We start from the raw sequence: 55,456 nt of genomic DNA on the forward strand, positions 1-55,456 counted from the left end.
GGCGAGAAGGTCACGGACTTCGCGGGCACCAGGGGCATCGAGGTCTTCTCCGACCGCGTGCAACCGCACTCGGCCGGTCTGCGCGAGCGGATGTGGTACGGCGGCGGCAGTCTGCGGTCGGCGAGGTGGGCGGGCGAGCACGGGCTGAACCTGCTGTGCAGCAACGTGGTCCAGGCCGAGGAGTCGGAGGACTTCGCCGAGATCCAGCTCTCGCACATCCGGACGTTCCGCGAGCACGGCGGCGGACGGGTCTCGCAGGGCCTCGTCGTGATCCCGACCGACTCCGCCACCCCTGAGCAGCGCGCGAAGTACCAGGACTACGTGGACCAGCGGACGGCCCGCACCGGCGCCCCGGTCGGGCCGCGCCGGTTCATGTTCGCCCGCGACCTCATCGGCACGTCCGCGGAGATCGCCGAGCAGCTGTACGCGCACCTCGCGTTCCGCGAGGTCGACGAGGTGGCGTTCGCGCTGCCGTTCAGCTTCGACCACCGGGACTACGTGCAGATCCTCACGGACATCGCCACCAAGCTGGGTCCGGAGCTGGGCTGGCAGCCCTAAAGCGCCCACCAGGTGTCCATGCGGGGCACAGCGGCCGTGTCGCCCCGCGCGACACGGCCCGCGTGGAACAGGAACCCCGCGATGCCCGCCGCGCCCTGCATCCAGCCGACACCGGGCGGCAGCAGCGGGTCGTCGTTCCTGTGCTCGACGAACCGCCAGCACACCCCGGATCCGTCCGGGATCGCGCGCTCGACGATCACGTCGGCGAGGTGCAGCGCGAAGTCCGTGTGCTCCCCGGAGTCGAGCAGCCGGTCGCCGACGCCCGCGGTGCCGCAGCACCGGCCGTCGTTGTCCCAGAAACCCGGATACCGCCGCTCGGGCAGGCCGGAGACCCGGATGCTGTGCAGGCACCGGCTGTGCCAGTCCGTCACCTTCGAACCCGCCACCTCGGACACCCCCGCGTGCCGCAGCGCCTGCCAGAGCAACGAGGTTCCGGTCGGCCCGTGGCACCAGCCGTAGCTGAACGGCTCCATGTCCTCCAGCAGCGGAATGCGGAGCGGTGCGCGGAAGCCGCCGTCGCTCTCGTCGGCGAGCGCCACGAGGTGCTCCGCGCCCCTGACACCGGCCTCGACGAGATCGGGACGGCCGAACTCCGCACCCGCGAGCACCAGCGCGGTCGCGATGCCGGAGAGTCCGTGCGAGAAGTTCGGCGTCTCCCGTTGCACGACGCACGAGCGCACCGGCACGGCACGCCAGTTGAGTCCCGTCGGCACCTCTTCGCGCTCGGCCAGCAGGATCTCGGCCGCCACGTCGGCCAGTTCCTCCGCTCCGGCTACACCGTGCCGCCGCGCCTGCACCGCGCCCAGCAGCACCCCCGCCGTGCCGGTCGTCAGGTCGTGGGAGCGGGCGCCCTCCAGGAACCGCGGTGGCCCGAAGTGGTCCAGCGGCCAGCCGTCCGGAGTGGACAGTTCGAGGAGCCTCGCGACGGCCGCGCCGGAGCCGGGGGCGTCGAGCAGCGTCAGCACGCCGATCGCGCTGACCAGGCCGCTGAAGAACGTGTAGTCGGTCGTGGTGCCGATGCCCGCACGCACCTGCTCGGCAACGGCCTGCGCCAGGCGTGCTTCCTCGGCCGTCCAGTCCCGGCACAGCCTGATCTCGGCCAGCACGTGCGCCAGGCCGCCGACGCCCGCGTACATGCCGTCGCGGTCCTCCTGGTCGAGCTCAGCGCCCGCTGACGGCGGAATCCACACCCCGTCGTCGTAACGCACCTGATCGAGCACCCACCGCCAGGCTGCCTCCGCGGTCCCCCAGTACGTGTCCATCCGGCGATCATTACATTGCCGGTGTGACGGTGGAGCGGATTCTGGCCGACGCAGACCTGACCGAGTTCACGGTCCGTCCGCTGGGCGGCGGCACGTACAACTCGGTGTACCGGGTGACGTCACCCGAAGGCGATTTCGTGCTCAAGGTGTCCCCCGCCGGTCGGCCAGGCCTCACCTACGAGCGCAACCTCATGCGCACCGAGGCGATGTTCTGCACCCTCGGCCACGCAGTAGCACCGGTGCCGGAAGTCGTGCACACCGACTTCTCGCGTTCGCGGGTCCCCGGCGACGCCCTGCTCACGACCTGCCTGCCGGGTGAGCCCCTGTTCGGACGGTCCGACGTCGACCGGCCGCTGATCCGCCGGCAACTCGGCACGGCGGTGGCGGCGTTGCACGAGATCACCGGGCCCGGTTTCGGCTATCCCCAGCTCGGCCTGCACTCGTCGTGGACCTCGGCGTTCTTCGCGATGGTCGACGCCGTGAAGGCCGACGCCGAGCGGTACGGCGTGACGCTGCCGGAGATTCCGCTGAACGCCTCGGTGTTCGACGAGGTCAAGCGGCCTGCGCTGGTGCACTTCGACCTCTGGGACGGCAACGTCCTGGCCGGCGGAGGCCTCACCGGGCTGGTCGACGGTGAGCGGGCGTTCTGGGGCGACCCCGTGGCCGAGTTCTCCTCGCTCGCGCTGTTCTCCTCGATCGAGCAGGACACGGACTTCCTGACGAGCTACGGCTTCGAGTTCACCGACTCGGCGCGCGTGCGGCTCGCCGCCTACCAGGCCTACCTGTACTCGATCATGCTGGTCGAACGGGTGCCGCGCGGCAGCACCGACCCCGAGATGGAGCGTCTGATCACCGACGCGCTCAAGGCCGCACTCGACGTTCTCGCCTGACCGCCGCGAGTGATCTGGAAAGCTGGACGTGTGCGCGTGGCATTGCTGGGTCCGACGACCGTCGAGACCGACGACGGCACACCGGTCGACATCGGTGGCGCCCGCGTCCGCATGCTCCTGGCCCGCCTCGCGCTCGACCCCGGCCGCCCGGTGCCGGCCAGCACGCTGATCGACGACCTGTGGGGCGCACAGCCGCCCGCGGACGCGTCGAACGCGCTGCAGTCGCTCGTGTCACGGCTGCGCAAGGTGTTCCCGGACGTGACGCTGGAGCCGGGCGGCTACCGGCTCGCGATCACGCCGGACGACGTCGACGTCCACCGGTTCGAGCGGCTCCGCGCCGCCGGGCGGTTCGACGAGGCGCTCGCGCTGTGGCGTGGCGAGGCGCTGGCCGACGTCCGGGAGGCGCCGTTCGCCGAGCCCGCGGCCGCCCGCCTGGACGAGGCGCGTCTCACCGCGGAGGAAGAGCGGTTCTCCACCGGTGAGCTCGACGTCGCCGCCCTGACCCTGATGCACGAGCGGCACCCGCTGCGCGAACGCGTCACCGGGCTGCTGATGCGGGCGTTGTGCGCGCAGGGCAGGCAGTCGGACGCGTTGCGCGTCTACGAGGACGTTCGCCGCAAGCTCGCCGACGAGCTGGGCGTCGACCCGTCCCGGGAGCTGCAGGAGATCCACCTCGCGGCGCTGCGCGGCGAGCTCACGCCGAGGACCGCGGTCGACCGGCTGCCCGTGCGGCTCACCAGCTTCGTGGGCCGTGACGAGGAACTGGTCCAGATCGCCGACCGGCTCGGGCAGGCCAGGCTCGTGACGCTGGTCGGGCCGGGCGGTGCGGGCAAGACCCGGCTGGCGACCGAGGTCGCGGTACGCCATCCGTTGCACGCCAAGGGCCGCGTGTGGTTCGCGGCGCTGGCCGGTGTCCGTGCGGCAGAGGACCTGGCCGGTGCGGTGCTCAGCGCGTTCGACCTGGCGTTCGGCGGGGACCCGTTGCGACGCAGGGCCGAGGGCATGAACCGGATCGCCGAGGTGCTGGGCGCGGGCGAGTCGTTGCTGGTGCTGGACAACTGCGAGCACCTCATCGCCGCCGCAGCCGAGTTCGCCGGCGATCTGCTGCGCCGGGTGCCGAACCTGCGCGTCATCGCGACCAGCCGCGAGCCGCTCGCGATCGACGGCGAGTCGCTGTGCCCAGTTGGGCCGCTCTCGGTGCCGGACGGGCAGGCGGACGTGTCGGGGTTCGGCTCGGTGCGGCTGTTCCTGGACAGGGCCAAGGCGGTGAAGCCCGGCTTCGCCCTGGACGAGTCCACTGTGGACGACGTGCGGCAGATCTGCCGCAGGCTCGACGGCATGCCGCTCGCGCTCGAACTGGCGGCCGCGCGGCTGCGGTCGATGACGGTCCGGCAGATCACCCAGCGCCTCGACGACAGGTTCCGGCTGCTCACCTCGGGCAGCCGCACGGCACTGCCCCGCCAGCGCACCTTGCGGGCCGTCGTCGAGTGGAGCTGGGACCTGCTGACGGAGGAGGAACGCGAGCTCGCGCGCCGGCTGTCCGTGTTCCCCGCGGGAGCCGACCTCGCCGCGATCGAGCAGGTGTGCCACCACGACGCGCTGTACGTGCTGACGTCCCTGGTCGAGAAGTCCATTGTGGACGTGGTGGAGACCGACGAGCCGCGGTACCGGATGCTCGAGACGATCCGGGTCTACGCGGCCGAGCAGCTCGAAGCGTCCGGCGAGAAGCACGAGGTGGTCGACCGGTTCCGGCGGTACTACCGGGACCTGACCGCGAGATGGGAACCGCTCACCCGCACGTCCCGCCAGCTCGAGGCGATCGCGATGTTCGAGGCGGAGCAGGACAACGTCGTGGCCGCGCTGCGGGGCGCGCTCGACGACCGCGATGTCGGGCTGGCCGCGGACCTGCTCGGCGGCGCCTTCTGGTACTGGCTCGTCAAGGGCGACAACGAACGTGCGGAGCTGTCGGTGCGCGAGGTGCTGGCCCTCGGCGACGACCTGCCGGCCGACCTCTCCGCCACGTTCCGCGCGATGCACCTCATCATGACCGCGATCCCCGGCACGCCGGAGACCGCGGAGGCCGCGGCCGTCATCGAGGAGTGCGTGCGCACCGGCGCCGCGCAGAAGCACCCCTCGCTGGCGATCGCACTGCCGATGCTGGCGTTCCTCAGCCACAACCCCGAGCTCGCACGCCGCGAAGTGGCACGGGCGGCGGCCAGCGAGGACGCGTGGGCACGAGCGGCAGCCGACTGGGCGTTGAGCTTCATCCTGGTCGACGAGGGCGATCTCGACGGCGCGGAAGTGGCGCGTGACCGGGCGTACGAGCAGTTCGTCGCCGTGGGCGACCGCTGGGGTTCGGCGATGACGCTCGGCATGAAGGCCGCGTTCGTCTCGCACACCGGCGACAACCAGGCGGCCATCGAGCTGTACGAGCGGGGTCTGGACGTGGCGCTGGAGCTGCGGTCGCAGGACGACGCGGTGCAGCAGCGGTGGCGGCTCGCGGTCGAGTACGCCAGGTCAGGCGATCACGAGTCGGCCGAGCGTGAGGTCGCCGCGGCGGAGGAGTACATCCGCGGCATCGGCAACGACCAGATGTCCGTCATCGTCAGCTACGCGAAGGCCGAGGTCAGACTGCGGGCGGGCCACGTGGCCGAGGCCCGTGAGCTCAGCGCCCGTTTCAAGGAGGCTGCCGAGAGCTCGACGGTGCTCGGATCGTTCGTCACGGAGTGGTCGGCGATCCTCGACGCGCGCATCGCGATCGCGGACGGCACCCCGGACGAGGCGGAGGCCTGCGTCGCGGCCGCGATCACCACGACGTCGGACCGCGGTGACATGCCGGACCTGGCAACGGTGGCCGAACTGCTCGCGCTCGTCCGGCACGCGCAGGGCCGCGACGACGCCGCGGCCCGGTCGCTCGCGCTCGCCCAGGTGATCCGCGGCCGACTCGACCTGGGCGATCCCGACGTGCGGCACCTCGTCGCCCTGATCGGCGAGCCCGAACGGCTCTCGATCACCAAAGCCGAGGCGCTGCAACGGATTCGTGCGGAAGCGGGCATCAGCACCTGATGCCCGCCCCGTGTCAGACCCTCCTGCGGTAGGCCAGCGTGGCCAGCGGGAAGAACACCGCCACCGCCGCGACCATCCAGATCAGCGACCCGGTGAGCGGCCCGGCGATCGCACCGCCGTTGAGCAGCCCGCGCAGCGCGTCCGCCATCAGCGTGACCGGGCTGATGTCCGCCCACGCCTTCAGCCAGCCCGGCATGGTGGACGTCCCGACGAACACGTTGCTGCCGAACGTCAACGGCATGATCAGCACGAACATCATGCCCTGCACCGCCTGCGGGGTCTTGAGCAGCATGCCCACGAACACCGACGCCCAGCAGAAGCACAACCCGAACGCGATCGTCAGCCCGACCGCGATCAGCAGTTCCGCCGGTCCGGTCTGCACCCGGAAGCCCATGACCGTGGCGACCACGAGCAGCACCAGGATGCACACCACGTACCGCACGATGTCCGCCAGCACCGCGCCGACCAGCGGCGCCGAACGCGCGATCGGCATCGACCGGAACCGGTCGAACACGCCCTTGGAGACGTCCGTGTTCAGCTGCACGCCCGCGGTCATGCTGGCCTGCAGGATGTTCATCACCATGATTCCCGGCACCAGCATCTGCAGGTACGCGTCGGTGTTCCCGGCGAGTGCGCCGCCGAAGAGGTAGGTGAACATCACCAGGAAGACGATCGGCGCGATCGTCACGTCCATGAGCTGCTCGGGGTTCTTGCGGATCTTCAGGATTCCGCGCCAGGCCAGCGAGAACCCGTGGCGCATGCCCCTGTCCAGCGCGATGGTGCTCATGCCGGGCTCCCTTCGGTCTGCTTGCCGGTCAGCGCCAGGAAGACCTCGTCGAGCGACGGCAGCCGCAGCGCCAGCTCGTCCGCGGTGATCCCGGCGTCGTCGAGCTTGCGGACCAGGGTGGACAGCAGCACCGGGTCGTTGACCGGCGCGGTCAGCAGTCCCGTGTCCTCGTCCCGCGCCGGCCGCACGCCCGTGAGGTCGCCGAGAATCCGTTGCACCGCATCGAGATCGCGCAACGACGTCGGCCGCACCTGCAGCGTCTGCCCGCCGACCCGCCGCTTCAGCTCGTCCGGCCGTCCCTCGGCCACCACCCGCCCGTGGTCGAACACCGTGATCGTGTCCGCGAGCTGGTCGGCCTCCTCCAGGTACTGCGTGGTGAGCAGCACCGTCACCCCGTTGGCGACGAGCTTGCGCACCACCGCCCACACCTCGTTGCGGGCGTGCGGGTCCAGCCCGGTGGTCGGCTCGTCCAGGTACAACACGGACGGGTTCCCGACCAGGCTCGCCGCGAGGTCGAGCCGGCGACGCATACCCCCGGAATACGTCTTCGCGGCCCGCCCCGCGGCGTCGGTCAGCTCGAACTGCTCCAGCAGCTCGGCCGCCCTGGCCCGCGCCCCCGCACGGGAGTGGTCGAGCAGCCGGGCCAGCAGCACGAGGTTCTCCGTGCCGGAGAGGTCCTCGTCCACCGACGCGTACTGCCCGGTCAGCCCGATCAACGACCGGACCGCCCGCGGGTTCTTCACCACGTCGTGTCCCCCGACCGTGGCGTGCCCCGCGTCGGGCCGCAACAACGTGGCCAGCACCCGCACCGCCGTGGTCTTGCCCGCGCCGTTCGGCCCGAGCACGCCCACGACCTTCCCCTCCGGCACCTCGAGGTCGACACCGTCCAGCGCTTTGGTGTCCCCGTAGTGCTTGACCAGGCCTTCTGCCCTGATCGCCAGCGACATCGTTCGTTCCTCCCTGTGTCGGGACGAACTGTGCGCCGGGCCGCTGACAGGACGCGCACAAGCCGCTGACAGCGCCTGACAGCGGCTGTCAGGCGCGGTCGTGCAGGGTGATCCGGTAGCCGTCGGGGTCGGCGAACGTGAACGTCCGGCCGAACGGGCCGTCGATCGGCGCGGAGACGATGGTGTGACCGTCGGCGGCGAGAGCGTCGTGGATGGCCTGGGCGTCGGTGGCGTGCAGCCAGATCGCGGCACCGACGCCGGGGTGGGCGGCGGAGGCGAGATCGGTGCCGGGAACGACCTCGCGGAGTGCGAACGCGATCGGCTTCGTCTCGAAGACCACGGCGTGCGGAGGTCCGGCCGGCGAGCGGACGAGGCCGAGGTACTGCTCGTAGAACGCCTGCGAGGCGTCCAGGTCGCGGGCCTGGAGCGAGAGGAAGTCGGGACCGGTGGCGGGCATGATGCTCCTCGTTGTCGTGTCAGCTTTCTGACACGGGCAACGCTATGTCAGAATACTGACATGAGTCAAGACGGCGTCGACCTGGACAAGTCGCTGGCCTACCTGCTGAAGGAGGCGTCGAGCGCGCTCCGCGCGGCGATGGAGGAGGTGCTGCGTCCACTCGGGATGAACGTGACGCACTACGCCTGCCTGGAGCTGCTGGCCCAACGGCCGGGCTTGTCGAACTCGGAGCTCGCACGGGGCGCGTTCGTCACCCGTCAGACGATGAACGTGCTGCTCCAGGCCCTGGAGCGAGAGGGCGACGTGACCAGGCCCGCCGAGGCGCCCGTCGGAAAAGTGCTGCCCACGCGCCTCACGCCTCGTGGCCGCCGCCGCCTGGAGAAGGCGAGCGCGGCGGTCCGGTCCGTCGAGGTCAGAATGCTCTCCGGCCTCACAGAGCCCGAGCAGGCAGCCGCTTTCCAGATCCTGCAGAGCATGATCCACTCACTGCGCGGCTAACACGATGAACGGCGCTTTTGTGCACCTGAGGTGGACAAAAGCGCCGTTCATCATGTGTTCAGGGCGGGGTGAGCCTCAGGCGAACGGCGACTTGTCGATGCCGCACGTCTTCTGGGTGGGCAGGACACCGGTGAAGAGGTACTCCCGCTTCACCTTCTCCGCGCACGCGCTGCGCACGTACATGGACGTGTGCCCGTAGCCCTCGACGGTCAGGAACCCGGTGCGCGCCATCTCCGCCGCACCGTCGCGAGCACCGTGCAGCGCGGTCGACGGGTCGAACCTGCTGTTGATGAACAGGATCGGCGCCGACGTCCAGCGGTTCCACGGCCCGGTGTAGCGGTCCGCGTCACGGCCCTGCCAGAACGCGCAGGCCATCATGTCGTACACCACGGGACGGCCCCAGTACGGCACGCGCTCGTCCTCGCTCTGGCCGAACCTGGTGTACGTGGCGGTGTCGCGCGGGAAGTCGCTGTCCGCGCACTGGATCGCGTTGTACGCCTCGAACCGGTTGGTGATGTAGTCCGCCGACGCCGTGCGCAGCGACGCCGGCGCCTCCCAGATGCCCTGCAGGATCCTCGCGGTGTCCTGCCAGGTCTCCGGCTGCGCCAGCGCGTCCCAGACGGTGCTGATCAGCGTGACGCGGTCGAAGCGGCCGTCCGGCGTGGTGACCGGCGAGGCCGTCACCTTGGCGACCAGGTCCGCCCACTTCTGCTTCAGGTCGCCGCCCGCGAACGCGCACTTCGCTCCCGGAGCCGCGCACAGCTTCAGGAACTCCTCGAACGTCTCGGCGACACCGCGCGGCACGTCCTGGCGCGTGTCCAGCGGCACCGTCGTGCCCTGGTTGCCGTGCCCGGTGGCGTTGCCGATGAAGTCGAGCGAGCCGTCGAACGCCAGTGCCCGCACCTTGTCCGGGAACATGTTGGCGTAGATCGCGCCGAGGTGCGTGCCGTACGAGATGCCGTGGTACGTCAGCTTCTTGTCGCCGACGGCCTTGCGCAGCTGGTCGAGGTCACGCGCCGTGTTGGCGGACGAGACGTGGTCCAGCAGGTCGCCGGACTTGGCCTCGCACCGCCGGACGAACTCCTGGTAGGCCGAGTAGAACGCTGGTTCCTGCGCGGCGGTGTCCGGGTAGACCGGGATCGAGTTGAGGAAGTTCTGCTGTTCCTCGACGCTGTCGAAACAGCGCACGGTGGCCGACCGCCCGATGCCGCGCGGATCCCACGACACCAGGTCGAACCGCGCCCGCAGCTCGGACGAGAACAGCCACTCCCACTTGGCGCGGCCCCGCAGCCTGTCCACACCGGACGCTCCGGGACCGCCGAAGTTCACGAACAGCGAGCCGATCCGCTTCGACGGGTCGGTCGCCGGCAGCCGGATGACCGCGAGGTCGATCTTCGTGCCCGCCGGCTGGTCGTAGTCGAGTGGCACCTTCGCGGTCGCGCACTGGAACCCGTCCTGACAGTCCTGCCAGGACAGAGCCGGTGTCTCCAGGTCGGGTTCCGCGACGGCGGCGGGCGCCAGGCCGATCAAGAGCGCCGCCGTGACCAGTAGTGATTTCAAATGTTGCTCCCCAGTTCCAACCTCTCGGTCAGGGAGACGCCATCCCTACCCCCGAGGTTGCATCCTGGGCCTCAACTGAGCGCGTGCGTCGCGGTGGCCCCTCCGTCGACGACGAACTCCGCACCGGAGCAGTAAGCGCTTTCATCACTGGCCAGGAACAACACCACGTTCGCGACGTCGTCGGGCTGACCGACCCGGCGCAGCGCCACCTTCTTGCCGATCGGCGAGATGTCGATCGGACGGCCCAGTGCCTCCCCGACCATCGGGGTGTTGATCGCGCCGGGGTGCACGGAGTTGACGCGGATGCCGTGCTGGCCGAGCTCCATCGCGGCCACCTTGGTCATTCCCCGGATGGCGAACTTGGAAGCGGTGTAGGCGACCAGGTACGGCATGCCGCCGAGACCCTCGACCGACGACACGTTCACGATCGAGCCGCCGCCCGCGCGCGTCATCGACTCCACGACCGCCCGCATGCCGAGGAACGTGCCGACCTGGTTGATGCCGATCACCCGCTGGTAGTCGGCGAGCGTGGTCTCCGCCAACGCCGAGAAGTGCAGGATTCCCGCGTTGTTCACGAGAACGGTGATGTCGCCGAACGTGCTGATCGTGACCGCGACGGCCTCGGCCCACCCGTCCTCGTCCGACACGTCGAGGTGGCAGTACTCGGCGCCCAGCTCGGCGGCGAGCTCCTTGCCCTGGTCGTCGAGGACGTCGGTGAGCATCACCTTCGCACCCTCGGCGGCGAACCGGCGGGCCGCGGCCGCGCCCTGACCGCGGGCCGCACCGGTGATCAGGGCGATCTTGCCGTCCAGCCGCATCTACATCAGCTCGTCGGTGAGCGGCATCATCACGGTCTTGAGCTCGGTGTAGGCCTCGTAGGCGCTCTGCCCGCCCTCGCGACCCAGCCCGGACTGCTTGTAGCCGCCGAACGGCACGTGCGGTTCGAGCTGGAACCCGTTGATGCCGACCATGCCGACCCGCAGCCTCTTCGAGACGCGGAACGCCCTGCGGACGTCGTTGGTGTAGACACCCGCGCCCAGGCCGTACTCCGTGTCGTTGGCGAGGCGGATGGCCTCTTCCTCGTCGTCGAACGGCACGACGGTCAGCACCGGGCCGAAGATCTCGTCCCGCGCGATCGTCATGTCGTTGCTGGCGTCGGCGAAGACCGTCGGCGCCACGAAGTTCCCGCACGCGAGGTCGCCTTCGAGCCTGGTGCCGCCGGTGACCAGCCGGGCACCGTCCTCCTGGCCGCGCTCGATGTACCCGAGCACGCGGTCGAGCTGCTTCTGATTGATCAACGGGCTGGCCAGCACCGCCGGGTCGAACGGGTCGCCGAACGTGACCGCGCCCGCGAGCATCGAGGCGCTGGCGACGAACTCCTCCTGCACGTCCCGCTGCACCAACGCCCGTGTGTGCGCGACGCACGCCTGGCCGGACAGGCCCATGGTGACCATGCCCATGCAGGTCATCGCGGCGAGGCCGACGTTCGGGGCATCCGCGAACACGAGTGCGGGCGACTTCCCGCCCAGCTCCAGCGAAACGCGCTTCATCGTGCCGGCTGAGGCCTCGACGATCCGGCGGCCGACCGCGCGGCTGCCGGTGAAGCTGATCTTGTCGACCCCGGGGTGGGTGATCAGGGCTTCACCGGTCGGGTCGCCGGGGCCGGTGACGAGGTTGACCACGCCCTCGGGCAGACCCGCCTCGATCAGCAGCTCGACCATGCGGATCACGCAGAACGACGCGTACTCCGAAGGCTTCACGACGACCGTGCACCCGGCTGCCAGCGCGGGAGCGAGCTTCTGGGCGAACAGCACGAACGGCGCGTTCCACGGCAGGATCGCCGCGACGACGCCGACCGGTTCGCGGAACGTCATCGCGAGGTGGTCGCCGCCCTGGTACGGCGGCAGGGTCTGGCCGCCGACCTTGTCGATCCAGCCGGCGTGGTGGTCGAAGATGTCGGCCGCGATGCCGACCGACGTGGCGTAGATCTGGCCGAACGACAGCGGAACGCCGTTGTCCAGGGCCTGCAGGCCGCGCAGCTCGTCCGAGTGCTCCCGCAGCAGGTCGCTGTAGCGGCGCAGGATTTTGATGCGCTCGCCCGCCTTCGACCGGCCCCAGGTGCCTTCGTCGAACGCCTTGCGCGCGGCCAGGACCGCGGCGTCGACGTCCTTGGCCGACGCGACCGCGAAGCTGCCGATCTCCTCGCCGGTCGCGGGGTGGTGGTGGGTCCAGGTCTCGTCCGTCTCGCGGAACTCGCCCCCGATGAGGAGCCGGCCGTCCTTCAGGCCGAGCGTCTCGCGGTGCGGTTGCACGGTGAGCGTCACAGCTCCTCCTACAGAGACATCGTTTCAGTACAGGCAAAAGTCCTTTGTGGATCCCGGTCGGCGAAGTAGCCGTCGAGATCGCTCAGCGCGTCGAACTTCCGCTCCACGGTCGGCGGCGCCATCAGCGCGACCATGCCGCCGTGCACGACGAAGACCTGGCCGTTGATCTTCTCGCCGGACGGGCCCGCGAGGTGGGCCACGAACTTCGCCACGTGCTCGGGCGCCAGCGAGTCGTCGCCTTCCGGTGCCTCACCGAACACGTGGGCGGTCATGCCCGTGCGGGCGCGTGGGCAGATCGCGTTGGCGCGCACGCCGTAGCGGGACGTGCCTCGCGCGGTCGCGACCGTCAGCGCGGCGATCCCCGCCTTGGCCGCCGCGTAGTTGGCCTGGCCTTCCGAGCCGAGCAGGAACGCCTCCGACGAGGTGTTGACGATCCGCCCGTAGACCGGTTCGCCGGACGCCTTCGACTGCTGCCGCCACAACGAGACGGCGTTGCGCGACAACAGGAAATGGCCGCGCAGGTGCACCTTCACGACGAGGTCCCAGTCCTCGTCGGTCATGTTGAACAGCATCCGGTCGCGCAGCACACCGGCGTTGTTCACGACGACGTGCAGCCCGCCGAACTCCTCCAGCGCCGCTGCGACGAGGGCGTCCGCGGTGGTCCGCTCCCCCACGTCGCCCTCGACCACGACGCACTTCCCGCCCAGCTGCTCGATCTCGGCCGCGGCGGCGTCGGCCGAGCCCGGCAGGTCGTTCAGCACGAGGGAAGCACCGGCACGAGCCAGTTCCAGCGCTTCCGCCCTGCCCAGTCCGGCACCGGCGCCGGTGACGACGGCGACCTTCCCCGCGAGGTCCACTTGAGACTCCTAGTCGAACAGGATGACCTGGCGGATGAGGGATCCCCCGCCGCGCAGGGCCTGGAGGCCTTCGTTGACGTCCTCGAGCCGGATCCGTTTGCTGATCATGCCTTCGAGGTCGAGCCTGCCCTCCCGCCACAGCGCGATCATGCGCGGCACGTCCCGGCGGAAGTTCGCCGTTCCGTAGAACGACCCGTGCAAGGTCTTGTCGTGCAGGAACAGTTCCTGCGCGCTGAACGACACCATCGCGTCGGCCCTGCCCGCGCCGACGACCACGGTGTGGCCGCCGCGCCTGGTCAGGTCCCACGCCTGGCGGATCGTGGCCGCAAGGCCCACCACGTCGAAGACGTAGTCGAAGCCCATGCCGCCGTTGAGCTGGTTGTTGAGGTCCGCGATGCCGTCCGGCGTCGTCGCGTGCGTGGCGCCGAACTTCTTGGCCACGTCGTGCTTCTCGACGACCGGGTCGACCGCGACGATCCGCGCGGCGGCAGCGAGCCGCGCACCCTGGATCACCGCGATGCCGACACCACCGCAGCCGATCACCGCGACGCTGGAACCGGGTTCGACCTTCGCGGTGTTGAGCACGGCGCCGACACCGGTGAGGATTCCGCACGACAGCAGTGCCGCGATCTCCCACGGCACGTCGTCGTCGACCTTCATCGCCGCGTCGGCGGGGACGACCATCTCTTCGGCGAACGCGCCGAGTCCCGCGTAACCGAACGCGGGATTGCCACCGACGACGAAGCGCGGCGAAGTGAACGCGGACAACGTGTGCACGAGGCACAGATGCGATTGGCCCGTCACGCATTGAGGACACTTGCCGCACGGCGGCACGAACGTGATCGCCACGTGGTCACCCACCGCGAGCGACGTCACGGCACTGCCGATCTCGACGATCTCACCGGCGCCTTCGTGGCCGATGACACCGGGTGCGAGCGCGGGCAGGGTTCCGTCCATCGCGGACAGATCGCTGTGGCACACCCCGCACGCCTTGATCCTGATGCGGACTTCCTGCGGCCCCGGTGCGGTGGTCGTCACGTCGTCCCGGAGCTCGAGCTTGTCGTCACCGACCTGGTTGAGCACGGCTGCCTTCACCGGTATCACTCCTCGCTGAGCTCACGGCTGACTCACCCGTCGCACACTAGAATCTGTTCCTGTTCGTGACAAGGTCCATCAGCGTGAGAGCCGCAGTGCGCCCATCGGGCACGACGCGACGGCCCGCTCGGCCCGTTCCACCTCGCCCTCGGCCAGCTCACCATCCCGGATCTGCAGAACCTCTTCATCGTCAAGGTCAAACACCTCGGGCAGGATTGACATGCACACCCCGTGCGCCTCGCAGATCGAAGGGTCCACCCCGACCTTCATCGCGGCCTCCTGACATCAAGTAGAACTTGTTCTAGAGTAGCGGTCATGCGCATCGGTTTCACGCCCGAACAGGAGCAGTTGCGCCAGGAGCTGCGGGCGTACTTCGCCGCGCTCATGACGCCGGAACGCCGGGCGAGGCTCGCCGGCAGCAGTGACTACGGCGATGCCGAGGTGTACAAGGACACCGTGCGCCAGATGGGCGCGGACGGGTGGCTCACCATCGGCTGGCCGGAGGAGTACGGCGGCCGCAACCGCCCGATGATCGAGCAGCTGATCTTCCTCGACGAGGCGTCGGCCGCGGGCGCGCCGGTTCCGTTCCTGACGCTGAACTCGATCGGCCCGACCATCATGGCGTTCGGCACCGCCGAGCAGAAAGCTTTTTACCTGCCCAAAATCGCGTCCGGTGAGATCCACTTCGCCATCGGCTACTCCGAGCCGGAGGCGGGCACCGACCTGGCGGGGCTGCGCACGCGGGCGGTCCGCGACGGCGACGACTACGTCATCAACGGCCAGAAGATGTGGACGAGCCTCATCCAGTACGCGGACTACGTGTGGCTCGCGTGCCGCACCGACCAGGAATCGCAGCGGCACAGGGGTTTGAGCATCATCATCGTGCCGACCACCTCCCCCGGTTTCTCCTGGACGCCGGTGCCGACGATGTCCGGCCCGACCACCAGCGCCACGTTCTACGACAACGTGCGCGTGCCGGCGGCGAACCTGATCGGCGAGGAGCACAAGGGCTGGAAGCTCATCACCAACCAGCTCAACCACGAACGCGTCGCCCTGTGCTCGGCCGCGCCGTTGCAGACCGCGCTGCGCGAAGTTCGTCAATGGGCGGACGAAACGGGCGCCTCCCGGCACGAGTGGGTGCGGCTGCACCTCGCCCGCGTGCACGCCAAGACCGAGTTCCTGAAGCTCATCAACTGGCGCATCGCCTCCGGCGGTGACGAGGCGCCCTCACCCGCGGAGGCCTCTGCCACCAAGGTGTTCGGCACCGAGTTCGCGACCGAGGGCTACCGGCTGCTGATGGAAGTGCTGGGCGCCAACGGAATCGTGCGCACCGGCTCACCGGGGGCGCTGTTGCAGGGCCGGGTGGAGCGCATGCACCGCTCGTCGCTGATCCTCACGTTCGGCGGCGGCACCAACGAGATCCAGCGGGACATCATCGCGCGGGTGGGCCTCGGGCTGCCCGCCGTGCCCAGATGAATCGCCTCGACAACGGAGACTTCCATGGACTTCACGCTGACCGAGGCACAACGCGAACTCGCCGCCCTGACCCGCAAGATCCTCGACTCGTCCGACCACCCGTGGCCCGACCTGGTCAAGTCCGGGGTCGTGCCGGAGGACCCCGCCGAGTTCGGCGTCCTGGAGCACTGCGCGGTCATGGTCGAGCTCGGCCGTGCCGTCGCGGCCGTCCCCTACCTGCCGACCGTGCTCGCCCAGCAGGCGCTGGCACAGTTCGACACGCCACGTCCAGGCGCCGTCCTCTCACTGGCACTGGTCGAGGACGAGACCGGCGCGAAGACGACCGTCCCGTTCGCCACCATCGCCTCGGCGTTCCTGGTGGCGCACGACGACCAGGTCTTCCTCGTCGAGGCCGGCGAGCTGGACATCAGCGCGCAGGAGCTGGTCGACGGTTCGGACGCGGGCACGTTCGAGTTCACCGGCGGCCGCCTGGTCGAGGGGCTCACCCCGGAGTGGCTGATCACGCGCTACACGGTGGGATTGTGCGCTTTTCAGCTCGGCGTGACCGAACGCGCGCTGGAGCTCACGGCCGACTACGCGCGAACCCGCGTGCAGTTCGACCGGCCGATCGGCAGTTTCCAGGCCGTGGCGCAACGTCTTGCCGATGCGTACATCGACGTCGCGGCGATCCGGTTGACGCTGTGGCAGGCGGCCTGGCGGCTCTCCGAAGGCCTCGACGCCGCGGCCGAGGTGGCGACGGCGAAGTTCTGGGCGGCCGACGCCGGGCACCGGGTGGCGCACACGGCCGTGCACGTCCACGGCGGCACGGGCATCGACATGAGCCACGAGGTGCACAGGTACTTCACCGCGGCCAAGCGGGCCGAGTTCGAGCTGGGCGGGGCCACCGCCCAGCTCCTGAGGCTCAGCGCAGCTTGGTGAGCCGCTCGACGGTCTCGTCGAACTCCCGCAGCAGCTCCGTCATCACGTCGGCGACGGGGCGGACCTCGTTCATCCGCCCGACGACCTGCCCGACCGGCATCGACACCACGGACGGGTCGTCGGACCGGGCGATCCGCAGGTGCGCCTCGCTGACCAGCAGGTTCTGCAACGGCATCGGCAGCGGTTCCGGCGCGCTCTCGGCGCTCCACGCCTCGGTCCACCGCGTCTTCAGCAGCCGCGCCGGTTTGCCGGTGTAGATGCGGGTGCGGACGGTGTCGCTGGAACCGGCGGCCAGCAGCGCCTCCTGGGTGCTCGAGTTCCCGAGGGCGTACTCGGCGGTGGTGAGCCAGTACGAGCCCATCCACACGCCCGCGGCGCCCAGCGCCATGGCCGCGGCCGCCTGACGTCCCGAACCGATGCCACCCGCGGCCAGCACCGGGACGTCCACCGCGTCGACGATCTCCGGCACGAGCACCATCGTGGCGACCTCGCCGGTGTGGCCGCCTGCCTCGTAACCCTGGGCGACCACGATGTCGACGCCGTTCGCCACGTGCCTGCGGGCGTGCTCTGCCTTGCCCGCGAGGGCAGCCACCGGCACACCGGCCGCGTGCACCCGTTCGATGACGTCGGCCGGAGGCGAGCCCAGGGCGTTGGCGATCAGCCGGACCGGGTGCTCCAGCGCCACGTCGACGTGCGAGCGCGCGACGGAGTGCAGCCAGCCGAGCACACCCTCGCCGCCTTCGCCGTCCGGCAGCGGTGGCACGCCGAGCTTCAGCAGCGTCTGCTGCACGAAGTCCTTGTGCCCCTGCGGGATGAGCTTGGTCAGGTCGACCTGCGTGCCCTCCGTGGGCACCTTCGCCGGCATGACGATGTCCACACCGTACGGCTTGCCGTCGGTGTTCTCGTCCATCCACGTCAGGGTGCGGTCGAGGTCTTCGGCGTCGTTGAACCGCACGCATCCCAGCACCCCGAGCCCGCCCGCCCTGCTGATCGCCGCCGCCACGTGCTCGGACGGCGTGAAGCCGAAGATCGGGTGCTCGATGCCCAACTGGTCACACAGGCTGGTGCGCATGTTCCTCCACGTGAGCCCGGGCCCACTGGTAGTCCGGTTTGCCGCTGGGGGTCCTGCCGATCTCGTCCACCAACCAGAGCGACCGCGGCACCTTGTACCCGGCGAGCGTCCGGCGCACGTGAGCGTCCAGTTCGGACAGTGTGGGCGTCGCACCCTCGCGCGGGCGCACGATGGCGCCGACCCGCTGGCCGAGCAGGTCGTCCGGGATGCCGATGACGAGCGCGTCGAACACGTCCGGATGCGACTTCAGCACGCCCTCGACCTCTTCCGGGAACACCTTCTCGCCACCGGTGTTGACGCAGGTGTTGCCGCGGCCGAGCAACGTGATGTCGCCGTCCTCCTCGAACCGCGCGTAGTCTCCGGGCACCGTGAACCGCTTGCCGTCGACCTCGACGAACATCCGCGCGGTCTTCTCGGGATCCTTGTAGTAGCCCAGGGGGATGTGCCCGCCGCGCGCCAGCTTGCCGATGACGCCCGGCACCGGGTCGAGCTTGTTGCCGTCGTCGTCGATGACGATGGTGTCCTCGTTGAGCTTCACCTTGGTGCCGTCGGTCTGCACGATCTCCTTGGGCACCGCGCCGATGCCGGTGGACCCGGTCTCGCTCGACCCGATCGACTCCAGCAACGTCGTGTGCGGCAGCAGTTCCTGGTACATCTTCTTCACCGGGTAGGAGAACAGCGCGGCGCTGCTGTTGAGGATGAACAGCGACGAACCGTCGTAGTCGCCGCGCTGGAACTCCTCGATCAACGGCCGGCCCATCGCGTCGCCGGTGATCGCCGCGACCTGGACCTTCTCCCGCTCGATCACCCGCCAGATCTCGGCGGGGTCGAACTTCGGCACCAGCACGACGGTGCTGCCGCAGAACAGCGCGCCCAGCACTGCCCACTGCGCCGCGCCGTGGATCAGCGGCGGGAGGCAGAGCCGGACGAGACCGTAGTCCTTGCCCGACTTGGCCTGCTGCCACTCGTCGGTGAGCCGTTCGCCGGTCACGAAGTCGATGCCGCCGCCGAGCGTGCGCCACACGTCCTCGTGCCGCCACATCACGCCCTTGGGCATGCCGGTCGTGCCGCCGGTGAACAGGATGTAGAGGTCGTCCGGGCTGCGCGGCCCGAAGTCCCGCTCCCCCGACTCCTCCGCGAGCGCGGCCTCGTACTCGACACCGGCGAACTCCTCGTCGGACTCGTCGTCGATCACGACGGTGGGGCCGGGAGCGCCGACCTCCGCGACCAACGGCGAATACCGCCGTTCGTGTACGAGCGCGACCAGGTCCGCTTCCCCGAACAAGTACTGCAACTCGTTCTTGGTGTAGCGGTAGTTGACGTTGATGGCCACCGCGCGCAGCTTGTAGACCGCGAGCATGGCTTCGACGAGTTCGATGGAGTTGCGCGCGTAGAGCCCGACGTGCGACCCCTGTGTCACGCCGTTCTTTGCCAGGTGGTGAGCCAGTTTGTTGGCTCGCGACTCGAGCTCGGCATAGGTGACCCGCTTCGGCCCGCACACGAGCGCGGTCCGGTCGGGCACGGTGTCTGCGGCGTGTTCAACGAGGTCTGCGACGTTGAGGGCCATGATAGGCAAAGTAGAACGTGTTACTGTTCTGGACAATCCCCCGTGCGGTCAGACTCGATCCAGGAGGCGCGCGAATGACGACCACGACGGAACCCCACGCGTTGGTGGACTTGGTCGGCAACGTTCTGGTCGTCACGATGAACCGGCCCGAGGTCCGCAACGCCCTGTCGGGCCCCATGATGGCGATCATGCGCGAGGCCTGGGACCGCGTGGACAACGATCCCGACGTGCGCGTCTGCATCCTGACCGGCGCGGGCGGATCGTTCTGCGCGGGCGCCGACCTCAAGGCGATGACGTCGAACCACCCCAGTGACACGGCGGGAAACCACGACTTCTCGGTGATCGAACCGCTGCTCAAAGGTCGTCGATTGACGAAACCGCTGATCGCGGCCGTGGAAGGCCCTGCGGTCGCGGGCGGCACCGAAATCCTTCAGGCGACCGACATCCGGGTGGCCGGCGAGAGCGCGCGGTTCGGCGTGTCCGAGGCGCGGTGGGGCCTGTTCCCGCTCGGCGGATCAGCGGTCCGGCTGCCGCGCCAGATCCCGTACACGGTCGCGGCCGACCTGTTGCTGACCGGCCGGCACATCAGGGCTGCCGAGGCCAAGGAAATCGGCCTCATCGGCCACGTGGTGCCCGACGGTCAGGCGTTGGACAAGGCGATGGAGCTGGCCGAGCTGATCACCGCCAACGGACCGCTGGCGGTGCGGGCGATCCTGCGGACCATGCGCGAAACCGAGGCGATGCACGAGAACGAGGCGTTCACAGTGGACGCTCGGCTCGGCATGGAGGTGTTCCGCAGCGAGGACGCGAAGGAGGGGCCGCGCGCGTTCGCGGAGAAGCGCAAGCCGGACTTCCAGGGCCGCTGAGACCACTTCGTTCGTACCCGTAACACCTGCCGCCGGTCCGCCGATCTGCCATTCATCACGCAACCGCAGCCCGGGGCAGGCACTCGTGAAACACTCCGATCACTCGACCGACAACGGCATCGACGGCGATGTCAGCGGCACGTCGATCCAGGCAGGGTCGATCGGCGAGGTCCACGTGAACTCGCCCCGGTGGCACCGCCGGTACTGGTTGCCAGGCGTTGCGGCCGCTGCCGTGGCTGCCGCCGTGCTGACGTTCGTGCTGGTGCCGGACGAGCAGGTGCAGCAGCAGACGCCCGCGGCCGCCACCTCCGCGTCGCCGACGGAGACCGTCCCGGCGTCGTCGCCCTCCTCCGGCGCACCGGCCACCTCGACGGCGGCCGGCGCCGCCCGTCCCGCGCCGGTCGGCTCGGCATCGCGGCCGACCAGCGCCACCCCGATCGCCGTCGGACCGACGACCACGACCACCGTGGCCGTCGTGGCCCCGCCGTCTGCGACCGGCGTGCGGTTCACGGGCACGCTGCGGTTCGGCAGCTTCCACCTCGACCTCGCGCAGCCACGCGACGTGCCCGGCACGAACCTGTGGCGGCTCACCCAGAACCGCCTGCACGGCGACGACGGCTACGAGGTCGCCGAGTGGCTGGGCGACGGCGTGCCCGGACAGGCCGAGTGCGCCGCAGACCTCGCGAAGCGGGCGACCAAGGACGCGGAGAACCTGATCGCGGGCAGCCGCGTGTGCGGGAGGTCGCCAGCCGGGCGGATCTTCCGGGTCGACGTCGTCGCGATTGACGGCGCCGCGATCACCGGCGACGTCACGGTGTGGGAGTGATCAGATGTCGTTGGCCGCGATGTACCCGAAAGTCATGGCGGGCCCGATCGTCGACCCGGCACCGGCGTAGCTGTGTCCCATCACGGCCGAGCTCACGTTGCCCGCCGCGTACAACCCGGGGATCACCGAGCCGTCCGGCCGCAGCACGCGGGCCCGCGCGTCGGTCACCATGCCGCCCTTGGTGCCGAGGTCGCCTGGCACGATCTTGAACGCGTAGTACGGCGCCAGCCACAGCGGGGCGAGGCACGAGTTCGGGATGACCGCCGGGTCGGTGTAGTAGTGGTCGTACGCGCTGTCGCCGCGCTTGAAATCGGTGTCCCTGCCGGTGAGCGCCTGGTTGTTGAAGCGGCTCACCGTGGCCTTCAGCGCGGTGGCCGACACGCCGATCGCCGACGCGAGGCCGTCGAGCGACCAGTTCTTCACGACCGCGCCGGACTGGTACCAGGCGTCCGGCAGCGGCAGGGTGGGCGCGATGTCGGAGAACAGGTACCTGTTGCGGTAGTTCTGGTCGACGATCAGCCACGCCGGGATGCACGGGTCGGTCGGGTTCTTGTCGTACATGACGTGGACGACGTCGCTGTAGGGTGCGGCCTCGTTGACGAAGCGCTGACCTGCCGCGTTGATCATCAGGCCGCCGGGCAGGGTGCGTTCGGCGAGGCAGAAGTACGGTGAGCCGGGCACCGGGATCGCAGGGCCCCACCAGGCGTCGTCCATGAGGTCGAACGCGGCGCCGACGCGCTGGCCCGCGCGGTGGCCGTCGCCGGTGTTCTCCTTCGCGCCCACGGTCCACTGTGTACCGATGGGCTGACGCTGGTACTGGGCGCGCATGGCCGCGTTGTGCTCGAAGCCGCCGGAGCCCATGATCACGCCACGGCGGGCTTTCACCAGGCCGCGCGAGGTCAGCACGCCTCGCACCGCGCCGTTCTCCACGTGCAGCTCTTCCAGCGGGGTGTTCAGCCACACCGGCACGTTGGCCTGCATCAGGCCCGCTCGCAGACCACCGGCCAGCGCCTGGCCCATCGTCAGCGGCTTCTGGCCGGCCAGTGCGGCGGCCGTGCCCCTCGCCACCGCGGCGGCGGCTGTCGCGGCGCCCTTGGCGTTGACCAGGGCGAGCGCGAGCCACTTGTAGTCGGCGCCGTAGATGACCATGCCCGCCGGGGTGGCGAGGTAGGGCGCGTTCAGGTTCGCCAGTTCCGCGCCGAGGATGCGGCCGTCCAGCATCTCCGGCTCGATCGACCGGCCCCTCGCGATGCCACCGGGAAGCTCGGGGTAGTAGTCGCTGTAGCCGTCCATGTGCCGGAAGCGCAGCGGGCTGTTGCGCATGACGAACGAGATCATCTGCGGCCCGTGCGTCAGGTAGGCCTGCTGCCGCGCGACCGGGATGTCGCCGACGACCGCCGCGAGGTACTGCCGTGCCTTCTCCGGCGTGTCGGGCACACCGGCGGCGAGGATGATCTCGTTGTTGGGAATCCAGATCCCCGCGCCCGATCTGGCGGCGGAACCGCCGTACGTCGGCGCCTTCTCCAGCACCACGCAGCTCAGGCCGCGTTTGGCCGCGGTGAGTGCGGCGGTCATGCCTGCCGCGCCCGCGCCGACCACCACGACGTCGAACTCGCCGAGGGTGGCCGCGGAGGCGCGGGAGGTCTGCACGAGTCCCGAGGCCAGCGCGAGACCGGCTCCGGCGAGCACCTGACGGCGGTTCAGGGTCATAGGGTCACTCCCGACATCAGCTTCCGGTGGTCCCAGCTGGCCGTCCTGGTCGGACGGAAGATCACGGCCACTCGCCTGGACATGGCCTTCTTCATGGCCTCCCGCGCTTCCTCGTTGTCGCCGACCTCGCCGAAGTTGCGCGCCACCACCGCGTCCACGACGCGGCCGATGTCCGGGGTGAACTCGGTGACGCCCTCCATGTGCACGCCGCGCAGCTGGTCGTAGGTCTCCCCCGCCTCGGCGAGCACGCTGCAGCGCGGATCGCGGCGCAGGTTCACGATCTTCTGCGACTTGCGGTCCGTGCAGAACACGATCTCGCCGTCCAGCACGGCGAACCACATCGGCGCGAGGTGCGGCAGTCCGGTGCGCCCGATCGTCGCCACGATCAACGTCTTCTGCTCGTCCAGGAACGTCTCGACCTCGGCGGCCGTCATCCTGATCTGCTCACGCATTGTCGCGCAGCTTTCGCTTGTACAGCTTGCCGTTGGGGTCGCGCGGCAGTTCGGCGAGATACTCGATCGTGCGCGGCAGCTTGAACTTGGCGAGCCTCGTCCCGGCGAACTCCAGCAGCTCGCGCGTCAGGTCGTCTCCAGGCTCGACACCGTCCGCGGGCTGCACGACCGCCTTGATCTCCTCGCCCCAGTCGGGATGCGGCACGCCGAACACGGCCACGTCCGCCACCTTGGGGTGACACACGAGCTCGCCCTCGATCTCCGCCGGGTAGATGTTCACACCACCGGAGATGATCATGTCGGTCTTGCGGTCGCACAGGAAGAGGTAACCGTCCTCGTCCAGATAACCGATGTCCTGCAACGTGAAGAGCCTGCCAACGCGCGCGGCCTTCGTCTTCTCCGCGTCCTTGTGGTACTCGAAGGTCGCGTCGCCCATCCGCATGTAGACGAGTCCGCGCTCGCCCGCAGGGAGCTCGTTGCCGTCCTCGTCCAGGATCTTGATCTCCGACGTCGGCCAGGGCAGTCCGACGGATCCCGGTTTCTTCAGCCATTCCTGGGCGCTGATCGCGGTGCCGCCGCCCTCGGTCGCGGCGTAGTACTCGGTCACGACCGGCCCCCACCAGTCGAGCATCCTGCGCTTGACCTCGATCGGGCAAGGGGCCGCGCCGTGGATCATCACCCGCAGCGACGACAGGTCGTACTTGGTCCTGACGTCCTCGGGCAACGCGAGGAGACGGTGGAACTGGGTCGGCACCATGTGGCTGTGCGTGACCTTGTACCGCTCGATCAGCCGCAGCATCTCCTCCGGCGACCAGTGGTCCATGAGCACGGCGGTGTGGCCGAGCTGGATGGAGATGACGACGAAGTTGAGCACCGCGGTGTGGTAGAGCGGCGACCCGCACAGGTGCACGTGGCCGTCGTGCGGCTCGAGCCCGAAGATGCCGAAGAACCACGGGGCCGACGGCGGCACCACGTCCGGGTCGGCGCCGGTCAGCGGCCTGCGCACACCCTTCGGCCTCCCGGTCGTGCCGGACGTGTAGAGCATCGGCGAGCCGGTCGTGCGGACGTCCGGCCGCCCTTCCTCGCCCTCACCGAGCTTGCTCAGCGGCTCGAACCCCTCGATGTCACCGACGGAGAACCGCGCGTTGGCGGGCAGGCTCGCGGAGGCTTCGGCTGCGGCCTGGGCGAACCGTTCGTGCCCCACGAACGCCTTGGCGCCGCTGTCCTGCACGAGGTACGCGACCTCGGCACCGGTGAGGTGCCAGTTCGCCATGACGACGTAGAGGCCGGTCTGGTAGGCGGCGAAGTACACCGCCACCAGCTCGGCGCTGTTGGGCAGCATCAGCACGATGCTGTCGCCGGGTTCCAGCCCCAGGGCCTGGAACCCGCGCCCGTACCTGTTCGCCGCTGCCGCGAGCTCGGAGTAGGTGATCTCGCGACCGCTCGGATCGACCAGCGCGGTCAGGTCCGGCTGATCGGTGGCGATGTTCCAGAGTCCAGTGACCACACCCCTCAAAGTAGAACGCGTTTCACCTACTGACAAGCCTCTGCGACGGCCTTGATCGAGGCAACGTCGCGGCACCCGACGAGCAACATCGTCACGCCGGCTTTCTCCCACCGGCCGATCTCGTCGCGCACGTGCTCGGCGCTGCCGACGATGGTGATCTCGGCGACCAGTTCGTCCGGAACCACCTGTGCCGCCTCGTCTTTGCGGCCCGACTGGAACAGCCTGCCGATGTCCTGGACGACCTCGCCGTATCCCATGCGGGTGAAGACCTCGGCGTGAAAGTTCATGCCCGGCGCGCCCATTCCGCCGATGTACAAAGCGACGAACGGCTTGAGCATGGCCCTCACGGACACCGGATCGTCCGTCACGACGACCTGGCACGTGGCCGCGACCTCGAAGTTCTCCCTGCTGCGGCCCGATTTCGCGAACCCCTCGGCCAGCCACTCGTCGTACATGCCCGCGAGCCTGGGGGCGTAGTAGATCGCGAGCCAGCCGTCGGCGATCTCCGAGGTCAGCGCGACGTTCTTCGGTCCTTCGGCGCCGAGCCAGATCGGCAGGTCGGCGCGCAGCGGATGGGTGATGGGCTTGAGCGGCTTGCCGAGCCCGAGCGCGCCCGGCCCGCGGTAGGGCAACGGGTAGTGCGGACCGTCGTTGGTGACCGGTGCCTCGCGGGCCATGACCTGACGCAGGATGTCGACGTATTCCCTGGTCCTGGCAAGGGGTTTGGCGAACGGGCGGCCGTACCAGCCCTCCACGACCTGCGGCCCGGACACGCCCAGGCCGAGCACGAACCGGCCACCGGAGAGGTGGTCGAGGGTCAGCGCGTGCATGGCGCACGCGGCCGGTGTTCGTGCCGACATCTGCACGACGGACGTGCCCAGCCGGACGCGTCGTGTCGCAGATCCCCACCACGCCAACGGGGTGAAGGCGTCCGATCCCCATGCCTCGGCGGCGAACACCGCGTCGAAGCCGAATTCCTCTGCCGCCGCCACCAGTCCGGCGGCGTCCGGGGGTGGCGCGGCACCCCAGTACCCGAGCTGCAGACCGAGCTTCATGCGGCCATCTTGCCACCATTTCGAGAACCTGTTTCACTTTGATCTGTGACCAAGCCGCTGAGTGCTCCACTTGACGTCGGCTTCGACTACACGCGCTCGCTCGGCCCGACGCTGGGCCGGTTCCTCACGGATCTGCGCCGCCGGAAGGTGACCGGGATCCGCGGTTCCGACGGCCGTGTGCACGTGCCGCCGCTCGAGTACGACCCGGTGACCGCCGAGCGGTTGACGGAGTTCGTCGACGTGGCGTCGACCGGTGTCGTGCGCGGGTGGTCGTGGATCCCCGAACCGCTGGAGGGCCAGCCGCTCGACCGGCCGTTCGCGTGGGCGCTGATCCAGCTCGACGGCGCGGACACCTCGCTGCTGCACGCCGTCGACGCGGGCTCGCCGGACCGGATGTCGACGGGTGCGCGGGTCCGGGTGCGATGGCGTGCGGACCGGGTCGGCGCGATCACCGACATCGAGTGCTTCGAGCTCTCCGACGAGCCTGCGGACGAGCCGGTTCCCGCTGACGAGGTCACGATGGTGACCACGCCGGTGCACCTGCATTACACGCATTCCGCGTCGCCGACCGAGGACCCGTTCCTGCGCGGGCTGATGGAGGGCCGGCTGATCGCCCAGCGCTGCCCGGCGTGCTCGAAGGTCTACTTCCCGCCGCGCCCGGCGTGTCCCACCGACGGCGTGCCGACGACGGAGCAGATCGAACTGTCCGACCGCGGGACCGTCACGACGTTCTGCGTGGTCAACGTGCCGTTCCTCGGCCAGCGCATCCCGCCTCCCTACGTCTCCGCGTACGTGCTGTTGGACGGCGCGGACATCCCGTTCCTGCACCTGCTGCTCGGCGTCGCCCCCGAGGACGTGCGGATGGGCATGCGCGTGGAGGCGGTGTGGAAGCCGCGCGAGGAGTGGGGCCCGACGATGCAGAACATCGACCACTTCCGGCCTTCCGGCGAGCCGGACGCACCCTTCGACTCCTACTCCCAGCACCTGTGAGGCCCTGATGCGGGACATCGCCGTAGTCGGTTTCGCGCAGACGCCCTGCGTGCGCGAGACCGACGGCACCACCAACGGTGTCGAGATGCTGGTGCCGATCTTCCACGAGGTGCTGGGCTCGCTCGGGCTGACCAAGTCCGACATCGGCTTCTGGTGCTCGGGTTCCTCGGACTACCTGGCGGGGCGGGCGTTCTCGTTCGTCTCCGCGGTCGACGCGATCGGGGCGTTCCCGCCGATCATGGAGTCGCACGTCGAGATGGACGCGGCCTGGGCGTTGTACGAGGCGTGGGTGAAGCTGCTGTGCGGCGAGGTCGACACCGCACTCGTCTACGGCTTCGGCAAGTCGTCTGCCGGTCAGCTGCGCCGGGTCATGGCGATGCAGCTCGATCCGTACGTCGTGACGCCGCTGTGGCCGGATTCCGTTGGCCTGGCGGGAATTCAGGCGCGCATGGGCATCGAGGCCGGGCTCTGGGACGCCGAGGCGATGGCGTCCGTCGCCGCGCGGAGCCGTGCCGCGGCCGTCTCGAACCCGCTGGCGCAGCTGTCCGGTTCCGTCGAGGTCGCAGATCTGCTCGCCACCCCGTACGTGGCGGATCCGTTGCGCAGGCACGACTGCGCGCCGATCACCGACGGCGCGGCCACGATCGTGCTGGCGGCCGGTGATCGTGCCCGAGAGCTCTGCGAACGCCCGGCGTGGATCACCGGCTTCGAGCACCGGACGGACTCGCCGTCGTTCGGTGCGCGCGACCTGCTGACATCTCCGTCCACAGTGGCCGCTGGCAAGGCCGCAGGTGCCGAAGGCGTCGAGGTGGCGGAGCTGCACGCGCCGTTCAGCCACCAGGAAATCCTGCTGCGCCAGGCACTCGGGCTCGGCGACGACGTCGTGGTGAACCCGTCCGGCGGCGTCCTGGCGGGCAACCCGATGTTCGCGGCGGGTCTCGCCCGCATCGGCGAGGCGGCCAGGCGCGTGCACGACGGCTCGGCCTCGAAGGTGCTCGGCCACGCCACGAGTGGCCCGCTGCTCCAACAAAACCTCGTCTGCGTGATGGAAGGGCGGGAGTAGATGCGACCGGCAGCAGTGGTCGGCACCGGCCAGACGCACCACGCCGCAAAACGCCTCGACGTCTCGATGGCGGGCCTGTGCCGCGAGGCGATCGACCGCGCGATGGCCGACGCGGGCGTCGACTGGCCGGACATCGACGCCGTGGTCCTGGGCAAGGCGCCCGACCAGTTCGAGGGCGTGATGATGCCCGAGCTCTTCCTGGCCGACGCCCTCGGCGCCGTCGGCAAACCGCTGCTGCGCGTCCACACCGCGGGTTCCGTCGGCGGCAGCACCGGCAACGTGGCGGCGTCGCTCGTGCAGTCCGGCGTGCACAACCGCGTGCTGGCCGTGGCGTTCGAGAAGCAGTCCGAGTCGAACGCGATGTGGGCGCTCTCCGTACCGACCCCGTTCACCATGCCCGTGCACGCGGGCGCCGGCGGCTACTTCGCACCGCACGTCCGCGCCTACATCCGCCGCGCGGGCGCCCCCGAGCACGTGGGCACGATGGTCGCGGCCAAGGACCGCCGCAACGGCGCCCTCAACCCCTACGCGCACTTGAAGCAGCCGGACATCACCGTCGAGTCGGTCCGCGCGTCCACCATGCTCTGGGACCCGATCCGCTACGACGAGACCTGCCCTTCGTCGGACGGCGCGTGCGCGGTGGTGATCTCCGCGGAACCGACCTCCGGCCCTGCCGCGTGGATCCGGGCGACCGCGCTGCGCACCGAGCCCACGACGTTCGCGGGCCGCGACCAGGTCAACCCGCAGGCGGGCCGCGACGCCGCCCGCGCGCTGTGGAAGCAGGCGGGCATCACCGACCCGCTGTCCGAAGTGGACGCAGCCGAGATCTACGTGCCCTTCTCCTGGTTCGAGCCGATGTGGCTGGAAAACCTCGGCTTCACCGACGTCGGTCAGGGCTGGAAGCTCACCGAGGCCGGCGAAACCGAGATCGGCGGCCGCCTCCCGGTGAACCCGAGCGGCGGCGTCCTGTCGTCCAACCCGATCGGCGCCTCCGGCCTCCTCCGCTTCGCCGAGGCCGCGATGCAGGTGATGGGCACGGCGGGCGACCACCAGGTGGACGGCGCAAGAGTCGCTTTAGGACACGCCTATGGCGGTGGTTCCCAGTTCTTCGCCATGTGGGTAGTCGGATCGGAGAAGCCATGAAGTTCACCGTCGGCATCGCCATGAGCCCACTCGACCAGCTGACCGAACTGGCCCAATGCGCCGAGGAGTGCGGCTACGCCTCCATAGCGCTCCCCGACTCCCTCTTCTTCTCCGAGAAGGTGTCCGCCGACTACCCCTACACCCCGGACGGCTCCCGCATGTGGAACGCCGACACCCCGTGGGTCGACCCGCTGATCGCCGCAGCCGCCATGGGCGCCGTGACGTCCCGCATCCACTTCTACACCCAGGTCCTGAAACTGGGCTCCCGCAACCCACTCCTGCTGGCCCGCCAGGTCGGCTCGGTGGCCCACCTGACCAACAACCGCTTCGGCCTCGGCGTGGGCCTGGGCTGGTCCCCGGAAGAGTTCGAGTGGTGCGGCGCCCCGTACGCCAACCGCGGCCCCCGCGTGGACGAGATGATCGACATCCTGAAACTCGTCCTGGCCGGCGGCATGGTCGAGTACCACGGCAAGTACTTCGACTTCGACCGCCTCCAGATGTCGCCTGCGCCTACGGCACCTGTCCCCTTCTACGTGGGCGGACACTCCCCCGCCGCGTTGAAGCGCGCCGCCCGCGTGGGCGACGGCTGGACGTCCGCCATGATCAAGTTCGCGGACCTCCGAACCGTGATCTCCCAGCTCACCGACCTGGGCGCGTTCGAGCGCCCGTTCGAAATCCAGGCCGTCTGCATCGACCGCTTCGGCCTCGACGGCTACCACCAGCTCGACGAGATCGGCGTGACCGACGTGATCGTCGTCCCCTGGCTGTTCTACGGCGTCGGCTTCGACGGCAGCCTGGAAGCCAAGAAGGACGGACTCAGGCGCTTCGCCGACGAGGTGATCGGAGAGTTCGCATGACCGCCGTGACCTGGACCGCCTCCCGCACCGAAACCCCGGCCCGCGTGGCCTCGTGGCGCTCCATGGACGCCGTGACACGAGGCGCGAAAGACGAGTGGCTGTCCCTGTTCGCCGACGACGCCGTGGTGGAAGACCCGGTGGGTCCGTCGATGTTCGACGCGGAAGGCAAGGGCCACCACGGCAAGGAGGCGATCGCCGCCTTCTGGGACCTGGCGATCGCCAACGTGGAACGCTTCGAGTTCGCGATGCACGACTCCTTCGCGGCCGGCTCCGAATGCGCCAACGTGGGCGTCATCCGCGCCTTCCTGCCAGGCGGCGCCCGCGTCGACACCGAGGGTGTCTTCGTCTACAACGTGGGCGAGGACGGCCTGATCCGCTCGATGCGCGCCTTCTGGGAGACCGAACGGGCCATGGCCACCCTCCGCACCGAACCCTGAAGCCAGCCGACTGGTCGCGTTCCAGCGTGGTTGCGTGGGCCTTGACGAGCGCTGGTTGCGTCATCGCCGCTTCGCGACGATTGCGATTGGGGCTTGACTTCGGGGCCCTTGCGAGGCGCAAATCGGCCTATAAAAGCCGGGCAGGTAAAGCGCCCGGCCGATCCGAACACGGTAGCACCTCGAACCCAAAGTCAAGCCCCAATCGCATGCGTGCATGGTTGCGTTAGGCGGTCGGGTTCCGAAATTACCGCTTGGACGGCGCGGCATCAGGTGCTGTCCGGCTCGCTTCGCTTCGCCACGGTCTGGCCGGTTTCGTTCACCCGATTGTGTATCGCTTGACGTGCGTTTATGTCGTGATCTTGCGGTAAATTAGAACACGTGAGCGACCCCGAACTTCCCCTCCTCTCCACCGGCGAGCTGCTGCGCGGCATCGTCGACGAGGTGACGGAAATCCGGGCCCGCGATTATGCGGTGATGCAGAAAATCGCCGAATTGAACCGGCGTGGAGCCGCTGCCGAGCTTGGTTACAAGAATTTGCAGGACGTGTTGCGGCATGCGGTCCGCTGGGACAAGAACACCGCGAAACGGTGGGTCGAGCAGGCCGCGCTGCTGAGCAGTGAGATCACCCCGACCGGCAGTGAGGTCGCCGCCCGGCTTCCGATCGCCGCCGCGGCGGCGGCCGAGGGCGCGGTGTCGATTGATCACGTCGCGGTGGTCGCCGAGGCGATGAAGACTCTGCCTGCCGAGCGCGAGGGGCAGATGGTGGACTACGCGCGCCAGTTCGCGCCCGCCGCGGTGCGCGTGCTGGGCAAGAGGCTGATCTACGGCCTGTTCCAGAACGACCCCGAGCCGCGTGACCCCCAGGCCGAGTCCGCGGGCAACCGGCTCTCGCTGCGCCAGAGCAAGACGGGGGACTGGAAGCTCGCGGCGACGATGGACGCGGTCACTGGCGCGAAGTTCGCGACCCTGCTGGATCCGCTGGCCAAGCCCCGTCCGACCACCGTCGAGGGCCCGGACCCGCGTTCGCTCGACGAGCGTCAGGGTGACGCGCTTGCCGAGCTGGTCGACCTGACGTTGCGGGCGGACCAGCTGCCCGAGCACGGCGGTGAACCAGTCACCCTGACCTTGACGATTCCCTACCAGGATCTGGCCGAGCAGACCGGTCACGCGGTGCTGGACAACGGCGAGCGGATCCCGGTCGAGGAAGTGCGTCAGCTGGCCTGCAGTGCCGGGATCATCCCGATGGTCCTGGGCAGCAAGTCCCAGCCGCTCGACGTGGGCCGCCGGTCGCGGCTGTTCACCGCCGGGATCCGCCGGGCCCTGGTCGCCCGTGACCACGGCTGCGCGTTCCCCGGCTGCAGTCGTCCGCCGAAGCACTGCGATGCCCACCACATCCATCACTGGGCCGACGGCGGAGACACCCGCATCGACAACGGCGTGCTGCTGTGCCGCCACCACCACACGTTGATCCATCGCAGCGGGTGGGAAGTGAGGATGGAGCAGGGAGTGCCGGTCTTCTATCCGCCCGCGTGGCTGGATCCGCTGCGAACACCCAGACGCAACCTGCTCCACACCGCCGCCTGACCCCGACCAGGGAGACGCGAGCGGCCCCTCACCACCACCTCGACCGCCACGGCCGTGCAGCACCACCACGGCCGTGGCACAGCCATGCCCAAAACCCGCCAGGCATCAGCGACGCCTCACGGCAGTGAAAACCGCGATGACACCGACGAAGCGCTAGCACCGGCACAGGCAACGGCACCCACGCCGTCCAAGCGGTAATTCCCGCAACCCGACCGCCTAACGCAACCATGCACGCATGCGATTGGGGCTTGACTTTGGGTTCGAGGTGCTACCGTGTTCGGATCGGCCGGGCGCTTTACCTGCCCGGCTTTTATAGGCCGATCTGCGCCTCGCAAGGGCCCCGAAGTCAAGCCCCAATCGCAATCGTCGCGAAGCGGCGATGAAATGACCCCGCTCGTCAATGGCCCACGCGACCACGCTGGAAGGCGACGGAACCCGCACGGCCGCCCCCCGTAGCTGGCAGCCCTACGAGTACTGCACCTGAAAGTCCTTGATCCCGTTCAACCACCCCGACCTCAACCGCCGAGGCTCAGCAACCTGCCGAATCCCAGGCATGTGATCAGCGATGGCGTTGAAGATCAGGTCGATCTCCAACCGAGCCAGGTTGGCCCCGATGCAGAAGTGCGCCCCACTCCCCCCGAACCCGAGGTGCGGGTTGGGATCCCGAGTGATGTCGAACTTCTCCGGCTCCTCGAACACCTCCTCGTCGAAGTTCGCGGACGAGTAGAACAGCCCGACCCGCTGCCCCTTCTTGATCTCCACCCCGCTCAGCACGGTGTCCTGCGTGGCCGTCCGCTGGAACACCACAACGGGCGTGGCGTACCGGACGATCTCGTCGGCCGCAGTGGCCGGCCGCTCGGCCTTGAACAACTCCCACTGCTCAGGATGATCGAAGAACGCCTTCATCCCGTGAGTGATCGCGTTGCGCGTGGTCTCGTTCCCCGCAACAGCCAGCAGCAGCACGAAGAACCCGAACTCCTCGGAGGCCAGGCCGGCACCGTCCACATCGGCCTGAACCAGCTTGGTGACGATGTCCGAGCGCGGGCACGCGCGGCGGTCTTCCGCCATCGTCCACGAATAGCCGAGCAGTTCGGTGGCCGCGGCCATCGGGTCGCCTTCGAACTCGGGGTCGTCGTAGGAGATCATCTGGTTGGACCAGTCGAAGATCTTTCGGCGGTCCTCCTGCGGGATGCCGATGAGTTCGGCGATCGCCTGCAGCGGCAGCTCGCAGGCCACGTCCGTGACGAAGTCGCCTTGGCCCTTGGCCACGGCCTCGGCCACGATCTTCTCGGCTCGGGCGCTCAGGGCCTCGCGCAGGGCGTTGATGGACTTCGGGGTGAAGCCGCGGGAGATGATGCCGCGTTGCTTGGTGTGGACCGGCGGGTCCATGTTGAGCAGGAGGAGGCGCTGCATCTCGATGCGGTCGCGGGTCATGCCGTCGGCGAACCGGATGATCGCGGTGTTCTCCCAGCTCGAGTAGATGTCGCTGTGGCGGGAGACCTCCTTGACGTCCGCGTGTTTGGTCACCACCCAGAAGCCGTCGTCGGAGAAACCGCCCTGACCCGTCGGGTGGGCGTTCCACCAGATCGGCGCGGTCTGGCGCAGCTCGGCGAACTCCTCCAGGGGTAAGCGTTTCGCGTACATGTCGGGGTCGGTGAAGTCGAAGCCCTCTGGGATGCGCGGCTTGCCCACGGAGCCACCTCCTAGGTGTAACGTGTTCTACTCGATTCAAACACGGTTGCGCCTTGTGTTGAAGCCCCCGTGCAGCCAATCTGGTCGTTCACAGGAACGTGTTCTAGTTTCAAGGAGGCTCGCGTGGGCAGTCCGGTGATCGTGGGAGCGGTGCGCACGCCCATCGGCAGGCGCAACGGCTGGTTGTCGGGGCTGCACGCCGCCGAGCTCCTCGGTGCGGCGCAACGGGGACTGCTCGACAGGACCGGTGTTGATCCGTCCACTGTCGAACAAGTCATCGGTGGCACCGTCACCCAGGCGGGCGAGCAGTCCAACAACATCGCCAGGACCGCCTGGCTGCACGCCGGTCTGCCGCACGGCACCGGCTGCACCACCATCGACGCCCAGTGCGGCTCCGCCCAGCAGTCCACGCACCTCATCGCCGGGCTGATCGCGGTCGGCGCCATCGACGTGGGCATCGCGTGCGGGGTCGAGGCGATGAGCCGGGTGCCGCTGCGCAGCAACATCGGGGACGCCGGCTCGCCCCGGCCCGACTCGTGGTCCATCGACCAGCCGAACCAGTTCGTGGGCGCGGAACGGATCGCGGCACGGCGTGGCATCGGGCGCGAGGAGGTGGACCGGTTCGGCGTCCAGTCGCAGACGCGGGCGCAGCGGGCCTGGGCCGAGGGACGGTTCACCGCCGAGGTCGTCCCGGTGAAGGTCGGCGAGGAGCTCGTCGAGACCGACCAGGGCCTCAGGGAGACGTCACTCGAGGCGCTGGCCGCGTTGAAGCCGGTGCTGCCAGACGGCGTGCACACCGCGGGCACGTCGTCGCAGATCTCCGACGGCGCGTCGGCCGTGATGGTCGTGGACGAGGACTGGGCGCGCGCTCACGGACTCACGCCGCGCGCCCGCATCGTGACCCAGTGCCTGGTCGGCTCCGACCCGTACTACCTGCTCGACGGGCCGGTCGACGCGACCGCGCGGCTGCTGGAGCGCAGCGGCATGAAGATGGCCGACATCGACCTGTTCGAGGTGAACGAGGCGTTCGCGTCGGTCGTGCTGTCGTGGGCCGCGGTGCACCGGCCGAACCTGGATCGGGTCAACGTCAACGGCGGCGCCATCGCGATCGGTCACCCGGTGGGCAGCACGGGCACGCGGCTCATCACGACGGCGCTGCACGAGCTGGAACGCCGCGACGCCACGACCGCGCTCATCACGATGTGCGCCGGCGGGGCAATGGCCACCGGCACCATCATCGAACGGATCTAGGCGCCGTACACCGGCACCGGGTGGTGGTCCGCGACCAGCTCGCGGACCACCGGCCCCAGCTCCTCCGGCTCCCACCGAGCGCCTTTGTCGATCTCGCGTCCGCGCTGCCAGCCGTGAGCCAGGCACACCCGCCCGCCGTCGACCTCGAACATCCGGCCGCTCACGTCCCCGGCCTCCGCGCTGCCGAGCCACACCACGAGCGGCGACACGTTCTCCGGCGCCATCGCGTCGAAGCCGTCGTCCGGCGCCGCCATCGTCGAGGCGAACGTCTGCTCGGTCATCCGCGTCCGCGCCGCAGGGGCGATCGCGTTCACCGTCACGCCGTACCGCGCCAGTTCCGCTGCCGCCACCAGGGTCAGCCCCGCGATCCCCGCTTTGGCCGCGGAGTAGTTCGCCTGTCCCACGCTCCCGAACAGCCCCGCTCCGGACGACGTGTTGATCACCCGGCCCGACACGGGCCCGCCGGCCTTGTGCACGCCACGCCAGTACGCGGCGGCGTGGTGCAACGGCGCGAAGTGGCCCTTGAGGTGCACGCGCACCACCTCGTCCCACTCGTCCTCGCCGCAGCTCACGATCATCCGGTCGCGCACGATCCCGGCGTTGTTCACCAGCACGTCGAGCCCGCCGAACGTCTCCACCGCGGCCGAGACCACCCGCGCGGCACCGGCCCACGTCCCCACGTCCTCGGTGTTCACCACGGCACGCGGCCCGATCAGCGCGGCCACCTCCGCGGCGGGCCCCTCCGACAGGTCGTTCACCACGACGCGGGCCCCGGCGGCGGCGAACGCCAGGGCGTGCGCGCGCCCGATGCCGCGGCCCGCACCGGTGACGATGACGACCCGGTCCTCGCACAACCTCATGACGAACCCCCATCGGTGTTGGCAGCGGCCAGGAACGCGGGCACCTCTCCCCCGCCGTGCACGACCAGAGTCGAACCGGTGACGTAAGAAGCCAGCGGCGAAGCGAGGAAGACCGCGCACGCGCCGACCTCGTCCGGCGACGCGAGCCGGCCCAGCGGCACGGTCCGGGACACGGCTTCGATCCCGGCCTCGTCCCCGTAGTGCAGATGGGACTGTTCGGTGCGCACCATGCCCACGGCCAAAGCGTTGACCCGCACGCGCGGCGCCCACTCGACGGCCAAGGACGAAGTCAGGCTGTCCAGTCCGGCCTTCGCGGCGCCGTAGGCAGCGGTCCCCGGTGACGGGCGGCGCCCGGAAATGCTGCTGACCATCACGATCGAGCCACCGGACTCCTGCATCACGGCGTTCGCTGCCTGCGACACCAGCAGCGGCGCCAGCAGGTTCAGCTCCACGACCTTCTGGTGGAACCGCGGCGAGGCCTTGTCCGCCAGCGCGAACGGCGCTCCACCGGCGTTGTTGACCAGCACGTCCAGTCGCCCGAACCGCGCCACGATCCCGGACACGAGCGCCGAAACCTGCTCGGCGTCCCGGACGTCGCACTGGACGAACGACGCACCTGGGACGGAAGCAGGACGCCGGGCGCACGTCACCACCGTCGCGCCGACCGACAGGAACGCGCGGGTGATGCCGAGACCGACACCCCGCACGCCGCCCGTCACGAGGACGACGCTTCCGTCGAGGGAGAGTTCCACTCCGCACCTACCCCGGTCGCTCCGGCGCTGCTAAATTACCAAGCAATCGCTTGGTTCGGAAGGCGGCGCGATGGGAATCTCCAGCAGCCACACCGAAAACGGCATCATCGAGGTGACGGTCGACATCCCTCCTGTCAACGCGATCCCCGCGCGCGGCTGGTTCGAGCTGGCCGAGACGATCACGTACGCGGGCAGGGATCCCCAGGCACGGGTCGTGATCCTCAGGGCCGAGGGCAGGGGGTTCTGCGCGGGCGTCGACATCAAGGAGATGCAGCGCACGCCCGGCTACGACGCCCTGATCGCCGCGAACAGGGGTTGCGCCAAGGCTTTCGCCGCCGTCTACGACTGCGAGGTGCCGGTCATCGCCGCGGTCAACGGGTTCTGCCTCGGCGGCGGCATCGGGCTGGTCGGCAACGCGGACGTCGTCGTCGCGTCCGACGACGCCACGTTCGGCCTCCCCGAGGTCGACCGGGGCGCGCTCGGCGCGGCAACCCACCTGGCCAGGCTCGTGCCGCAACACCTGATGCGGACGCTGTACTACACGGCCAGGACCGTCAGCGCGCAGACGCTGCACCACCACGGCAGCGTCTTCGAGGTCGTGCCGCGCGAGCAGCTCGACGACGCGGCCCGCGAGATCGCCAAGGAGATCGCCAAGAAGGACCCGACGGTGATCCGCGCGGCCAAGGAAGCGATCAACGGCATCGACCCGCAGCGCGTGCACACCAGCTACCGCTTCGAGCAGGGCTTCACCTTCGAGCTGAACCTCACCGGCGTGTCGGATCACGCCCGGCAGGCCTTCCTGGACGGAAACCATGCGCGACAAGCGAATGACAGCTGACGAGGCAGTCTCGGGGATCAAGGACGGCATGACCGTCGGCATCGGCGGCTGGGGCTCGCGGCGCAAACCGATGGCCCTGGTGAAGGCGCTTCTCCGGACCGACGTCAAGGACCTCGTCGTGGTCACCTACGGCGGCCCGGACGTCGGGCTGCTGTGCGCGGCGGGCAAGGTCCGCAAGCTGGTCTACGGGTTCGTCTCGCTCGACTCCATCCCGTACGACCCGTGGTTCAAACGGGTCCGCGAGGCCGGTGGGATCGAGGTGCTGGAGCTGGACGAGGGCATGTTCCAGACGGGGCTCAGGGCCGCCGCGCACCGGTTGCCGTTCCTGCCGATCAGGGCGGGCCTCGGTTCGGACGTGCTCAAGTACGCGCCCGAGATCAAAACCATCCGTTCGCCTTATGACGACGGTGAAGAGCTGGTCGCGATGCCCGCGCTGAAGCTCGACGTCGCGCTGGTGCACCTCAACCGCGCGGACCGGCACGGCAACGCCCAGTACCTCGGCCCCGACCCGTACTTCGACGACCTGTTCTGCCTGGCCGCGGACCGGCGTTACGTCTCCTGCGAGCGGATCGTGGAGACGTTCGACGGACCACCGCAGACGTTGCTGCTCAACCGGATGATGGTCGACGGAGTCGTGGAAGCACCGGGTGGGGCGGGGTTCACGAGCTGCGTCCCCGACTACCCGCGCGACGAGAAGCTCCAGCGCGAGTACGCCGAAGCAGCAGCCGACCTGGAGAAATGGCCGGACTTCTACGAGAGGGTGCTGGGATGAGCGACATCACCAGGGCCGAAATCTGCGTCACGGCCTGCGCCGACCTGTTCCTGGGCGCCGGTGAGACGCTCGCCAGCCCGATGGGGCTCATCCCGTCCCTCGGCGCGAAGCTCGCCCGCCTCACCACCGAACCCGACCTGCTGCTGAGCGACGGCGAGGCCTACCTCCTCACGCCGGAGTCCACTGTGGAGGGCTGGCTGCCGTACCGGAAGGTGTTCGACGTCGTCGCGCACGGCCGCCGGCACGTCGTGATGGGCGCGAACCAGGTCGACAGGTTCGGCAACCAGAACATCTCCGCGATCGGCGACCACGCGCGGCCCACCCGGCAGCTGCTCGGCTTCCGCGGCGCGCCGGGCAACACGATCAACCACCGCACCAGCTACTGGGTGCCGCGGCACAGCCCGCGCGTGCTGGTCGAGGCCGTTGACGTCGTCTCCGGCGTCGGCTACGACCACGCCGTGGGCCCGTTCCACGACGTCCATCGCGTCGTCACGAACCTGGCGGTGCTCGACTTCGACACCCCCGACCACTCGATGCGGCTGGTCTCCACCCACCCCGGCGTGTCGGTCGACGAAGTCCAGAAGCAGACGTCGTTCCCGCTGGTGGCGGACGAGGTGAGCGAGACCCGGCTGCCCACCGACGAGGAGCTCGAGCTGCTCCGCACCGTGCTCGATCCGGACAGCCGGCGCGACCGGGAAGTCCCGGCATGAGGACCGCGCTGACCGAGCTGGTCGGTGTCCGCCATCCCGTGGTGCAGACCGGGATGGGCTGGGTCGCGGGACCGCGCCTCGTCTCCGCGACCGCCGTAGCGGGCGGGCTCGGGATCCTCGCCTCGGCCACGATGACCTACGCCGAACTCGAAGCGGCCATCAAGGAAACCCGTTCTCGCACGTCACAACCGTTCGGCGTGAACCTGCGAGCCGACGCCCAGGACGCGGCCGAACGGGTCGACCTGCTGATCCGCGAACAGGTCAAGGTCGCTTCCTTCGCACTGGCCCCGAAACCGGACATGATCGCGAAGCTGAACGACGCCGGCGTCGTCGTGATCCCGTCGGTCGGTGCGGCCAGGCATGCGGAGAAGGTTGCGGAGTGGGGTGCCCACGCGGTGATCGTCCAGGGCGGCGAGGGCGGCGGCCACACCGGCGGCGTGGCGACGACCCTGCTGCTGCCGAGCGTGCTGGACGCGGTCGACATCCCGGTGGTCGCCGCGGGCGGCTTCTTCGACGGCAGGGGGCTCGCGGCGGCGCTCGCGTACGGCGCGGCCGGAATCGCGATGGGCACGAGGTTCCTGCTCACCCAGGAGAGCACGGTCCCCGACGCGGTCAAACAGGCCTACCTGCAACGAGACCTGAACGGCACGGTCGTGACCACCCGCGTCGACGGTCTGCCGCACCGAGTGCTGCGCACCGACCTCGTGAACCACCTGGAGCGGTCGGGGAAGGTCAGCAGCCTGGTCCGCGCGCTCGCCAACGCGGCCAGGTTCCGCCGGCACACCGGGCTGACCTGGCGCGCGATGATCCGCGAAGGCCTCGCCCTGCGGCACGGCAAGGACCTCACCTGGGCCCAGGTGATCATGGCCGCGAACACGCCGATGCTGCTGCGCGCCGGCCTGGTCGAGGGCAGGACCGACGCGGGCGTGCTCGCGTCCGGTCAGGTCGCCGGCCTCCTCAGCGACCTGCCGACCTGCGAGGAGCTGATCACCGGCATCGTCACCGACGCCGAGAAGATCATCGATCAGCTCAGAGACGTTCGATGATCGTCACGTTCGCCTGACCGCCACCCTCGCACATGGTCTGCAGGCCGTAACGACCGCCGGACCGCTCCAGCTCGTGCAGCAACGTCGTGAACAGCTTGGTGCCGGTCGCTCCGATGGGATGACCGAGAGCGAGCGCTCCCCCGTTGACGTTGACCTTCGCCAGGTCGACGCGCAACTCCTTGGCCGACGCCAGCGGAACGGACGCGAACGCCTCGTTGATCTCGAACAGGTCGATGTCCGAAATGGACATCCCGGCCCGTTCCAGCGCGAACCGGGTGGCGCGGATCGGCGCGGTCAGCATGTAGATCGGGTCGGACCCGCGAGCGGAGAGGTGGTGCACCCGAGCCCGCGGCGTCAGCTTCCGCTCGCGCACGGCCCGTTCCGACACGACGAGCACCGCCGAGGCACCGTCGGAGATCTGCGAGGACAACGCCGCCGTCGTCCGCCCGCCCGGCCGCAACGGTTGCAGCGCAGCCATCTTCTCGGCGCTGGTGTCCGGGCGCGGGCACTCGTCGTGCACGACGCCGTCGACCGGCGCGATCTCCCGGTCGAACCGGCCCTCCTTGATCGCGGTGATCGCCCGCAGATGGCTCTGCAGCGCGTACTCCTCCATCTCACGCCGCGAGAGGTCCCACCGCACGGCGATCAGGTCGGCGGCGCGGAACTGGTTGACCTCCTCGTCGCCGTACCGGTGCTGCCAGCCCTCGCAGCCCTCGAACGGGCTCCCCGCTGGTGAGTTGGCCGTCATGGCCGACCCGATCGGCACCTGCGACATGTTCTGCACGCCACCGGCGACGATCACGTCGGCGGTGCCGCTCATCACCGCCTGCGCCGCGAAGTGCAGCGCCTGCTGGCTCGACCCGCACTGCCGGTCGACCGTCACGCCCGGCACCTGCTCCGGGAAACCCGCCGCCAGCCAGGACGTCCGCGCGATGTCACCCGCCTGCGGCCCGACCGTGTCCACGCAGCCGAAGATCACGTCGTCCACGTCCGTCGGGTCGACGTCGACGCGGTTGAGCAGCGCCGTGATCACGTGCGCACCGAGATCGGCGGGATGCACGTGGCTCAGCACGCCGCCACGCCTGCCCGCCGGAGTCCGCACAGCCTCGATGATGTACGCCTCGGCCACGAGGGCCCTCCTTCTAGGTCTTCGAGTTCTTCCGGCGTCCCGTGGCGATGCCGTCGAGCAGGATCGCTAGGTACTGGTCGGCGACCGCGTCCGCGGACAGCCCGCCGCCCGGCCGGTACCAGCGCACGGCCACCCACACCGTGTCGCGGATGAACCGGTAGGCCAGGTCCACGTCGAGATCGGCGCGGAACACTCCCGCGCCGATTCCGTCCTCCAGCAGCACCGTCCAGAGCTTGCGGAACTCGACGTTGCGGTCGTCCAGGTACGAGAACCGCTCCAGCGGCATGAGGTGCTTGGACTCGTTCTGGTAGATCGCGACCTCGGCGTGCCGGGTGTCGATCGCCTCGAACGACGCCACGACCAGCGCCTTCAGCGTCTGCTTGGGGCCGAGGCCCGCGTCGACGATCTCCCGGTACCGCGTGAACAGCTCGTCGAGGAAGGTGCGCAGGATCTCGTCCACCATCGACTCCTTCGAGTCGAAGTGGTGATACAGGCTGCCGGACAGGATGCCCGCCGCGTCCGCGATGTCCCTGACCGTGGTCTGTCCGTACCCACGTTCGGCGAACATCCGTGCGGCGAGCTCCAGCAGCTCTGCCCTGCGGTTGCTCATCGGTCGTTCCTTCCTCACGGGTGCTGACTGCTCACCGAGACGACCTCGCCCGTCAGGTAGGACGAGTAGTCGCTGGCGAGGAACACGATCACATTCGCGACCTCCCACGGCTCGGCGGCGCGCCCGAAAGCCTCGCGGGACGCCAGTTCGGTCAGCAACTCCTCACTGGTGACCTTGGCGAGGAACGGGTGCGCAGCCAAGCTCGGAGCCACCGCGTTCACCCGGATGCCGTGCTCGGCCACGTCCATCGCGGCGCAGCGGGTGAGCGCCATGACTCCCGCCTTCGCCGCCGCGTAGTGGGCCTGGCCGCGCTGAGCGCGCCAGCCGACGACGCTCGAGTTGTTGACGACAACACCGCTTCGTTGGGCGACCATCTGGCGCAACACGGCCCTCGTGCAGCGGAACGTGCCGTTCAACGTCACGTCCAGCACGCGCGACCACTCGTCGTCGCTCATGTCGAGCACGGACTTCTCTCCGCCGAGGCCCGCGTTGTTGACCATCACGTCGATGCGGCCGTACCGCGCAACTGTTTCGTCAACGAGCGTCTGCACCTGCTGTTCGTTCGTGACGTCGCACGGGATCGCGTGATCCGCGCCGAGCGCCTCGTGCGTCTCCTTCAGCCGGCGCTCGTGCCAGTCGCTGATCACCACCGTGGCGCCCTCTTCGAGACAGCGTTTCGCCGTCGCCGAGCCGATGCCCGTGCCCGCCGCCGCGGTCACGACGACGACTTTGCCCTTCAGCAGGTCGTGGCCGGTCATCGCGGCAGCCCCAGGACGCGGTGGGCGATGATCTCCCGCTGGATCTCGTCCGAGCCGCCGTAGATCGTCTCCGCGCGGCTGAACAGGAACATCCGCTGCCACTGCGTGCCGTCGAGCATCGATTCGGGGCCGAGCGACTCCATCGCGAGCTCACCGAGCCTGCGGTGCCAACCGCCCCAGAACAGCTTCAGCACGGACGCCTCCGGGCCTGGTTCGTCGTTGAGGGTGCGCAACGTGTGTGAACGCATGACGTGGAGTTCGAGCCACGCCCTGGTGAGCTTCTCCCGCAGGTGGTCCGGGGCGCCGGCCATGATCGCGTCGAGCTCCCTGCGGAAGCCGACCTGGTGGCCGAGCATCGCGGTGCCGCGTTCGAAGCCGAGCGTGGCCATGGCGATCTTCCAGCCCTCGCCCGGCTGCCCGACGACGTTCTCGCGGGCGGTGACCGCGCCGTCGAAGAAGACCTCGTTGAACTCGGACGTGCCGGTCAGCTGACGGATCGGCCGCACCTCGATGCCCGGCTGGTGCATCGGCACGAGCAGGTACGACAGGCCATGGTGGCGTTGCGATCCCGGTTCCGTGCGGCACAGAACAAAAATCCAGTCGGAGTAGTGCGCGTTCGACGTCCAGATCTTCTGGCCGTCGATCACCCACCGGTCGCCTTCGAGGGTGGCCTTCGTCTGGACAGACGCGAGGTCGGAGCCCGCACCCGGCTCGGAGTAACCCTGGCACCACAGCTCGTCGAGGCTGCGGATCTTGGGCAGGAACCGTTCCTTCTGCTCTTCCGTGCCGAACGCGATGAGCGTCGGGCCGAGCAGCCCCTCGCCCACGATGTCGACCTTCGCGGGTGCGTCTGCCTCCGCGTACTCCTCGTGGAAGACGACCTGCTCCTCCACGCTGCGCCCGCCGGGCCAGCCGAGGCACGTCCACCCGTGTGCCGCCAGGTGCCGGTGCCACCGCAGCCGTCCCTCGAACGCCTCGTGCTCGCGACCCGGCCCGCCCAGGCCGCGCAGCTCCGCGAACTCACCGACGAGGTTGGCGGACAACCATTCCCGCACCTCGCGCCGGAAGGACTCCATGGGCCATACTCTAACCTACCAAGCACTTGCTTTGGAGGACGTGATGGGCGGCGATCCAAGCAGGCAAACGGTTTCAGCGGTGCTCGACCGCGCTGCCTCGCTCTTCGGCGACGCGGAAGCGTTGGTGGACGGGGACGTCCGCCTCACCTACACCGCGCTGCGGGCGCAGGTGCACACCACGGCGCGCGCACTCATCGGGATGGGCGTGCAGCCGGGCGACCGGGTCGCTCTGTGCGCACCGAACTCGCGGCACTGGGTGGTCGCGGCGCTCGGCGCGGTGCACGCGGGTGCCGCACTGGTGCCGATCAACACCCGGTTCACCGCTGCCGAGACGCTCGACGTGCTGCGGCGCAGCAAGGCGCGGGCTTTCCTCGTCGAGAGCGAGTTCCTCGGCCGCGACCGGCTCGCGGAGCTGCGCGGCGAGGACCTGCCCGAGATCATCGTGCGATTACCCGCCGACTGGGTCGACTGGGCGACGAACCTGCCGTCGCTCGATCCGGACCAGCTCTGCGACGTCATGTTCACGTCGGGGACGACCGGGCGCAGCAAGGGCGCGATGAGCGCGCACCGGCAGTCGCTCGGCGTCGCGGAGGCGTGGGCCTCGTGCGGCGAGCTGTCGTCGAGCGACCGGTACCTGATCGTCAACCCGTTCTTCCACACCTTCGGCTACAAGGCGGGGATCCTCGCCAGCCTGCTGCGGGGCGCGACGATCGTGCCGCAGCAGGTGTTCGACGTCACCGAGACGATGCGGCTGATCGAACAGGAGCGCATCACCGTGCTCCCCGGCCCGCCGACGATCTACCAGTCGTTGCTCGATCACCCGGACCGGAAGTCGTACGACCTGTCCAGCCTGCGGCTCGCGGTGACAGGGGCCGCGGTGGTGCCCGTGACGCTGGTCGAGCGGATGCAGTCTGAGCTCTCGTTCTCGACGGTGCTCACGGCGTACGGGCTCACCGAGGCCGTGGTGGCCACGATGTGCCGTCCCGACGACTCGCCCGAGACCGTCGCGCACACGTGCGGGCGGCCGTTGGCGGACTTCGAGCTCAAGCTGGGCGAGAAGGACGAGGTGCTGCTGCGCGGCCCGAACGTGATGCTCGGCTACCTCGACGACCCGGAGGCGACCGCCGCCGCGATCGACCCCGACGGGTGGCTGCACACGGGTGATGTCGGGCGAATCGACGAGCGCGGTTACCTCTCGATCACCGACCGGCTGAAGGACATGTACATCTGCGGCGGGTTCAACGTCTACCCCGCGGAGATCGAGCAGGCGCTGGCCCGGCTGCCGGGAGTCGCCGAGTCGGCCGTGGTCGGCGTGTTCGACGAGCGGCTGGGCGAGGTCGGTGTCGCGCACGTCGTGACGTCGCCCGGATTCGAGCTGACGGAGGCCCAGGTGATCGAGTTCTGCCGCGGCCGGCTGGCCAACTACAAGGTGCCGCGGGCCGTCGAGTTCCACCCCGCGCTCCCCCGCAACGCCGGTGGCAAGGTCCTCAAACACCTACTGCGCAAGGAGAACGCGTGACAGTGGAGTATGAGCGGCGGGACGCGGTCGCCGTCGTGACCATGAACCGCCCGGAGTACCGCAACGCGCAGAACTCGGCGATGACCTACGCGTTGGACGAGGCCTTCACGCGCGCGGTGAACGACGACGAGGTCAAGGTGATCGTCCTGGCCGGTGCCGGCGACCACTTCTCCGCGGGCCACGACATCGGCTCGCCCGGCCGGGACGTCGACGTGTCGTACGAGCGCAAGGCCGTCATGTGGTGGGACCACGTGGGCCGGTCAGGTGGTGATCTCCGGTTCGCCCGCGAGATGGAGGTCTACCTCGGCATGTGCCGGCGGTGGCGCGAGATCCCCAAGCCGATGATCGCGATGGTGCAGGGCGCGTGCGTGGCGGGCGGGCTGATGCTCGCCTGGGTGTGCGACCTGATCGTGGCCGCCGAGGACGCGTTCTTCGCCGATCCCGTGGTGCGCATGGGGATTCCGGGCGTCGAGTACTTCGCCCACCCGTGGGTGCTCGGTCCGCGTGCCGCGAAAGAGGTGCTGTTCACCGGCGACCGCTTCTCGGCTCAGCGCGCCTACGAGTGGGGCATGGTGTCGCGCGTCGTTCCGCGCTCCTCGTTGGAGTCGTCCGTTTTCGAGCTGGCTTCGCGGATCTCGGCGATGCCGCAGTTCGGGCTCGCGCTGGCCAAGAAGGCGGTCAACCAGTCAGAGGACCTCATGGGCATGCGGGCCGGGATGGACTCGGTGTTCGGGTTGCACCACTTCGCGCACGCCCACAACGCCGAGGTGAGCCCCGACGCGCTGGCGGGCATGGACGCCCGTTCGATGAAGAAGGCCTCCAGCTGATGGATCTCGACTTGGACGCCGCGACGCTGGAGTTCCAGGCCGAGGTGCGCTCGTGGCTGGCCGGGCACGTTCGTCCACTGTCCTCGATGGACACCGCCGCGGGTTTCGAGGAGCACCGCTCGTGGGAACGGCTGCTCGCCTCGGAGCGGCTGTCGGTGGTCTCGTGGCCGGAGGCGTTCGGCGGCCGGAATGCTTCGCTGCTGCAATGGCTGATCTTCGAGGAGGAGTACCACGCGTCGGGCGCACCCGGCCGGGTCTCGCAGAACGGCATCTTCCTGCTGGCACCGACCTTGTTCGCGCACGGCACGGACGAGCAGCGTGCGCGGATCCTGCCGCCGATGGCGGGGGGTGACGAGGTGTGGGCGCAGGCCTGGTCGGAGCCCGAGGCCGGATCCGACCTGGCGTCGTTGCGCAGCACGGCGGTCCGGTGCGAGGGCGGCTGGTTGTTGCGCGGCCAGAAGACGTGGAGCTCGCGGGCGGCGTTCGCGGACCGGGCGTTCGGGTTGTTCCGGACGTCGGCGGAAGGGCGTCACCGCGGCCTGACGTACCTGATGTTCGACCTGCGCGCCGACGGGGTGACCGTGCGGCCGATCAACCAGCTCGACGGTGAACCCGGCTTCGCCGAGATCTTCCTGGACGACGTGTTCGTGCCGGACCGTGACGTGATCGGTGCCGTTGGCGACGGCTGGCGCGTGGCGATGAGCACCGCCGGGAACGAACGCGGGCTGTCGCTGCGCAGTCCCGGCCGGTTTGTCGCGGCCGCCGGACGGCTGGTGGAGCTGTACCGCAAGAACCCCGACCCGGCGTTGCGTGATCGGGTCGTGGACGCGTGGATCGGTGCGCAGGCGTATCGGCTCCACACCTTCGGATCGCTCGCCAACCCTCCAGCGGGGCCGGCGGCGAGCGTGACGAAGGTGTTCTGGTCCGAGCTGGACCTGGCGTTGCACGAGACGGCTCTCGACCTGCTCGGGGAGGTCGCGCCCGGCTGGCGGGACGGGTGGCTGTTCTCGCTGGCCGGGCCGATCTATGCCGGCACCAACGAGATCCAGCGCAACGTGATCGCCGAGCGGATTCTGGGGTTGCCGCGATGATGCTGACGCTGTCGCCCGAGCAGGCGGACTTCGCCGGGGTGTTGCACGACTTCCTGGCTGCGGGGAAACGGGAGCTGGGCGAGCTCGGCGTCGGCGAGGTGACGGATCCGGCCGACCTGGTGGTGGTGTTCGAGGAGCTGGGCCATCACGCGGTGCCGGGCCCGCTGATCGAGTCGCTCGCCGTGCTGCCGATGCTCGGCGCCGGTCCTGGTTCGGTTGCCTTTCCTCCTCACGTTCCGCACGCCGTCGAGGCCGACCGCTACTTCCTCGTCGAGGGCGACACCCTTCGCGAAGCCGTTGCCACCGCCGAGCTGTCCTCAGTGGACCCCGAGCGCCGCCTCGTCGAACTGATCCCCGGCCCGGTCATCGCCACCGGTGTGCCCGCCGCCCGCGCCTTCGACCTCGGCGTCCTCACCTGCTCGGCCCAGCTCCTGGGTCTCGGCCGCGCGATGCTGGAGATGACCACCGCCCACACCCTGACGCGCACCCAGTTCGGCAGGCCGATCGGCTCCTTCCAGGCCGTCAAACACCACCTCGCCAACGTGCTGATCGGCCTGGAACTGGCCAGACCTCTGGTGTTCGGCGCCGCCGTCACGATGACGACCCGCGACGTCTCCGCCGCCAAGGTCGCCGCCTCTGACGCCGCGTGGAACGCCGCGAGGACCGCCCTGCAGGTGCACGGCGCGATCGGCTACACCGCCGAGCACGAGCTCGGCCGGTTCCTCCTGCAGACCCGAGCCCTGCGCACCGCGTGGGGCAGCCCGTCGATGCACCGAGCGCGCGTGCTGGAGGCGTTGTGACACCGGAACAGCTCGCCCTGCGCGACGCCGTCCGCAGCCTGCTCGGCAAGCACTCCGACGTGCGGGCCGCGATCGAGACACCGGACGGCTACGACGAGGACCTGTGGGCTAGGCTGTGCGACATCGGTGTGCTGCCGATCCCCGAGCGGTACGGCGGATCCGGTGCCGGAATCGCGGAGACGGCGCTGGCTTTGGAAGAACTCGGCCGGACACTCACACCGTCGCCGCTGCTCTCGTCCGCCATCGCCGCGCAGGCGCTTCTGGCCTCTGGCAACGAAGAAGCCTGCACACGACTCTTGCCGCGAATCGCCAACGGGGCCGTTGCCGCGCTCGTCTGGCCGTGGGACACCGCCGAGGTCACGGCGACCCCGGTTCTGGACCACCCCGAGATCACCACCGCAGCGGCCGCGAGCGAGTCCCTCGACGGCACCGCCCGGCACGTGCTGTACGGCGATCTCGCCGAGATCCTGCTCGTGTCCGACGGTGTCTCGCTGTTCGAGGTCGATGACGACGTGACCCGCGAGCACACGCCCACGATGGACCAGACCAGGCGCCTGGCCACGATCCAGCTGTCCGGTGCCTCCGGCACCCGCCTGGGTCCCTGGTCGTCCGGCGTCCGCGACATCGCCCTGGCGGCACTGGCCGCGGAACAGGTCGGTGCGGCCGCAAGAGCGCTGGAACTCACGGTCGAATACACCAAGACGCGGGTTCAGTTCGGCAGGCCCATTGGCTCGTTCCAGGCGTTGAAGCACCGCATGGCCGACCTCCATGTGCTGGTGGAGACGGCTCAATCGGCCGCGCTGGCGGCAACGGACGAGGTGTCCGCGGCGGTCGCGAAGGTGTACTGCTCCGAGGCGTTCTGCAAGGTCGCGGCCGAGATGATCCAGCTGCACGGCGGCATCGCGATCACCTGGGAGCACGACGCCCACCTGTACTTCAAGCGGGCGCACGGTAGCGCGCAGCTGTTCGGCAGTCCGGCGGATCACCTCGACCGGCTCGCGAAGTTGGTTCGTGCGTGATCATGGTTCCATGGATGCGCAGACCTACGCCGCGATCACGGACCTGTGCGCGCGGCTCGCGGGCCGGTTGGAGGACGACATCCTGCGCTCGGTGCGCGAGGACTACTTCGGTGGCGAACCCGGGCTGGCCGAGGCGACGCTGCTGCTCACCTCGCAGCACGAGAACATCGGGCTGACCAGGGAGGAGCACGACCTCCTCCGGTCCACATCGGATGATCCGGTACCGGTCATCGACGAGGTGCCGCCGGTGCCGTACCGCTTCAGCGCCGACGGTCCCGCTGGTGCGCCGGCCCCGAGCAGAGCGGACGCCGTGCTGGCCGCCGACGCCGCGCGGCACGGGGGCCGCCGGCTGCACCGGGCCTGGCGGGAGCCGCTCGACGGCGCACCCGACGGTGCGAAGTGGGTGTACGTGCTGGAGACCTCCGAAACCGCGAACGTGCTCGGCGCCTTCGCCGGACTCTCCGCGAGGTTGTGGGTGGCGCTGCGGGAGAAGTGGCCGCTCGAGGTCGTCGTCGAGGGCAGGCAGCTGCCGCCGTACCAGACCGCCGCCTTGGCCTCGGCACGGCAGATCTGGAGCGTCTAGCTCGTAAGACGCTCCAGCAGGCGGCGGAACTTCGGGCACTCCAGGTGGGTCGGCGCCGGGCACGCGGCGGCGTGTCGCAGCCCGTCCCGCATCACGGTCAGTCGCCGGATGGTCGCATCCAGCTCGTCCGTCTTGCTCGTGAGCAACGCGCGGTCGAGCTGCGGGCGGCCGTCCGGCGCGAACATCCGCGCGATCTCGTCAAGGGTGAAGCCCGCGGCGCGACCGACCGAGATCAGCGCCAGCCGCTGGAAAACGCCCTGGTCGAACACCCGCGTGAGGCCACGCCGCCCGACCGAGCCGATCAGGCCGCGCTCCTCGTAGTAGCGCAGGGTCGAGGCGGGCACGCCGGACCGCCGGACCACCTCGCCGATACCGAGTTCACCCATCAGACTTGACCTCAAGCCGACTTGAAGTAGGACGGTAGGAGCATGACACCTGAGGTCAACAGCGAACAGGCGGCACTGTGGAACGGCCCCGGCGGGCACGGCTGGGCCGCGGCGCGCGACATGGTCGACGTGGTTCTCCAGCCGTACGAGGACCTGCTCGTCGCGGCGGCGAAAGAACGCCCGCGCAGTGGCGTGCTCGACGTCGGCTGCGGCACCGGAGGCGTGATCAGGGCGATCGGCGCGGCGCTCGGTGACGTGCCGTGCGTCGGCGTCGACATCTCCGGGCCGCAGATCGCGGTGGCGGAGGAGACCGCGAACGTGCGGTTCTTCCAGGCGGACGCGCAGGTGCACCCGTTCGAGCCGGAGTTCGACCTGATCGTCTCGCGGTTCGGGGTCATGTTCTTCGACGATCCGGTGGCGGCCTTCCGCAACCTCAGGACCGCCGCGCGACCCGGTGGTGAGATGCGGCTGCTCGTGTGGCGCGGCAAGGGCGAGAACCCGTTCATGACGACCGCGGAACGTGCCGTCGAGACGCTGATTCCCGACCTGCCGACGTTCGACCCCGACGGGCCGGGACCACACTCGCTCGCGGATCCCGGCCGGGTGCGGACAGTGCTCGACGACAGCGGCTGGACCGGGATCGACCTGCGGAAGGTCGATCTGGACTGCGCCATGCCCGAGGACGCGCTGCCGAAGTACCTGACGATGCTCGGCCCGGTCGGCCGGGCGCTCCAGACCATGGGTGAACACGAGCGCGACGAGGTCCTCAACACGGTCCTGCGCGCGTTCGACCCGTTCGTGAGCGACGGAGAAGTCCGCTTCCCCACCGCGTCGTGGGAGGTCAGGGCACTAGCTCCACTCTGATTGGCGTTGCCAGGTCATCAGGTTGTCGAGCACCTCGCCGGACCAGCCGCGCGGGTCCAGTTCGGCGTGCACGGCGTAGCGGCCGCGGTAGAAGAGCAACGGCTGGGCGTCGCGCACCGGCCCGAGCTCCACGACCGAGCCGACGACCATGTGGTGGTCACCGGCGTCGTGCACCGCCGCCACCTGGCAGTCGACCCACGTGAGGACGCCGTCGAGCACCGGGGCACCGGTGGCCGACGGCGTCCAGGTCACGCCCGCGAACTTGTCCGCCCCGGCCTTGCCGAACACCGTCGAGATCTCCCGCTGGTCCTCCGCAAGGACGTTCACGCAGAACGCGCCCGACGAGGCCATCGCCGACCAGCTGCGCGATGTCCGTTGTGGACAGAACAGCACGAGCGGCGGGTCGAGCGAGAGCGCCGCGAACGCCTGGCAGGCGAACCCGACCGGGCCGTCCGTGGACATGCCGGTCACCACGGTCACGCCCGTGCAGAAGTGACCGAGAACCGAACGATAGCGGGCTACTTCTGGTAGCCCACGCTGAAGTCGTGTCCCCACAGGCTCACCGCCGTGCTCTCGCGTGCGATCCAGTCCTCATCGGACACCTGCCGTCCCTCGCAGCCGAACTCGACGTCGAACCCGCCGGGCGTCTTCATGTAGAACGACAGCATCAGGTCGTTGACGTGCCTGCCCAGCGTCGCCGACATCGGCACCTTGCGCCGCATCGCCCGGTCCAGGGTCAGGCCGACGTCGTCGGTGTTCTCGACCTCGACCATCAGGTGCACGATCCCGCTGGGCGTCGGCATCGGCAGGAACGCGAGGCTGTGGTGGCGCGGGTTGCAGCCGAAGAACCGCAGCCACGCCGGCGGCCCGTCGGCGGGACGGCCGACGAACTGCGGAGGCAGCCGCATCGAGTCGCGCAGCCGGAAGCCCAGCACGTCCCGGTAGAAGTGCAACGCGGCCTCGTCGTCCGAAGTGGACAGCACCACGTGCCCGAGGCCCTGCTCCTCGGTCACGAACCGGTGCCCGTACGGCGACACCACCCGCCGGTGCTCCAGCGCCGCACCGTGGAAGACCTCCAGGGTGTTGCCGGACGGGTCGTCGAAGCGGATCAGCCCGTTGACCCGCCGTTCGGCCAGGTCCTCGGCTGTGCCCTCGACGACCGCGACACCGGCGGACGCCAGCCGCTTGGCCACCTCGTCCAGCTCGGCCTCGGTCGCGACCTCCCAGCCAGAAGCCTGCAGACGATCAGATTCTCCCGGCACGATCACCAGCCGCGCGGGGAAGTCGTCCATCCGCAGGTACAACGCGCCAGGGGTCGAGCCCTTGCCCTCGACCATGCCGAGCACCTTCAGCCCGAACTCGCGCCACCGGTCCATGTCCGTGGCCTCGATCCGGAGATACCCCAGGGAACGGATACCCATCACGCCTCCGTCAGGAAGTCGACAGCCAGCCGGTTGAACTCGTCGAACTTCTCGAGCTGCGCCCAGTGCCCGCAGCCGCCGAACACGTGCAGCTGCGCCCGCGGGATCAGCTTCAGCGCGAGCAACGCTCCGTCGAGCGGATTCACCCGGTCTTCGCGGCCCCACACCAGCAGCACCCGCTGACGCAGCTTGTAGGCCTCACGCCAGAGCATCCCCTGCTCGAAGTCCGGCCCGGCGAACGACTTGCCGAGCGCCGCCATGGCGCGCAACGACTCGGGCTGTCGTGCCGCCTCGAACCGTTCGTCGATCAGCTCGTCGGTGACCAGCGACTGGTCGAAGACCATGATCCGCAGGAACTCCTCGATCCGTTCCCGCGTCGGGTCCTTGGCGAACGCGCTGAGCTTGCGCACGCCCTCCGTCGGGTCCGGCGAGAAGACGTTCAGCGACAGCCCACCCGGCCCCATCAGCACCAAGCGCCCGGCCCGTTTTCCGTGGTCCAGCGCGAACCGGACGGCGGTGCCGCCGCCGAGCGAGTTGCCCAGGATGTGCGCCCGCTCGACGCCGAGTGAGTCGAGCAGGTCCTTGAGCGCCCGTGCCGCGAAGGTGAAGTACTGGTCGTGCTCGGCGGGCTTGTCTGACTGGCCGTAGCCCGGCAGGTCCACCGCCAGCACGCGGAACGACTTCGCGAACACCGGGATGTTGCGGCCGAAGTTGCTCATCGCCGACGCGCCCGGCCCGCCGCCGTGCAGCAGGACCAGCGTCTCGGTGTGGTCGGTGCCCGCCTCGTGGTAGTGCAGCCGCACGTTCATCAACGCCCCCTCAGAACAGCCCGTCGCGGACCTGGATGCCGAGCTCGCCCTTGCCGTACATGACGAGCACGCGCTCCGGGTCGTTGGCCGCGTGCACCCGTGCGGCGTGCGCGTCGCGCCAGAACCGGGGCAGCGGCAGGCCGCTGTTGATCGCCTTGCCGCCCGCGCTCTCGAAGAGCCGGTCGATCGCGGAGATCGCCCTCGCGCTGCCCAGGACCTGATCCCTGCGCGCCCGCAGCCGCAGCTCGATCGGGATCTTCGTGCCGGCGACGGCGTGTTCCCACTCGTCGTTGATGTCCTTCTCGAGCTGCCACCACGCGGTGTCGATGTCGTTGGACGCCTGGGCGATCCGCACCTGGGCGAACGGGTCCTCGACGGACTTCTCGCCGAGGTAGGCGGCACGGACGCGTTCGCGGGTGGCGTTGACGTGCACCTCGTACGCGCCGTACGCCATGCCGATCATCGGCGCGGTGATCGCGTACGGGTGGATCGTCCCGTACGGCATGCGGAACAACGGCCCGGGGTTGACGTCCTGGCCGGGACAGATGCACCGCGCGGTGTGCATCATGCTCAGCGTCCGGTGCTCCGGCACGAACACGTCGGACACCACGATGTCGTTGCTGCCGGTGCCGCGCAGCCCGACGGTGTCCCAGACGTCGTTGATCGTGTAGTCGGCGATCGGCAGCAGGAACGTGCGGAAGTCGACGGGTTTGCCCTCGTCGTTCATCACCAGGCCGCCGAGCAGCACCCACGTGGCGTGGTCGCAGCCGGACGAGAAGCTCCACTTGCCGCTGAACCGGAACCCGCCCTCGACCGGTGTCGCGCGGCCCGTCGGCGCGTACGAGGAGGAGATCCGCGTGTCCTGGTCCTCGCCGAACACCTCGTCCTGCGCCCGCACGTCGAACAGCCCGACGTGCCACGGGTGCACGCCCAGCACGGACGCGACCCAGCCCGTCGACCCGCATGCGCTGCCGATCAGCTTCACCGCCGTGTAGAAGTCGAGCGGGTGCGACTCGAAGCCGCCGTACCGCGTGGGCTGCAGCATCCGGAAGAACCCGGCCTCCTGCAACGCCTTCACCGACTCCGGCGGCACCTTGCGCAGCTCCTCCGCCTCCGCCGCGCGTTCCCGCAGGCTGGGCAGCAGCTCCCGCACCTTGCCGAGGATTTCCTCGCTCATCGGACTTTCTCCCTGCTCAGCTCCAGTGCGATGTCGATCAGCTGATCCTCTTGGCCACCAACGAGCTTGCGTTCGCCCGCGCGGACGAGGATCTGCGCGCCGGACACGCCGTAGCGTTGCGCCTGCGTGTACGCGTGTTTGAGGAAGCTGGAGTAGACGCCCGCGTACCCCATCATCAGCGCCATCCGGTCGAGCAGGCACTCCTCGGGCATGACGGGCCGCACGACGTCCTCGGCCGCGTCCACGATCTTGAAGAAGTCGACGCCGGTTTCGAACCCGAGCTTGTCGCACACGCCGACGAACGCTTCCAGCGGCGTGTTTCCCGCGCCCGCCCCGAATCCGCGCACGCTGCCGTCGATCTGCTTCGCCCCGGCCCGTGCCGCCGCGACCGAGTTCGCCACGCTCAGCCCGAGGTTCTCGTGCCCGTGGAACCCGACCTGGGCGTCGTCGCCGAGCTCGGCCACCAGCGCGGACACCCGGTCGGAAACCTGTTCCAGCACCAGGGCTCCGGCAGAGTCGACCACGTAGACGCACTGACACCCGGCATCCGCCATGATCCGCGCCTGACGGGCCAACGCCTCCGGCGGCTGCGAGTGGGCCATCATCAGGAACCCGACGGTCTCCAGCCCGCGCTCGCGAGCCAGCTGGAAGTGCTGCACCGAGACGTCGGCTTCGGTGCAGTGCGTGGCGATCCGGACGATCGACGCCCCGTTGTCCTGCGAGATCAGGATGTCGTCCTTCACCCCGACACCGGGCAGCATCAGCACCGCGATCCTGGCCTGCTGCGCCGTCTCGGCCGCAACCTTGATCAGCTCTTGTTCGGGCGTGAGGCTGAAGCCGTAGTTGAACGACGACCCGCCGAGCCCGTCGCCGTGCGTCACCTCGATGACGGGCACCCCTGCGTCGTCGAGCGCCGCCACGATCGACCGGACGTCCTCGACCGTGAACTGGTGCCGCTTGTGATGCGAGCCGTCACGCAGTGACGTGTCGGTCAACCGCAGTGTTGGATTCTTTTGGTGCACGGGCGATCTCCTCCCCCACCTTCGTCGCGGCGGCCGTCATGATGTCGAGGTTCCCGGCGTAGGGAGGCAGGAAGTCGCCCGCGCCCTCGATCTCCACGAAGATCGACACCCGGCCGGCGTCGAACTGCGGCTCGCTCAGCAACCGGAAACCCGGGACGTACGAACGGATGTCGGACTCCATCCTGGCGATCGAGTCCGTGATCGGGTCCGGGTCGGCGTCCTCGGGAATCGCGCAGAAGATCGTGTCGCGCATGATCATCGGCGGGTCCGCCGGGTTCAGCACGATGATCGCCTTGCCGCGCTGGGCCCCGCCGATCGCCTCGATGCCCTTGCTCGTCGTGCGGGTGAACTCGTCGATGTTCGCGCGCGTTCCCGGCCCCGCGGACACCGAAGCCACGCTGGCGACGATCTCCGCGTACGACACGGGGACAACGCGGGACACCGCGTGGACCATGGGAATCGTGGCCTGGCCACCGCACGTGATCAGGTTGATGTTGGGCGCGTCCTGGTGCTCACCGAGGTTCACCGGCGGCACCACGTACGGCCCGACCGCGGCCGGTGTCAGGTCGATCGCCCGGATGCCCGCCTCCGCGTAGCGCGGCGCGTTGGCCCGGTGCACC

56 protein-coding genes (2 of these 56 cut by a window edge) are annotated in these 55,456 nt (G+C 69.5%); 26 read left to right on the forward strand and 30 right to left on the reverse strand.

Translation table 11 applies throughout. The features are described 5' to 3' along the window. Window positions 1-558 carry the 3' portion of an LLM class flavin-dependent oxidoreductase gene (locus IEZ09_RS03560; protein ID WP_189252031.1) on the forward strand. Its footprint begins 444 nt before the window's first position, so only the last 558 of its 1,002 coding nucleotides appear in the window; its start codon lies beyond the left edge, outside the window; it ends in the stop codon at window positions 556-558. On the opposite strand, the gene IEZ09_RS03565 is transcribed toward IEZ09_RS03560, so the two are convergent. Beyond that, the gene (locus tag IEZ09_RS03565; protein WP_229812212.1) at window positions 555-1,820 is read right to left on the reverse strand and encodes a lanthionine synthetase LanC family protein; all 1,266 of its coding nucleotides are present in this window, start codon (window positions 1,818-1,820) and stop codon (window positions 555-557) included. The two genes, IEZ09_RS03560 and IEZ09_RS03565, sit on opposite strands and share 4 nt — an antisense overlap. A gap of 23 nt (window positions 1,821-1,843) precedes the next feature. Here IEZ09_RS03565 and IEZ09_RS03570 point away from each other — a divergent pair, with 23 nt between their 5' ends. After that, window positions 1,844-2,710 carry a phosphotransferase family protein gene (locus tag IEZ09_RS03570; protein WP_189252032.1) on the forward strand — a complete coding sequence of 289 codons (867 nt, stop codon included), beginning with the start codon at window positions 1,844-1,846 and terminating at the stop codon, window positions 2,708-2,710. 30 nt (window positions 2,711-2,740) lie between these two features. Further along, window positions 2,741-5,776, forward strand: coding sequence for an AfsR/SARP family transcriptional regulator (locus tag IEZ09_RS03575; protein ID WP_189252033.1), 3,036 nt, complete (start codon window positions 2,741-2,743; stop codon window positions 5,774-5,776). Between the two features lie 13 nt (window positions 5,777-5,789). Here IEZ09_RS03575 and IEZ09_RS03580 read toward each other — a convergent pair whose 3' ends face one another. From IEZ09_RS03580 to IEZ09_RS03590, 3 genes are all read right to left on the reverse strand, one after another. Further along, entirely contained in the window at window positions 5,790-6,563 is a 774-nt protein-coding gene (locus IEZ09_RS03580) for an ABC transporter permease (protein WP_189252034.1), read from the reverse strand. Next, window positions 6,560-7,510: an ATP-binding cassette domain-containing protein gene (locus tag IEZ09_RS03585; RefSeq protein WP_189252035.1), complete on the reverse strand. Its 951-nt coding sequence runs from the start codon at window positions 7,508-7,510 to the stop codon at window positions 6,560-6,562. Before IEZ09_RS03585 ends, IEZ09_RS03580 begins: the two co-directional genes overlap by 4 nt. An 88-nt stretch (window positions 7,511-7,598) precedes the next feature. Beyond that, window positions 7,599-7,967 (reverse strand): VOC family protein, encoded by a 369-nt coding sequence (locus IEZ09_RS03590; RefSeq protein WP_189252036.1) that lies wholly within the window; start codon window positions 7,965-7,967, stop codon window positions 7,599-7,601. A 60-nt stretch (window positions 7,968-8,027) separates the two neighbouring features. Here IEZ09_RS03590 and IEZ09_RS03595 point away from each other — a divergent pair, with 60 nt between their 5' ends. Next, entirely contained in the window at window positions 8,028-8,465 is a 438-nt protein-coding gene (locus IEZ09_RS03595) for a MarR family winged helix-turn-helix transcriptional regulator (RefSeq protein WP_189252037.1), read from the forward strand. A gap of 75 nt (window positions 8,466-8,540) precedes the next feature. Here the strand turns inward: IEZ09_RS03595 and IEZ09_RS03600 are convergent, their stop codons facing one another. The 6 genes from IEZ09_RS03600 to IEZ09_RS03625 all read right to left on the reverse strand — a co-directional run bounded on the left by IEZ09_RS03600 (window position 8,541) and on the right by IEZ09_RS03625 (window position 14,571). Continuing rightward, window positions 8,541-10,025: an alpha/beta fold hydrolase gene (locus tag IEZ09_RS03600; protein WP_189252038.1), complete on the reverse strand. Its 1,485-nt coding sequence runs from the start codon at window positions 10,023-10,025 to the stop codon at window positions 8,541-8,543. Window positions 10,026-10,096: 71 nt separating this feature from the next. Then, window positions 10,097-10,843: a glucose 1-dehydrogenase gene (locus IEZ09_RS03605; protein ID WP_189252039.1), complete on the reverse strand. Its 747-nt coding sequence runs from the start codon at window positions 10,841-10,843 to the stop codon at window positions 10,097-10,099. After that, window positions 10,844-12,349 carry an aldehyde dehydrogenase family protein gene (locus tag IEZ09_RS03610; protein WP_189252040.1) on the reverse strand — a complete coding sequence of 502 codons (1,506 nt, stop codon included), beginning with the start codon at window positions 12,347-12,349 and terminating at the stop codon, window positions 10,844-10,846. An 8-nt stretch (window positions 12,350-12,357) separates the two neighbouring features. Continuing rightward, on the reverse strand, window positions 12,358-13,206 hold the full coding sequence (locus IEZ09_RS03615; RefSeq protein ID WP_189252041.1) for a 3-oxoacyl-ACP reductase: 849 nt from the start codon (window positions 13,204-13,206) through the stop codon (window positions 12,358-12,360). 9 nt (window positions 13,207-13,215) lie between these two features. Then, window positions 13,216-14,301, reverse strand: a complete 1,086-nt coding sequence (locus IEZ09_RS03620; RefSeq protein ID WP_189252042.1) for a Zn-dependent alcohol dehydrogenase — start codon at window positions 14,299-14,301, stop codon at window positions 13,216-13,218. Window positions 14,302-14,379: 78 nt separating this feature from the next. Further along, window positions 14,380-14,571 (reverse strand): ferredoxin, encoded by a 192-nt coding sequence (locus tag IEZ09_RS03625; protein ID WP_189252043.1) that lies wholly within the window; start codon window positions 14,569-14,571, stop codon window positions 14,380-14,382. 45 nt (window positions 14,572-14,616) lie between these two features. On the opposite strand from IEZ09_RS03625, the gene IEZ09_RS03630 reads away from it, so the two are divergent. Further along, window positions 14,617-15,777 (forward strand): acyl-CoA dehydrogenase family protein, encoded by a 1,161-nt coding sequence (locus IEZ09_RS03630; RefSeq protein WP_189252044.1) that lies wholly within the window; start codon window positions 14,617-14,619, stop codon window positions 15,775-15,777. Between the two features lie 24 nt (window positions 15,778-15,801). Next, window positions 15,802-16,695: an acyl-CoA dehydrogenase family protein gene (locus tag IEZ09_RS03635; protein ID WP_189252045.1), complete on the forward strand. Its 894-nt coding sequence runs from the start codon at window positions 15,802-15,804 to the stop codon at window positions 16,693-16,695. Here the strand turns inward: IEZ09_RS03635 and IEZ09_RS03640 are convergent. After that, window positions 16,679-17,767: an NAD(P)H-dependent flavin oxidoreductase gene (locus IEZ09_RS03640; protein WP_189252046.1), complete on the reverse strand. Its 1,089-nt coding sequence runs from the start codon at window positions 17,765-17,767 to the stop codon at window positions 16,679-16,681. The genes IEZ09_RS03635 and IEZ09_RS03640 overlap by 17 nt on opposite strands. Further along, complete coding sequence (locus IEZ09_RS03645; protein WP_189252047.1) at window positions 17,748-19,334, reverse strand: acyl-CoA synthetase; 1,587 nt, start codon at window positions 19,332-19,334, stop codon at window positions 17,748-17,750. The genes IEZ09_RS03640 and IEZ09_RS03645 overlap by 20 nt, the downstream gene beginning before the upstream one ends. A 74-nt stretch (window positions 19,335-19,408) precedes the next feature. On the opposite strand from IEZ09_RS03645, the gene IEZ09_RS03650 reads away from it, so the two are divergent. Both IEZ09_RS03650 and IEZ09_RS03655 read left to right on the forward strand, forming a co-directional pair. Beyond that, window positions 19,409-20,200 carry a crotonase/enoyl-CoA hydratase family protein gene (locus IEZ09_RS03650; RefSeq protein ID WP_189252048.1) on the forward strand — a complete coding sequence of 264 codons (792 nt, stop codon included), beginning with the start codon at window positions 19,409-19,411 and terminating at the stop codon, window positions 20,198-20,200. An 85-nt stretch (window positions 20,201-20,285) separates the two neighbouring features. Then, window positions 20,286-21,026: a hypothetical protein gene (locus tag IEZ09_RS03655; RefSeq protein WP_189252049.1), complete on the forward strand. Its 741-nt coding sequence runs from the start codon at window positions 20,286-20,288 to the stop codon at window positions 21,024-21,026. On the opposite strand, the gene kstD is transcribed toward IEZ09_RS03655, so the two are convergent. The 4 genes from kstD to IEZ09_RS03675 are packed head-to-tail and all read right to left on the reverse strand — an operon-like array spanning window position 21,027 to window position 25,750. Continuing rightward, window positions 21,027-22,736, reverse strand: a complete 1,710-nt coding sequence (kstD, locus tag IEZ09_RS03660; RefSeq protein ID WP_189252050.1) for a 3-oxosteroid 1-dehydrogenase — start codon at window positions 22,734-22,736, stop codon at window positions 21,027-21,029. Continuing rightward, complete coding sequence (locus IEZ09_RS03665) at window positions 22,733-23,188, reverse strand: pyridoxamine 5'-phosphate oxidase family protein (RefSeq protein ID WP_189252051.1); 456 nt, start codon at window positions 23,186-23,188, stop codon at window positions 22,733-22,735. The genes kstD and IEZ09_RS03665 overlap by 4 nt, the downstream gene beginning before the upstream one ends. Next, window positions 23,181-24,695 carry an acyl-CoA synthetase gene (locus tag IEZ09_RS03670; protein ID WP_189252052.1) on the reverse strand — a complete coding sequence of 505 codons (1,515 nt, stop codon included), beginning with the start codon at window positions 24,693-24,695 and terminating at the stop codon, window positions 23,181-23,183. Before IEZ09_RS03670 ends, IEZ09_RS03665 begins: the two co-directional genes overlap by 8 nt. Window positions 24,696-24,721: 26 nt before the next feature. Beyond that, a complete protein-coding gene (locus tag IEZ09_RS03675; protein ID WP_189252053.1) occupies window positions 24,722-25,750 on the reverse strand; it encodes an LLM class F420-dependent oxidoreductase in 1,029 nt (342 codons plus the stop codon). A gap of 45 nt (window positions 25,751-25,795) precedes the next feature. On the opposite strand from IEZ09_RS03675, the gene IEZ09_RS03680 reads away from it, so the two are divergent. From IEZ09_RS03680 to IEZ09_RS03705, 6 genes are all read left to right on the forward strand, one after another. Then, window positions 25,796-26,740, forward strand: a complete 945-nt coding sequence (locus IEZ09_RS03680; RefSeq protein ID WP_189252054.1) for a Zn-ribbon domain-containing OB-fold protein — start codon at window positions 25,796-25,798, stop codon at window positions 26,738-26,740. Window positions 26,741-26,747: 7 nt separating this feature from the next. Beyond that, window positions 26,748-27,803, forward strand: coding sequence for a thiolase family protein (locus IEZ09_RS03685; RefSeq protein WP_189252055.1), 1,056 nt, complete (start codon window positions 26,748-26,750; stop codon window positions 27,801-27,803). Next, window positions 27,804-28,946: a thiolase family protein gene (locus IEZ09_RS03690; protein WP_189252056.1), complete on the forward strand. Its 1,143-nt coding sequence runs from the start codon at window positions 27,804-27,806 to the stop codon at window positions 28,944-28,946. Further along, the gene (locus IEZ09_RS03695; protein WP_189252057.1) at window positions 28,943-29,803 is read left to right on the forward strand and encodes a TIGR03619 family F420-dependent LLM class oxidoreductase; all 861 of its coding nucleotides are present in this window, start codon (window positions 28,943-28,945) and stop codon (window positions 29,801-29,803) included. Before IEZ09_RS03690 ends, IEZ09_RS03695 begins: the two co-directional genes overlap by 4 nt. After that, complete coding sequence (locus IEZ09_RS03700; RefSeq protein WP_189252058.1) at window positions 29,800-30,240, forward strand: nuclear transport factor 2 family protein; 441 nt, start codon at window positions 29,800-29,802, stop codon at window positions 30,238-30,240. The genes IEZ09_RS03695 and IEZ09_RS03700 overlap by 4 nt, the downstream gene beginning before the upstream one ends. Before the next feature lie 378 nt (window positions 30,241-30,618). Beyond that, entirely contained in the window at window positions 30,619-31,824 is a 1,206-nt protein-coding gene (locus tag IEZ09_RS03705; RefSeq protein WP_189252059.1) for an HNH endonuclease signature motif containing protein, read from the forward strand. A 465-nt stretch (window positions 31,825-32,289) separates the two neighbouring features. Here IEZ09_RS03705 and IEZ09_RS03710 read toward each other — a convergent pair whose 3' ends face one another. Continuing rightward, window positions 32,290-33,516: a cytochrome P450 gene (locus IEZ09_RS03710; protein ID WP_189252060.1), complete on the reverse strand. Its 1,227-nt coding sequence runs from the start codon at window positions 33,514-33,516 to the stop codon at window positions 32,290-32,292. Window positions 33,517-33,639: 123 nt separating this feature from the next. On the opposite strand from IEZ09_RS03710, the gene IEZ09_RS03715 reads away from it, so the two are divergent. Beyond that, window positions 33,640-34,767 (forward strand): steroid 3-ketoacyl-CoA thiolase, encoded by a 1,128-nt coding sequence (locus IEZ09_RS03715; protein ID WP_189252061.1) that lies wholly within the window; start codon window positions 33,640-33,642, stop codon window positions 34,765-34,767. Here IEZ09_RS03715 and IEZ09_RS03720 read toward each other — a convergent pair. Then, window positions 34,764-35,627 (reverse strand): SDR family oxidoreductase, encoded by an 864-nt coding sequence (locus tag IEZ09_RS03720; RefSeq protein ID WP_189252062.1) that lies wholly within the window; start codon window positions 35,625-35,627, stop codon window positions 34,764-34,766. The genes IEZ09_RS03715 and IEZ09_RS03720 overlap by 4 nt on opposite strands. Next, entirely contained in the window at window positions 35,624-36,379 is a 756-nt protein-coding gene (locus IEZ09_RS03725; RefSeq protein ID WP_189252063.1) for an SDR family oxidoreductase, read from the reverse strand. The genes IEZ09_RS03720 and IEZ09_RS03725 overlap by 4 nt, the downstream gene beginning before the upstream one ends. Before the next feature lie 70 nt (window positions 36,380-36,449). Here IEZ09_RS03725 and IEZ09_RS03730 point away from each other — a divergent pair, with 70 nt between their 5' ends. From IEZ09_RS03730 to IEZ09_RS03745, 4 genes are read left to right on the forward strand one after another with little or no spacing between them, the layout of a single operon-like run. Next, the gene (locus IEZ09_RS03730; RefSeq protein ID WP_189252064.1) at window positions 36,450-37,217 is read left to right on the forward strand and encodes an enoyl-CoA hydratase family protein; all 768 of its coding nucleotides are present in this window, start codon (window positions 36,450-36,452) and stop codon (window positions 37,215-37,217) included. Further along, window positions 37,192-37,989: a CoA transferase subunit A gene (locus IEZ09_RS03735; protein WP_189252065.1), complete on the forward strand. Its 798-nt coding sequence runs from the start codon at window positions 37,192-37,194 to the stop codon at window positions 37,987-37,989. Before IEZ09_RS03730 ends, IEZ09_RS03735 begins: the two co-directional genes overlap by 26 nt. Continuing rightward, a complete protein-coding gene (locus tag IEZ09_RS03740; protein WP_189252066.1) occupies window positions 37,986-38,699 on the forward strand; it encodes a CoA-transferase subunit beta in 714 nt (237 codons plus the stop codon). Before IEZ09_RS03735 ends, IEZ09_RS03740 begins: the two co-directional genes overlap by 4 nt. After that, the gene (locus IEZ09_RS03745; protein ID WP_189252067.1) at window positions 38,696-39,745 is read left to right on the forward strand and encodes an NAD(P)H-dependent flavin oxidoreductase; all 1,050 of its coding nucleotides are present in this window, start codon (window positions 38,696-38,698) and stop codon (window positions 39,743-39,745) included. Before IEZ09_RS03740 ends, IEZ09_RS03745 begins: the two co-directional genes overlap by 4 nt. Here the strand turns inward: IEZ09_RS03745 and IEZ09_RS03750 are convergent. The 4 genes from IEZ09_RS03750 to IEZ09_RS03765 are packed head-to-tail and all read right to left on the reverse strand — an operon-like array spanning window position 39,729 to window position 43,318. Continuing rightward, window positions 39,729-40,874, reverse strand: coding sequence for an acetyl-CoA C-acetyltransferase (locus IEZ09_RS03750; RefSeq protein ID WP_189252068.1), 1,146 nt, complete (start codon window positions 40,872-40,874; stop codon window positions 39,729-39,731). The two genes, IEZ09_RS03745 and IEZ09_RS03750, sit on opposite strands and share 17 nt — an antisense overlap. A gap of 13 nt (window positions 40,875-40,887) precedes the next feature. After that, entirely contained in the window at window positions 40,888-41,484 is a 597-nt protein-coding gene (locus tag IEZ09_RS03755) for a TetR/AcrR family transcriptional regulator (RefSeq protein WP_189252069.1), read from the reverse strand. 14 nt (window positions 41,485-41,498) lie between these two features. Next, entirely contained in the window at window positions 41,499-42,242 is a 744-nt protein-coding gene (locus IEZ09_RS03760) for an SDR family oxidoreductase (RefSeq protein WP_189252070.1), read from the reverse strand. After that, a complete protein-coding gene (locus IEZ09_RS03765; protein ID WP_189252071.1) occupies window positions 42,239-43,318 on the reverse strand; it encodes an acyl-CoA dehydrogenase family protein in 1,080 nt (359 codons plus the stop codon). Before IEZ09_RS03765 ends, IEZ09_RS03760 begins: the two co-directional genes overlap by 4 nt. A gap of 43 nt (window positions 43,319-43,361) precedes the next feature. On the opposite strand from IEZ09_RS03765, the gene IEZ09_RS03770 reads away from it, so the two are divergent. The 6 genes from IEZ09_RS03770 to IEZ09_RS03795 are packed head-to-tail and all read left to right on the forward strand — an operon-like array spanning window position 43,362 to window position 49,157. Continuing rightward, window positions 43,362-44,837: a FadD3 family acyl-CoA ligase gene (locus IEZ09_RS03770; protein ID WP_189252072.1), complete on the forward strand. Its 1,476-nt coding sequence runs from the start codon at window positions 43,362-43,364 to the stop codon at window positions 44,835-44,837. After that, window positions 44,834-45,664: an enoyl-CoA hydratase gene (locus IEZ09_RS03775; RefSeq protein ID WP_189252073.1), complete on the forward strand. Its 831-nt coding sequence runs from the start codon at window positions 44,834-44,836 to the stop codon at window positions 45,662-45,664. Before IEZ09_RS03770 ends, IEZ09_RS03775 begins: the two co-directional genes overlap by 4 nt. After that, the gene (locus IEZ09_RS03780) at window positions 45,664-46,755 is read left to right on the forward strand and encodes an acyl-CoA dehydrogenase family protein (protein ID WP_189252074.1); all 1,092 of its coding nucleotides are present in this window, start codon (window positions 45,664-45,666) and stop codon (window positions 46,753-46,755) included. Before IEZ09_RS03775 ends, IEZ09_RS03780 begins: the two co-directional genes overlap by 1 nt. Beyond that, window positions 46,752-47,555: an acyl-CoA dehydrogenase family protein gene (locus IEZ09_RS03785; protein WP_189252075.1), complete on the forward strand. Its 804-nt coding sequence runs from the start codon at window positions 46,752-46,754 to the stop codon at window positions 47,553-47,555. The genes IEZ09_RS03780 and IEZ09_RS03785 overlap by 4 nt, the downstream gene beginning before the upstream one ends. Beyond that, entirely contained in the window at window positions 47,552-48,574 is a 1,023-nt protein-coding gene (locus IEZ09_RS03790) for an acyl-CoA dehydrogenase family protein (protein WP_189252076.1), read from the forward strand. The genes IEZ09_RS03785 and IEZ09_RS03790 overlap by 4 nt, the downstream gene beginning before the upstream one ends. A 10-nt stretch (window positions 48,575-48,584) precedes the next feature. Beyond that, window positions 48,585-49,157, forward strand: a complete 573-nt coding sequence (locus IEZ09_RS03795) for a hypothetical protein (RefSeq protein ID WP_189252077.1) — start codon at window positions 48,585-48,587, stop codon at window positions 49,155-49,157. Here IEZ09_RS03795 and IEZ09_RS03800 read toward each other — a convergent pair. Then, on the reverse strand, window positions 49,154-49,543 hold the full coding sequence (locus IEZ09_RS03800) for a helix-turn-helix domain-containing protein (protein ID WP_189252078.1): 390 nt from the start codon (window positions 49,541-49,543) through the stop codon (window positions 49,154-49,156). The two genes, IEZ09_RS03795 and IEZ09_RS03800, sit on opposite strands and share 4 nt — an antisense overlap. 42 nt (window positions 49,544-49,585) lie before the next feature. Here IEZ09_RS03800 and IEZ09_RS03805 point away from each other — a divergent pair, with 42 nt between their 5' ends. Beyond that, entirely contained in the window at window positions 49,586-50,407 is an 822-nt protein-coding gene (locus tag IEZ09_RS03805; protein ID WP_189252079.1) for a class I SAM-dependent methyltransferase, read from the forward strand. Here the strand turns inward: IEZ09_RS03805 and hsaB are convergent. The 6 genes in view from hsaB to IEZ09_RS03835 are tightly spaced (at most 10 nt apart) and all read right to left on the reverse strand, a layout consistent with a single transcriptional unit that may run on beyond the window. Beyond that, a complete protein-coding gene (hsaB, locus tag IEZ09_RS03810; protein ID WP_268247595.1) occupies window positions 50,393-50,962 on the reverse strand; it encodes a 3-hydroxy-9,10-secoandrosta-1,3,5(10)-triene-9,17-dione monooxygenase reductase subunit in 570 nt (189 codons plus the stop codon). The genes IEZ09_RS03805 and hsaB overlap by 15 nt on opposite strands. Continuing rightward, entirely contained in the window at window positions 50,926-51,828 is a 903-nt protein-coding gene (hsaC, locus tag IEZ09_RS03815) for an iron-dependent extradiol dioxygenase HsaC (RefSeq protein WP_189252081.1), read from the reverse strand. The genes hsaB and hsaC overlap by 37 nt, the downstream gene beginning before the upstream one ends. Continuing rightward, window positions 51,828-52,637, reverse strand: a complete 810-nt coding sequence (hsaD, locus tag IEZ09_RS03820) for a 4,5:9,10-diseco-3-hydroxy-5,9,17-trioxoandrosta-1(10),2-diene-4-oate hydrolase (RefSeq protein WP_189252082.1) — start codon at window positions 52,635-52,637, stop codon at window positions 51,828-51,830. The genes hsaC and hsaD overlap by 1 nt, the downstream gene beginning before the upstream one ends. Before the next feature lie 10 nt (window positions 52,638-52,647). Then, window positions 52,648-53,814 carry a 3-hydroxy-9,10-secoandrosta-1,3,5(10)-triene-9,17-dione monooxygenase oxygenase subunit gene (hsaA, locus tag IEZ09_RS03825; protein ID WP_189252083.1) on the reverse strand — a complete coding sequence of 389 codons (1,167 nt, stop codon included), beginning with the start codon at window positions 53,812-53,814 and terminating at the stop codon, window positions 52,648-52,650. Next, window positions 53,811-54,815, reverse strand: coding sequence for a 4-hydroxy-2-oxovalerate aldolase (dmpG, locus tag IEZ09_RS03830; protein ID WP_301324610.1), 1,005 nt, complete (start codon window positions 54,813-54,815; stop codon window positions 53,811-53,813). The genes hsaA and dmpG overlap by 4 nt, the downstream gene beginning before the upstream one ends. Continuing rightward, window positions 54,787-55,456, reverse strand: partial view of an acetaldehyde dehydrogenase (acetylating) gene (locus IEZ09_RS03835; protein ID WP_189252085.1) — the 3' portion only. It continues 224 nt past the right edge of the window; only the last 670 of its 894 coding nucleotides appear in the window; the start codon falls outside the window, past its right edge; the stop codon is at window positions 54,787-54,789. Before IEZ09_RS03835 ends, dmpG begins: the two co-directional genes overlap by 29 nt.

This window comes from Lentzea flava (assembly GCF_014648475.1).
GTDB lineage: Bacteria > Actinomycetota > Actinomycetes > Mycobacteriales > Pseudonocardiaceae > Lentzea > Lentzea flava.

Bases quoted from the DNA above. Each gene is read 5' to 3' on its own strand.
- IEZ09_RS03565 (WP_229812212.1), bottom strand. From the start codon at position 1,820: ATGGACACGTACTGGGGGACCGCGGAGGCAGCCTGGCGGTGGGTGCTC.
- IEZ09_RS03580 (WP_189252034.1), bottom strand. From the start codon at position 6,563: ATGAGCACCATCGCGCTGGACAGGGGCATGCGCCACGGGTTCTCGCTG.
- IEZ09_RS03585 (WP_189252035.1), bottom strand. From the start codon at position 7,510: ATGTCGCTGGCGATCAGGGCAGAAGGCCTGGTCAAGCACTACGGGGAC.
- IEZ09_RS03590 (WP_189252036.1), bottom strand. From the start codon at position 7,967: ATGCCCGCCACCGGTCCCGACTTCCTCTCGCTCCAGGCCCGCGACCTG.
- IEZ09_RS03595 (WP_189252037.1), top strand. From the start codon at position 8,028: ATGAGTCAAGACGGCGTCGACCTGGACAAGTCGCTGGCCTACCTGCTG.
- IEZ09_RS03605 (WP_189252039.1), bottom strand. From the start codon at position 10,843: ATGCGGCTGGACGGCAAGATCGCCCTGATCACCGGTGCGGCCCGCGGT.
- IEZ09_RS03625 (WP_189252043.1), bottom strand. From the start codon at position 14,571: ATGAAGGTCGGGGTGGACCCTTCGATCTGCGAGGCGCACGGGGTGTGC.
- IEZ09_RS03630 (WP_189252044.1), top strand. From the start codon at position 14,617: ATGCGCATCGGTTTCACGCCCGAACAGGAGCAGTTGCGCCAGGAGCTG.
- IEZ09_RS03635 (WP_189252045.1), top strand. From the start codon at position 15,802: ATGGACTTCACGCTGACCGAGGCACAACGCGAACTCGCCGCCCTGACC.
- IEZ09_RS03640 (WP_189252046.1), bottom strand. From the start codon at position 17,767: ATGCGCACCAGCCTGTGTGACCAGTTGGGCATCGAGCACCCGATCTTC.
- IEZ09_RS03645 (WP_189252047.1), bottom strand. From the start codon at position 19,334: ATGGCCCTCAACGTCGCAGACCTCGTTGAACACGCCGCAGACACCGTG.
- IEZ09_RS03650 (WP_189252048.1), top strand. From the start codon at position 19,409: ATGACGACCACGACGGAACCCCACGCGTTGGTGGACTTGGTCGGCAAC.
- kstD (WP_189252050.1), bottom strand. From the start codon at position 22,736: ATGACCCTGAACCGCCGTCAGGTGCTCGCCGGAGCCGGTCTCGCGCTG.
- IEZ09_RS03665 (WP_189252051.1), bottom strand. From the start codon at position 23,188: ATGCGTGAGCAGATCAGGATGACGGCCGCCGAGGTCGAGACGTTCCTG.
- IEZ09_RS03675 (WP_189252053.1), bottom strand. From the start codon at position 25,750: ATGAAGCTCGGTCTGCAGCTCGGGTACTGGGGTGCCGCGCCACCCCCG.
- IEZ09_RS03685 (WP_189252055.1), top strand. From the start codon at position 26,748: ATGCGGGACATCGCCGTAGTCGGTTTCGCGCAGACGCCCTGCGTGCGC.
- IEZ09_RS03690 (WP_189252056.1), top strand. From the start codon at position 27,804: ATGCGACCGGCAGCAGTGGTCGGCACCGGCCAGACGCACCACGCCGCA.
- IEZ09_RS03695 (WP_189252057.1), top strand. From the start codon at position 28,943: ATGAAGTTCACCGTCGGCATCGCCATGAGCCCACTCGACCAGCTGACC.
- IEZ09_RS03700 (WP_189252058.1), top strand. From the start codon at position 29,800: ATGACCGCCGTGACCTGGACCGCCTCCCGCACCGAAACCCCGGCCCGC.
- IEZ09_RS03720 (WP_189252062.1), bottom strand. From the start codon at position 35,627: ATGAGGTTGTGCGAGGACCGGGTCGTCATCGTCACCGGTGCGGGCCGC.
- IEZ09_RS03730 (WP_189252064.1), top strand. From the start codon at position 36,450: ATGGGAATCTCCAGCAGCCACACCGAAAACGGCATCATCGAGGTGACG.
- IEZ09_RS03735 (WP_189252065.1), top strand. From the start codon at position 37,192: ATGCGCGACAAGCGAATGACAGCTGACGAGGCAGTCTCGGGGATCAAG.
- IEZ09_RS03740 (WP_189252066.1), top strand. From the start codon at position 37,986: ATGAGCGACATCACCAGGGCCGAAATCTGCGTCACGGCCTGCGCCGAC.
- IEZ09_RS03745 (WP_189252067.1), top strand. From the start codon at position 38,696: ATGAGGACCGCGCTGACCGAGCTGGTCGGTGTCCGCCATCCCGTGGTG.
- IEZ09_RS03755 (WP_189252069.1), bottom strand. From the start codon at position 41,484: ATGAGCAACCGCAGGGCAGAGCTGCTGGAGCTCGCCGCACGGATGTTC.
- IEZ09_RS03760 (WP_189252070.1), bottom strand. From the start codon at position 42,242: ATGACCGGCCACGACCTGCTGAAGGGCAAAGTCGTCGTCGTGACCGCG.
- IEZ09_RS03765 (WP_189252071.1), bottom strand. From the start codon at position 43,318: ATGGAGTCCTTCCGGCGCGAGGTGCGGGAATGGTTGTCCGCCAACCTC.
- IEZ09_RS03770 (WP_189252072.1), top strand. From the start codon at position 43,362: ATGGGCGGCGATCCAAGCAGGCAAACGGTTTCAGCGGTGCTCGACCGC.
- IEZ09_RS03780 (WP_189252074.1), top strand. From the start codon at position 45,664: ATGGATCTCGACTTGGACGCCGCGACGCTGGAGTTCCAGGCCGAGGTG.
- IEZ09_RS03785 (WP_189252075.1), top strand. From the start codon at position 46,752: ATGATGCTGACGCTGTCGCCCGAGCAGGCGGACTTCGCCGGGGTGTTG.
- IEZ09_RS03795 (WP_189252077.1), top strand. From the start codon at position 48,585: ATGGATGCGCAGACCTACGCCGCGATCACGGACCTGTGCGCGCGGCTC.
- IEZ09_RS03800 (WP_189252078.1), bottom strand. From the start codon at position 49,543: ATGGGTGAACTCGGTATCGGCGAGGTGGTCCGGCGGTCCGGCGTGCCC.
- IEZ09_RS03805 (WP_189252079.1), top strand. From the start codon at position 49,586: ATGACACCTGAGGTCAACAGCGAACAGGCGGCACTGTGGAACGGCCCC.
- hsaC (WP_189252081.1), bottom strand. From the start codon at position 51,828: ATGGGTATCCGTTCCCTGGGGTATCTCCGGATCGAGGCCACGGACATG.
- hsaD (WP_189252082.1), bottom strand. From the start codon at position 52,637: ATGAACGTGCGGCTGCACTACCACGAGGCGGGCACCGACCACACCGAG.
- hsaA (WP_189252083.1), bottom strand. From the start codon at position 53,814: ATGAGCGAGGAAATCCTCGGCAAGGTGCGGGAGCTGCTGCCCAGCCTG.